Source organism: Pseudoalteromonas sp. BDTF-M6 (assembly GCF_018334135.1).
Taxonomy (GTDB): Bacteria; Pseudomonadota; Gammaproteobacteria; order Enterobacterales; family Alteromonadaceae; genus Pseudoalteromonas.
The window spans coordinates 461,095-518,765 of record NZ_JAGXTQ010000004.1; the positions used below are offsets into that span (position 1 = coordinate 461,095).

Genomic DNA, 57,671 nt, shown 5'->3' on the forward strand with positions numbered 1-57,671 from the left:
GCACTTCCTTTAGAGAAATCAAAGGAAAGAATTTGCTTATAGTCGCCTTGGCCGGCGCGCTCTACCGTAACTTTTTCTCTGTAGGCATTGGCCTTCATTCCGCCCGCCATAGCCAGTAAGTCAGCAGTACTTTCACCTTTTTTCAGCTCGAAAATGGCCGGACGTTTTACCGCACCAGCAACGCTAACCTGAGCACCAACAGGGGGAATAAACACCACATCACCTGGTTTTAGGATGATGTCGTTGCTGCTATCACCTTTAATAAGCAGGTCATACAGATCGAAACGGTTAACAACCTTACCACCGCGTTTAATTTCGATATTACGTAAAGAGGCGATATCACTTACACCACCGCTGGCAAACAGCGCGTGAGTTACAGTGCTTAGTGAAGACAAGGTATAACTGCCTGGCTTATAGGCTTCACCTACCACCAATACACGAATGCTGCGCAGTTGACCAAGCGAGACAAAGGCTTTTACACCTATCATCTCGTTACTGACCTTTTCGCTTACCAGGGCTTTTAATTCTTTGAAGGTCATGCCAGCTACATGCACTGGAGCCAGTTTGGGAATACTTAAACGGCCAGAGCGGTCGATACTGGCGTCTACCGTAGCCGACTCTTTACCATACAGGGAAATTTGTACTTGGTCTCCGGGGCGAACTATATAGTCATCAGGCACCGGGGCGCTTTCGCTCGGCATAAAGCTGGTTGGCTCACCGGCAAAGATGTCATAGCCAAATGGTTCTAGCTCTTCTTTCTTTGGCTTAAACTTTTCTTCTGGTGTTTGTGGCTCAGCATTTTCAGCATTAAGCTTACGCTCGCCAATGGTGCTTTCAACTTCTTGGTTGTTTGCACTCGCTTTTGAAGAACCGCCAATTATTGTGTCAAGGTCGACACCATATTGGCGTGCTAAAGCTTCTTGTTGAGCGCGAGGTAACTTTTTAAACTGTTCGATTTGCGCAGGTGAAGGGGTCAGCGCCTGAACGGCAGTGGCATAAAACAAAATAAAAATGGCGGACAAGGCGCCCAGGTAGGTCTTAAACATTTTTCCCTGCATGTTTGACTCTCAAAAAGATGGCATATCATACACGACAAAACCCACGAAAAAAATGCGCAAAAAGCAATTTCAACGTGGGTTTTTGTGAACTTAGAAGTTATAAACTAGGGTCAATGCCGTTTCAGTATCGGTATTGTCTTTGTCATCTGCAACATCTGAGTTGTGCGTAACATTGAAACCAACTTTCATTTGTAATGAGCCGTTGATTTTAGTTAGCAAAGCTGTCTCAGAGCGGGTTTTGGTGTTGGTATCACCATATTCCACCGCCAAAAGCTGAGTAAACTTGGCACCTTCAGAGATCTGCCAGGTATAATCTGCTTTAGCTAGGGCGATCACTTCACCTTCCCATTCATCGGCAAGCGACTGACCGTTGTCATCAACTTCGGTGCTGTCATCCGGGTATCTAAAATACTTATAACCAGGACCAAATTCGGCATTTAATACCATGGTTTCATTGTCGATTAGGCGTAAACCATAACCGCCCGAAATCACAGCTTCCTCACGATAGGCACCAAAGTAATCGCTCAGATATGAGCCATAGATGAATAAGTGCGCATTCTTCTCGTTTAATTTGTAATTACCCTGTGCAGAACCAAAGTACTTTTCATTGGTGCGCTCGGTAATTTTAGTGCCATCGTCCTGCTCAACTTCATCTTCTTTGTACAGGCCGCTTAATTTGTACTCGTTATTCCACTTTTCTAAATTGTGTTTAACGGTTAGCGCGCCTTTAAAGGTCGTTGTTTCGGTGTTACCACTGGTGATAATGGCACCTAGTTCGGCGTTTGCTTCCCAGGTTTTTTTCTCTTCTGCAACAACATTAGTTGCAGCACAAGCTGCAACTAATAGAGATAGGTACTTCAATTTCATGTTAGCGATATTCCCCTGATTATTCGCCAGTTTTATGTAAGTGCACATCCATTTGTGGGTATGGAATGCCAACATCATTAGCGTCTAGTTCAATCTTAATATTTTCCATTAGATCGAAATACGTTGGCCAGTAATCTGCTGTGTTCACCCAAGGACGAACAACGAAGTTAACGCTTGAATCGGCCAACTCGCTCACAGCCACTGTGTAGGCTGGGTCTTTCAAAATACGGCTTTCGGCATCAAGTACCGACTTTAATACGCTTTTCGCTTTTTTCAGATCCGCGTCGTAGCTTACACCAATTACCAAGTCGATTCGACGAGTCTGTTCGCGAGAATAATTCACGATAGGGCCAGACATAATGGCTGAGTTAGGCATTACGATGATTTTGTTATCTGGCGTATTTAGCTCAGTTGAGAAAATTTCAATCTTGCGTACCGAACCGGCTTTACCACCCGCTTCGATATAGTCGCCTGATTTGAAAGGACGAAGGATGATAATAAGCACGCCTGAAGCAAAGTTTGATAGCGAGCCTTGTAGCGCTAAACCAACCGCTAAGCCAGCGGCACCTAAAATAGCGATAAAGGATGTTGTTTCAATACCAACCTGAGACAAAGCCATCAGTATGGTACCAACAAAAACCAGCGCATAAATAATGCTGCCGCAGAACGAACCTACAGCCTTATCGACATTACGCTTTGCAAATGCTTTTTGAGTTAAGTTGCTACACCATTTAGCAATGCGCATACCAACAAAGAAGACAACGAGTGCAAGTACAAATTGTACCGCATAGTGTATTAGTAGATCCGAGTTTTCAGAGATCCAGTTAGTTACAGTTTCCATTAGCGCTCCTATCATCCGCTTTTTGTTTGATACAACGATGAAATTAAACAACTTCGTTGTACCTAATCCGTAATTATCTCAAAACTTTCTCATAAACCGCAACCCAACATTGCTGCGGCTCACCTAATAATAAAAGCAAGTGGTGCTTTTTGCCTATTTTTTATCTAGTTACGCACCTTTGGTGATTAAATTTAAAGCAAACGGAAAAAACTCGCCAATTTACTCTTCACAAGCTCAATTAAACTATGTATTATGCGCGCCACACATCGAGAGGTGTGTAATTTCTTTATGGCGGCTGTAGCTCAGTTGGTAGAGCCCTGGATTGTGATTCCGGTTGTCGCGAGTTCAAGTCTCGTCAGTCGCCCCATCTCCCCCTTATTTTTTAAATCTCCATTTGATTACCTAAGTAGATACCTTCTAAGCTGAAGCTCTATTCGAAGCCAAACTGCGTTTAAAAAATGCCGACCACCCGGCCGACACCCATACTCTATAGCGACTAAGCTCGATCAACATCGAAACTTAAGACTTCCTTGATATGCAGTTTGTTACACGCCAGCATCACCAGGCGATCTATTCCTAATGCCACGCCGGCACAGGCTGGTAAGCCAGCTTCTAGTGCACCCAGCAGATGCTCATCCATATCCACTTGCTGCAAACCGCGCTCCAGGCGTTTTTTGTTATCCTTTTCAAAACGCTGTCGCTGTTCGCTGGCATCGGTTAATTCATTAAAGCCATTGGCCAGCTCTAGGCCCTGAAAATACAACTCAAAGCGACCGGCGACGCGTGGGTCTTGCTCATTAAGTCGAGCAAGGGCGGCCTGAGAAGCGGGAAAGTGATACACAAAACACGGGCGCTGTTGCCCTATTTGCGGCTCAATCACCATGCAGAAAAGCAGTTGCAGCAAGGTATCGGCATCGCGCTCGGTTGCAGCAATGTCACCGAATCCCTGTGCGGTGGCCACCTGTTTTAGCTCGTCCAGGGTAATGGTTAAGGGGTCTATGGCCAGCACCTTAAGAAATACCTGCTGGTAACTGATACGCTCGGCGCCCTCGCTGCCCACCACCAACTGCATCAACTCATCTATTTCGTCCATCAGGGCAAACTCATCGAAGCCGGGGCGATACCACTCAAGCATGGTAAATTCGGGATTATGATGACGGCCATTTTCTTCGTTACGAAACGCCTTACAAATTTGATAAATAGCACCGCTGCCCGCCGCCAATAGACGCTTCATGGCGTATTCGGGAGAGGTTTGTAGATACAAGGGTAAACCTTGGGCATAACCCTGACCGACAAATTCGGTGGCAAAGCTTTGCAAATGCTCATCGGTCACGCTCGCCTGCGATAAGGACGGCGTATCCACCTCCATCACCTGGCGGGCAAAAAAGAACTCACGAATTTGCCGCAAAATGTGTGCACGCTGTTTCAAGGTGTCAATCTGTGCACTGGGTTGCCATAAAACATCTTGCCGATTCATTCGCTTTTCCTCATTTACTTAAACTGAGACATAAAAAATCCCAGCGCGGCGAGCCGGGCTGGGCTTATCCCTAAGGGCGGTCCCTAAGGGCTTATCCCGAAGGGATTGTAACGCTAACAGCGTTTATTTTACACGGCTTACGTATTCGCCAGAGCGCGTATCAACCTTGATCACTTCACCGATTTGGATGAACAAAGGAACACGAACTACCGCACCCGTGCTAAGGGTTGCAGGTTTACCGCCAGTACCGGCTGTGTCACCTTTTAGGCCCGGATCTGTGTCCGTTACTTCCAGCTCAACAAAGTTAGGCGGAGTTACTGCAATCGGGTTACCGTTCCACAGGGTGATGGTACATGAATCGTTTTCAACCAACCATTTAACGTTATCGCCAACCGCTTTTTCGTCCGCGGCGATCTGCTCAAAGGTGTCGTTGTTCATGAAGTGCCAGAACTCACCGTCGGTGTAAAGATACGCCAAATCGGTATCCATTACGTCGGCCCCTTCCACCGTCTCGCCAGATTTAAAGGTCTTTTCTAAAACCTTACCAGAGATCAGCTTACGTACTTTTACACGGTTAAACGCTTGACCTTTACCTGGCTTAACAACCTCATTTTCAAGGATGCTACAAGGCTCGCCGTCCATCATAAATTTAAGGCCACCCTTGAACTCGTTGGTGCTATAATTCGCCATCTTGTCCTCTAATAAACAATTTCTCGAGTAATTAACCTGTCAATGATACAAAGAATCGAAGTAAATTTGCATAAAAACTGGCAAAAAGAATTGGCCGAGGTGGTTACTCGTCCCGAAGAGCTGCTTTCATTACTCGAATTACCCCTAGAGGAATTTCTTCCCGACAACGAAGCGAGAAGCCTTTTTAACCTGCGTGTGCCACGCCCCTTTATTGCCAAAATGCAAAAGGGCGATCCCCGTGACCCCTTGTTATTGCAGGTTTTACCGCGCCGACAAGAGTTTAATCAAGCCCCTGGCTACAGCACAGATCCGCTGGCCGAGCAAGACAATTCACAGCCCGGCTTGCTGCATAAATATCGCTCGCGAGTGCTTTTAGTGTTTAAATCGGCCTGCGCCATTAATTGCCGCTATTGCTTTCGTCGTCACTTTCCCTATGCGGATAATCAGCTCAATCGCGCTGCGTTAGAGGAAAAACTGGCGTATATCGCCGCACATCCTGAAGTAAATGAAGTGATCCTAAGCGGCGGCGACCCGCTGATGGCCAAGGACGAGCATATCGCCTGGTTTGTTGCGCAACTTGAAGCCCTGCCCAATATAAAACGTCTACGCATCCATTCCCGCCTGCCGGTGACCATTCCCGCTCGCATCACAGAGACACTGAGCGATACCTTGGCCAACACCCGATTGCAGGTGGTATTTGTGCACCATATTAATCACGGTAATGAGGTAGACGCGCATTTTGCCAACGCCTGCGCCAGGCTCAAAGCCGCGGGCGTAACCCAGTTGAATCAGGCCGTACTGCTAAAGGAAGTCAACGACAACCTTGATGCGCAGGTAGCGTTAAGTGAGCGCTTATTCGCCGTGGGTATTCTTCCCTATTACTTGCATCAGCTCGACAAGGTACAAGGCGCCGCTCACTTTGAGGTCAGCGATGCCGAAGCCAAGGCCCTGATGGCGCAAATGCTCAGCGCCCTGCCCGGCTTTTTAGTGCCCAAGTTGGTAAGAGAAATTGGTGGCGAGCACAGTAAAACGCCCATTGATCTGCACTTAGAACCATAAAAATACGGGCTCCTTAGGCTAATTACTAGGGTCTAAACCCGGATATTGATGTGATTACCCAGGGTAGGCATAACGCCGGTATTTTCACTTTGCACTCCTTGAGGGGCACTTGTGGCCGACTCAATCAGCACAAGAGCCGCCTGGCCTTCAATTTCTTGCTGTTTTTTCGCAAGCGCCGCACTGTAAACCTCGGCACCATCGCCACCGGTAACCATAGTGGGAAGTGTACTGCCCGATATATTCATTACCCTTACCTGACTTTTTACCTGAATCCACGTACCATATCGGCCAATTGTGTTAGAGCTTTAGCTAATGCGTTTAGATTAAACATAAAGTAAACCGCAAAGAGAAATAGACCCTGGATATGAATTCGATTATTGAAAAACTAAACGACAACCTTAAACTCGCCTATCGTCAAGCGCTCGACGCAGATCAAAAGTTAGATCAGTTGCAAAAAGACGGCCATGGTAAATTCCAGGCATTATTTAACGAGGACGCGGGCTTTACCTTCGCCGCTAAACGCTTTAAGCCCTATGTGCTTGATGTTGCGGCCGATATTGAGGCGCTCAGCAATGCAGAGGAGCTTGATGAAGCCCTCTTGAAAAAAGCCGTACTCAAGCTGCAAAACCTGCTTGCCTTGTTGGCAACTTTTAAAACTCAGTAACGCCAAGATCTGGTCGGCGCCAAGCGCCGACCAGTACACTGTAAAGACACCCAGGCTGCTATCAACGTCAGCCGAGATGATTGGATTAGCGATAGACCTTCTGAGGCTCAATCCCTAGCTCTGGATAGAGTGAGTCTTGGAACCAAGAGCTGATCAAGCGAAAGTCGTAATAGAACTCTTTATCAGAATGAATGGAACGCATTCGGTCCATGTAACTCATATCTTTAAGTTTGACATCGCCGCTACTTAGCACCTTGCCATCTTTATCCACCAGCTTGTAGCTAAACTCAATACGCGGAATATAAACTGGCTTCATCACCCGAAACTCATTCATACCATAACGTACTTCACCGGCCAGATCTAAGTCGGTTATTTCGGCATTAAACACGCTTCCTTCTGGCAAGTTCTGCGCCTCAAAATTGAAGTGTTTGTCGAATTTCTTCATCAAACGCTCGTGATAAGGCTTTTTCACGTCGTTGCCAGGACGCGCATCGGCGTAATCATTTAAGTCCTGCCACTTAATTTTAGCCTCACCGGCATAGCTTGCAGCCGATGCGGCTATGGCCAATAAGGCCACTAATACTGTACTTACTTTCATGCTGTTCTCCATTTAAGTCTGCTATACCAATTCTGTTAAGTATGTGATCAGATATAGCGCTGGATAAATGATGTGATAACAAGGCGGGATTTTTCTTATGTAGTTATTCTACATAGAGAAATTCCAACGCAGTTAGCACGATATTTAGCCCGCTAGAATGATTAGCTATTTAAGTGAATTGGTATTTAATATAGACCCGTTCACATGCATTTAGATCACAAATCAATCAACAAGTTCGTTACCAAGCGTAATCATTTATTGTCATTTGTAGCTATAGCAAGGGATTAAGTCAATGCACAAAAAAACCCAGCCGAAGCTGGGTTTATGAGGTATGACTATTTAACTCTTTTTATACACGCCAATCCGCTTCAACAACAAATGGTTCATTTCTATTTAAAAGTAATACTCCAACTTCTGAGCTCTCCAAGGTTGCCTCGCCGCTGCTCAGAAACTTTTTAACTCCACACCCCCTGAGCTTCTAATTGTTGAGGAATAGCTAGTTGCCAAATCTGCCCCTCAAAATATTGCCCCGGATTGGACAGGTTATAGTGCTTGCCTTTGGGTGAAATTAACTGGACAGCAATATCAACCATCGTTGGCAACAGGCGGGGTATTATTTATAACTTCAATCAAGACCCTAGCCGTGTCATGACCACTTTTTTGGACACGGTTTGATGGGTAAACATCAACGATTTCATATGTAAACTCATCGGTCCCAAAGAAGCCTTCGTTCGGAGTGTAGGTTATATAGGAGCCATTATTGTCAATTTGGCCATTGGCCGGTTGCGTGACAGACTTGATATATAAGAGATCACCATCGCTGTCCGTATCATTGTCTCTAACTTGGATTGTAACTGGCTCTCCATAGGAAACCGCCTTATCATCTACCGCGACAGGGTAGTTATTTGGTCCATCTTTACAGCCAACAAATTGCCAACAGCTGTAATACCGAGTAGTTCCAACGAACTCTTCTTTGCCAGTCAAATATTGAGTGAAATTTGCATGTATTAAGAAGTCGGTGAGCGTCACGGCTGTGCTTTCTTCTGCCAAAGTGAACTCCCTTGCTGGCACCTTATAACGAATATCGTTAACGCCTATGTTTATATCAACTGCACTGACTCCAAAGTTGGCAATCCGCTTACCTTGAGAGTTTCTCGCTTTCAAGGATATGCCGAACTCCCCCTCTACCTGAGAGTCCACTTGATATGCGATATTGATGCCTTCATAGACACCATCACCATTTTCATCAAAAGGAGACTCTTCAAAGTTGCCGAGATAGATTAATTCGGGACGCTCCCACTCTGCAAAGGAGTAGTGCTTCGTATCACCTAAATTCTTATACAAAAACTGGGCGTCACCTTTATAAGAAAGTCTTAAACTATCAACAAGGTATTCGCCAGAAAATCCAGTTTTTCTCAACTCTTTTCCAGAAAACTCAAATATCAAATAATCACTTGTGTTGTCAGAAGTGATCGTCGTTCTCTGCGTGAGTCTAACTCCATCTTCTGTAACTAAGCTCACAATGGCATTAAGATGATCGCTAAAAGTACCAAGGTAAGTAATTGCAAAAGAAATCTGAAGGATATCGAAATAGCCATCACCATCAGTATCAACTGTTTCTTCAATTATATTTTTAGATAGACCGATGTACTTTTCATAAACACGAAACTTTCTGCTAAAGTTAGTTATTAGCACTTCTGTATCAGCAGATAAGTCAAACATTTCAACATCTAGCGTGTAACCCCCCACCTTTAAGGGTTCAAAATAGAAATCATATGCGCCATCTTCAGCTTGAAAATCCCCGTGCATACCATCATCCACTATAGTGAACTCATGTATTTTTTGCCCTCCTTCACTGATAGTGTATTTCACTTTCGCATCAAGGTAAGGCTCAGCTCCCTGATAAATTGCCGTATATATAGGAATAGGCGTATTAACAAAAGTTTTAGTGTCTGACTCACCAATGTTGGTGAAGTAAGATAAAGGGTAAGCTTCCTTAGTTATGTTAATTGATAGTTGGGTCGCTCCTGATATCTGCCCCCTAAGTTGGAACTTACCTTCCGGCGCATTGGAAATGTCTATTACCCAACTTCCCCCTGGTGATATTAGTGCTTGCAATATATTTGTGGGTTTAAAATCAATTATCCTAATATTGAAGGAACTGGCGTTTGAAGCGTTAACAACACTGCCATCAGGCATCTCTATTTCAATATTTGAGGTATTTATTCTTTTAGTGTTAGGTATTTTTAGCACCACGTTTCCAATTTGATGGTTATCAAAACTGAAGGTAAAATAACCTGCTTCAACTTCAGCTTGTTTATTTAGGCTTAACGAATTAAATGATACGAAGGCGTATATGTTGAAAGACACAATAAATAATAAGATAGAAAGTTTAATAGCTGTCATTCCCCACCCCCAACCTTTTAATCCCTTATTATTAATTATTTTCAATATCAAACACCGGTAGATAAATTGTGGCTTTTGAGGAAATGAGATTATTCGCAATTAATTTTTGTATATTTTCGTCGTCACCAATGAAACGGTTTATTTTTAGTTCAAATGTAAATTCATAATCAGCGTTATCATCTCGATACCGAAAGACATCATTGTAATACCCTCTATCCGCAACAATGAAAGTGCTAGGCGGGATTCTGATTTGATCATATGGCGTATGTGAGCGCCCATAGTGAGAGGTGTAAGTATCTGCGAAAGAACTAACTGAGAATATAAAAATTGAAAACAATAGTAACTTCATAACAACCTCCTTGTTGGTTATAAGTTAAATAAAGAATAAAAAAGTCATTATGTAAATAATGGTGGGTACAATATTTTAAAGTTTTAATTAATCATAGACCCCTGTGGAAGTTGGGCTTTGAGAAGCTAGGTAACGAGGGATTGATATGGAGTGAGGATCTAATATAGCTAATGACTCCTAGCAATTAAGGGAAGTTTCCCCATAAAAAAACCCAGCCGAAGCTGGGTTTTTTTGAAGCTAGATAGCTAGGGGGATGATCACATCATGCCGCCCATGCCACCCATTCCGCCCATGCCGCCCATATCTGGAGCAGCTGACTCATCCTTAGGAATTTCAGCAACCATGGCTTCTGTGGTGATCATTAGGCCGGCAACAGAGGCTGCGAACTGTAGTGCAGAACGCGTTACCTTAGTTGGGTCCAGGATACCCATTTCGATCATGTCGTTGTATTCACCGTTTGCCGCGTTGTAACCATAGTTACCGTCGCCCGCTTTAACAGCATTAACAACAACAGATGCTTCATCGCCTGCGTTAGAAACGATTTGACGAAGAGGAGCTTCCATCGCACGAAGTGCAACGGTAATACCGTGGTTCTGGTCTTCGTTGTCAGCAGTTAGTGATGCAATCTTAGAAGCAACACGTACTAGCGCAACACCACCGCCAGGTACTACACCTTCTTCAACCGCGGCGCGAGTTGCGTGTAGTGCGTCTTCAACACGGTCTTTCTTCTCTTTCATTTCAACTTCGGTAGCAGCGCCAACCTTGATTACCGCAACACCGCCGGCTAGTTTAGCCATGCGCTCTTGTAGCTTCTCTTTATCGTAGTCTGACGTTGCTTCTTCGATTTGTGCCTTGATCTGACCTACGCGGCCATCGATAGCGGCTTGCTCGCCAGCACCGTCAATAATGGTGGTGTCATCTTTAGTGATCACAACGCGCTTAGCCGTACCTAAGTCTTCCAGGGTCGCTTTTTCTAGCTCTAGACCGATTTCTTCAGAAATCACTGTACCATTGGTCAGAATCGCGATGTCTTGTAGCATGGCTTTACGACGGTCACCAAAGCCTGGCGCCTTAACCGCAGCCACTTTAACGATACCGCGCATATTGTTCACTACGAGTGTTGCTAGTGCTTCACCTTCAAGGTCTTCGGCAACGATAAGCAGTGGCTTGCTGGTCTTAGCAACCGCTTCCAAAGTAGGAAGCAGCTCACGGATGTTTGATACTTTCTTGTCAACCAGAAGGATGTGCGGGTTATCTAGCTCAACCTGGCCTTTTTCGGCATTATTGATGAAGTAAGGAGATAGGTAACCACGGTCAAACTGCATACCTTCAACAACGTCTAGTTCGTTTTGCAGTGATTGACCTTCTTCAACGGTAATAACACCCGACTCGCGGCCTACTTTTTCCATTGCTTCAGCAATGATGTCACCGATTTCAGAGTCAGAGTTTGCTGAGATAGTACCAACCTGAGCGATTGCTTTGGTGTCTGAACATGGTACTGAAAGGGCTTTTAGCTCTTCAACGGCGGCGACAACGGCTTTGTCGATACCACGCTTAAGGTCCATTGGGTTCATACCCGCAGCAACGGCTTTAAGGCCTTCGTTTACGATAGCTTGTGCAAGCACTGTTGCAGTTGTTGTACCGTCGCCGGCTGCATCGTTGGCTTTAGAAGCAACTTCTTTCACCATTTGTGCACCCATGTTCTCGAACTTGTCTTCTAGCTCGATTTCTTTCGCTACTGAAACACCGTCTTTAGTGATAGTCGGTGCGCCGAAAGACTTGTCTAAAACAACGTTACGGCCTTTAGGACCTAAAGTAACTTTTACTGCATCAGCTAATACGTTTACGCCTTTTAGCATCTTAGTGCGAGCGTCATTTGCAAAACGAACTTCTTTTGCTGCCATTATTCTTTCCTCAAAATTCTGTTTAATTCGGTTCTAAGTTCAACATCAGGGAGGCGAATTAGCCTACGATACCTAGGATGTTGTCTTCGCGCATGATCAGGTATTCCTGGCCTTCGATCTTTTCAGTCTTCTCAACGTAAGAGCCGAAAAGGACGATATCACCTGCTTTTACTTCTAACGCGCGTACTTCGCCGTTATCCAATACACGGCCATTGCCCACTGCAACTACTTCACCACGTGAAGATTTCTCTGCGGCAGAACCGGTAAGCACGATGCCGCCAGCAGACTTGGTTTCTTCTTCTAGACGCTTAACGATCACGCGATCATGTAAAGGACGAATGTTCATTTGTTTAGTTCTCCTAACAGTTTCTGAACAACTACAGAAAAGTCTTAAAATTTGTTTTCTTCTCTTATGGGGGTGAGCAAATTAAAACCCAAGAGTAAATGGTAAAAATTTTTTACTCTTTACGTTCAAATTCACCTTCGATTGTGGTGTTTGATTGGCCTCGTTCAGAGTGCACCGAATGCTGTTCCGAGGTGTGATGACGTGTATGCGAGCTGTGATAATGAGCACTGAAGCCACCTCCTTGGGTCATGTGCACCTGCGCTTGTGAGGCGAAGGCAGCCGACATGCGTTTGCGCACCGCCGGAGTGAGTAATAAGAAGCCGAATACGTCGGTCACGATTCCCGGGGTTAGTAAAAGCACACCGGCAATAATGACACAAATACCCGTAAACATTTGCTCAGCTGGCATTTGCCCTTGCGCCATTTGCAACTGTGCATCGCGCATTGCCCCCACGCCTTGTTGCTTTACTAATTTTGCACCTATGATGGCGGTCACCACAATCAGGGCTATGGTCGCAAAGCCGCCAATAACGTCACTTACCTGGATTAACAGGGCAATTTCGATGATGGGAATAATGATAAAAAGTAGGAATAATGCTCTAAACATAGGGAGTCTCGTTTAAGTCGATGAAATAAATGTGCGGCTGACAAGGTCACTTTTCAAGTCTTCTGCCGAGCTTCTATAGGTTTTGACCTTGCTATCGGCTAGTATGGGGTTAGAAAAAGAACGCATAAAAAGGTTCAGTATGACTACCCACTATCGGCTGATATTTACAACCTGCGCGAATAAGCAAGAAGCGCGGGCCATGGCAGAGCAACTGGTGCAGTTAAAATTGGCTGCGTGTGTGAACATCCTTCCTGAAGTAGAGTCTATCTACATGTGGCAAGGAGATGTGACCACCGCGACCGAAACCAAGCTGCTGATCAAAACAAAATCCGAAAAGATGAACCAAGTGATTCAAACCATAAAAAAATTACACAGCTACGAAGTGCCTGAAATTCAGGTTATTGATGTAGCAACGGGAAACTTGGCCTACTTTAATTGGATGGATGAGGTACTTAATTAATGCAATTGCTAATGCGCGTCTGGCTACTCATACTCACCTTGGCCTTTAGTGCTGGTTCCTGGGCCAATAACTCGGTGCTGGATAGTTTGCTCAATACCCAGGCAACCACGTTTTTACCCGTTGATCAGGCCTTTAAGCTGGACTTTGATCAACAAGGTGAAACCCTGTTTATCGGCTGGGATATCGAACCCGGCTACTACCTATATAAGCATAAGTTAGAGTTTGCCGGGAAAGGGGCGACGGTGACTCCCCCCATGGAACTGCCCGACGGGGAAATGATTGAGGACGAATTTTTCGGTCGCACCGAAGTGTATTTTAACGCCGTAAGTTTTACCGTTAAGGTCAGCGATATTACCGATGGTGCCTCAGTCAAGGTACGCTATCAAGGCTGTGCGGAAGCCGGCCTTTGCTACCCGCCCGAAGTTATTGAAATCCCGCTCTCCGTGGTTGGGGGCACAGCAAGTACAACTACGACCGGTGCCGTGACCGACGCGCTCATGGTACAAGACACACCTAAAGAGAAAGAAGATAAAGTCGGCAAAAGCAATAACGAAGGTGAGCAATCACTAACGGAACGTCTTGCTAGTCAAAGCCTGGTAACCAACCTGATGTTCTTTTTTGTGGTTGGTATCGGCCTGGCCTTTACCCCCTGCGTGTTCCCCATGTTCCCTATTCTCTCCAGCCTAATCGCCGGACAAAAGCACCTTTCGACCAGTAAGGCCTTTAGCCTGTCCTTCGTCTATGTGCAGGGTATGGCCATCACCTATGCGCTCTTAGGATTAGTAGTGGCTTATTTTGGTGGCCATATTCAGGGTTATCTGCAACACCCTTATGTGCTGATCAGCTTTAGCCTGCTGTTTGTGTTACTAGCACTGTCTATGTTCGGTTTTTATGAGATCCGTCTGCCGCAAGGCATGATGGAGCGTCTAACCAAGGTCAGCAACAAGCAACAAGGCGGTAATTATGCCGGGGTCTTCCTGATGGGTGTGCTCTCGGGCCTGATCGCCTCGCCCTGCACCACGGCTCCCCTCTCGGCGGCACTCCTATACGTAGCCCAAAGTGGCGACTATATGATTGGTGCGCTAACCCTGTATGCCCTCAGCCTGGGCATGGGTCTGCCACTCTTACTGCTGGGCACCTCGGGAGGCAAACTCCTGCCTAAGGCCGGTGGCTGGATGGAGCAGGTAAAAACCCTGTTCGGCTTCTTGATGTTATTCGTGCCCTTAATTCTGCTTGAGCGTATTTTGCCGTTCGAGGTGATCTTACTTATGGCCGGGGTGTTAAGCATAGCCACCGCTATTTATCTGCATTATTGGCAAAGTGGCCAAACTCAGGGCAGAGGCAAAACGATTCTTTGGGCCATGGCCATGACCCTGTTCATTAGTGGTTTAATGCTGGTTAAAAACTATGTCTGGCCTCCGACTGAGGTTAAGCAGGTGCAAGTTCAGCAACAAACCGCCAGTGGTGAATTTATTCAGGTTGCTAACCTAACAGAGCTCAATGAACTGCTTGCCGTTACCGAAGGCCTAGTTATGGTCGACCTTTATGCCGACTGGTGTGTGGCTTGTAAGGAGTTTGAACACTACACCTTTCCCAAGGAGCAGGTGCAACAAGAGTTTAAACACTTTACCCTGGTTCAAATCGACTTAACCGACACCAATGACAGCTCCATCGAGTTGATGGAACAATTTACCGTGTTCGGCTTACCCAGTATCTTGTTCTTTAACCAAGATGGTAAAGAACTTCCGGAGTTAAGGGTCACCGGCTTTATGGGTGCCGACGACTTTGCCACGCACCTGCAAAAAGTGCGTAACCATACCAACAGCTAATCAAGCCCCAATATAGCGAGGTGCCAACAAGAGCACTTCGCTCCTTTCTTTTGCTAATCCCACAGATTTCGCTGCCCAAGGTGATTAGACCAGTATTTTGCTGCTATTTTCCTCGAACTCACTATAATAGTTCGCTAAAGTGAGAAAAATTTGCTATTTGCAACTTTTACCCTTAAGTTTACTACTAATATTTGTATAAACGCTTATAACTCACAAGTTAAAGGATTTTAGTCGCATTATGACTGCAAAGTTTAAGATTTTAGTTATCAACGGCCCAAACTTGAACATGTTGGGTCGTCGCGAGCCAGACAAGTATGGCTCCAAGACATTGGTACAAATTACCGATGAACTAAATGATGCAGCCGCGGCACTTAATGTTGAGCTAGAGCACTTTCAAAGTAATAGTGAAGCGGCCCTGATTGAGCGTATACATGATGCCTGGCAGCAAGTTGATAGTATCATTATTAACCCTGCCGCATTTACGCACACCAGTGTCGCCCTGCGTGACGCCTTACTAAGCGTTGCCATCCCCTTCTTTGAAGTGCACCTGAGCAACATTCATCAACGGGAAGCCTTTCGCCATCACTCTTATTTTTCCGATGTGGCGCAAGGTGTTATCTGTGGTTTTGGTGCAATGGGCTATCACTTCGCGCTGCAAGCAGCGGTTAGCCGGTTGCAAGATTCGAATTAAAAACTAACTAATAGGCGGGTTTTTCATGGACATTCGCAAAATTAAAAAATTAATCGAGCTTGTTGAAGAAACAGGTATTGCTGAACTAGAGATCACCGAAGGTGAAGAGTCGGTACGTATTAACCGTCACAGTTCTGCTCCTATGGCTATGCCACAACAGTACACAGTTGCAGCCCCAGCGGCCGCTCCTGCACCAGTAGCAGCTCCTGCAGCTGAAGCACCGGCAGCAAGCGCTCCGGCACAACCTACTGGCCACCAGGTTAAATCACCTATGGTAGGTACTTTCTACTCGGCTTCTTCACCTGAAGCGGCTGCATACGTAGAAGTAGGCACAAAAGTGAACGTAGGCGACACCCTGTGTATCGTTGAAGCGATGAAGATGATGAACCAGATCGAAGCGGACAAAGCCGGTACGGTTAAAGCTATCCTGGTTGAAAATGGCGAGCCAGTTGAGTTCGATCAACCACTTTTCATCATCGAATAATCGCGCAACCCAAACAAGGCATCAACTATGTTAGATAAAGTTGTTATCGCAAACCGAGGTGAAATTGCACTTCGCGTGTTGCGCGCCTGTAAAGAGCTAGGTATTAAAACGGTAGCGGTTCATTCAACCGCAGACCGCGACTTAAAACACGTGCTCCTTGCAGATGAGACTATTTGTATCGGTAAACCGGCCGCCAGCGAAAGCTACCTGGATATTCCTCGTATTATCGCCGCCGCTGAAGTAACCGACGCGGTAGCCATTCACCCTGGCTACGGTTTCCTTTCTGAAAACGCAGATTTTGCCGACCAAGTCGAGCAAAGTGGCTTTATCTTTATCGGTCCTAAGGGCGACACCATTCGTCTGATGGGTGATAAGGTATCGGCTATCGAAGCCATGCGTAAAGCCGGCGTACCTTGCGTACCTGGTTCAGACGGCCCCCTAACGGAAGACAACGAGCGCAACATGCAAATCGCTAAGCGCATCGGTTACCCGGTGATCATCAAGGCCGCCGGTGGCGGTGGTGGTCGTGGTATGCGTGTGGTTCGCAGTGAGAAAGAGCTTGTAAACTCAATCGCCCTGACTCAGCAAGAAGCTAAGCAATTCTTTGGTAACGGCATGGTTTACATGGAAAAATTCCTTGAAAACCCTCGTCATATCGAAGTTCAGGTACTGGCCGATGGTCAAGGCAATGCTATCCACCTAGGTGAGCGTGACTGTTCAATGCAGCGTCGTCACCAGAAAGTTGTGGAAGAAGCGCCAGCTCCGGGTATCACCGCGGAAATGCGTAAGTACATCGGTGACCGCTGTACGCGTGCATGTATCGAAATCGGCTACCGTGGTGCCGGTACATTCGAATTCCTATATGAAAACGGCGAGTTCTACTTCATCGAAATGAACACCCGTATTCAGGTAGAGCATCCAGTAACTGAGATGGTAACCGGTATTGACCTAATTAAAGAGCAGCTAAAAATCGCTGCCGGTCAGCCGCTGTCTATTACGCAAGACGACGTTGTGATCCGTGGCCATGCCATCGAATGTCGTATTAATGCGGAAGACCCGAAAACCTTTATTCCTTCGCCGGGTAAAATCACCCGCTTCCACCCTGCGGGTGGTCTAGGAATTCGTTGGGACAGCCACATTTATGCGGACTACACGGTACCACCGCATTACGACTCAATGATCGGTAAGTTGATCTGTTACGGTGAAAACCGTGACGTAGCCATTGCTCGCTCACGCAACGCGTTGAATGAGTTGGTAATCGACGGCATCAAGACCAACACCGAGCTGCACAAGATTATTTTAGCGGACGAGAACTTCCAAAATGGTGGCACTAACATCCACTATCTAGAGAAGAAACTAGGTCTGTAAATTAAATTGTTAAGCAAAGCCAAAGCCGACATTTTGTCGGCTTTTTTTGTATTGAGCCTTTGAAAACAATGGTGAGTGGCTGATAGGACAATAAGTAAGCAGTTGATTTCTACAAACTTAAATAAACCCCCTTCAGCTAGTGACAAGGCCTGGAAAAGTTTTTATACTGCTCGGCGCTTACCTAAGGATATCTCCTATCCTGTAAAAACAAGGTAAGCATCGAGAATACAAAATGGCCCTATAGCTTAGGTGATGAACGTAAGCCAAAGGCTTTGAGAAGTGATTTAACATCACTTCGAAAGTGAAGAACGCGAGGTCGTGGATGACCGAGCTGAGTGCAGATCATCATGGACGTGTATACTCCGACTGCACCAAGTACACAAAATGGCCCTATAGCTCAGTTGGTTAGAGCGCACGACTCATAATCGTTAGGTCCCTGGTTCGAGTCCAGGTGGGGCCACCATTTTTCCTACTTTTCCTTGTGAATTACGCCCCCGAAATAAGCGAACTTTGTGTCTTTCGTATACAAAAAAGCTGAGTCAGCTAATAACCCAACTAAGCCTTAGAGCTTAAAACCACTTCGATAAACTAATTAAAATCAGTGAGCGCCCCGGCCAATGAGCCCTCAGGTTTTTCAACCACACGTAATAGTTCTGTCTCGCCATCGAGGACGATAAAGGTGGGGGTGTATTTAAGCTTAAACAGCTCGGCCAGGCCCTTGTCGTCTTGTTTGTTGTAATCCACGGCCACCAGTTCGAGCTGGGCGAGTTCAACCTTGCTCAGTGCCAGTAACTTTAGCAGTCGTGGTACTTCGCGCTCGCTGTCATGACACCAGGTGCCGAATAATACCAACACGGACTTGCCCGTGAGCTTGTGCATCTGTGCCAGCTCGTCATCGCTTGGCGTAAAATCATCGTAGGCCGTGGCAAAAGTTTCATATTCACCCAGTAAACTGCCGCTCTCAATCACGCCGATAAAGGGGTTATCGTCGGCATGTGCCGCTGTTGTCGCTAAGGCCATAATAAAAAAGCAGAGTGTTAGAAGGGTACGCATGGTTATCAATTCTTGTGGTTATTATCTAGGGCCATTATGGCCTTGTTATTGAGTCTTGTCTTGCCTTATTGGCATCTGCGCCGCCGAGCGCCTGTACCAGTTGCGCTAGCGGCGTATGGGAAATCGGCTAAACTTATGATGCAGGCACGGGGGTAATATGCAGGGCATAGATGACAAGGTTCTTTCACAACTTGAGGTGGGTTTTAAGCTACCCGTTAAACCGGCTGCGCTTAATCAGCTCCAGACTGAATTGAACCAAAGCAACCCTTGCCTGGATAAGGTCAGTGAATTGAACACCGCCGATGTCGCCCTGGCCGCGGCGGTTTTACGTCTGATTAATTCGCCCGAGCTTATGTCCGAACTAGAAATCACCGATGTAAAGCAGGCGGTTAAATTGTTGGGCCTCAACACCATCAGCCACCTCACCTCCCGCTACTTGGTTAAACAAGTTTTTGATCAATCGAGTTGTTGTATTTCTCTGGCCCGCTTTTGGGACAGTGCCACCGAGATATCACGGTTATGTCTGTATCTGGCTCAAGGACTAAGACGCGATATCGCCCTCGACAATGTGCAAACCTTAGGTCTGTTTCATGATATCGGCATTCCGGTGATGGCCATGAATTTTCCGGACTATGTACAGGTGCTCAATGCCGCCAATGACGATGGCCAGGTTTCGCTCACAGCACTGGAGGATCAGCGCTATCCCTGCAACCATGCCATGCTGGGATTTTATATGGCTCATTCCTGGCATCTTCCCAGTTCGCTGTGCAACATTGTGCTGCATCATCATGACGTAAACTTCTTAGACGAGCCCCACTGTGAAGACGAGAAGCTGTACTACGCCATCTTGAAAGTCGCCGAGAACATTGCCCATGTGCATAAGCGCTTTCGCGATATTAATCACTGGCATCTTCTTGAGCCTAAATTGTTCGCGACCTTAGGCTGGCAACATCAAGATTACCAAACACATCTGGACGATGGCCAAGGCCTGTTGCTCTTCAGCGCTGACTAAACGACTTCTTCGACATTAATCTCAGGGGTGTGTGCCCTCAATACGGCCATGATACAATGGCCCAAAGCACTCCGAAGGACGAGGATATGGCAGCAAGCTCCGCTGTAAAACAACTTAAGCTGATTGTCGGCTCCAAAAACCCAGTTAAAGTAAATGCCGCAAAGGCCACCCTGGCCACCTACTTTCCCGACCACCATATCGAATGCCTGGGTGTCGACGCCCCTTCCGGGGTTGCCAACCAGCCACTGGGCGAACCTGATACCCTGCTTGGCGCCGAAAACCGAGTGCGCTACTGCCAGGAGCATTACCAGGGGGATTTCTATATGGCCATGGAAGGAGGCGCTGCCCGCTTCGACTATGGTGCCGCCACCTTTGCTTATGTGGTGATCGCCGATAATCATCAATTGAGCGTTGGCCGCAGCTGCAACCTCCCATTACCTGAATCGCTGTTCGAAAAGTTACAACAGGGCCAGGAGCTTGGCGATGTCATGGATGCCGCCTTTAATACCACCAATATCAAGCAACAAGGCGGCGCCATTGGCCTGCTGACCCGTGGCCATGCCACCCGCCAAAGCACCTATCAACAGGCGCTTACCCTGGCCATGGCGCCCTTCAATCACCCCGAACTATTTTCGAGTTAAGCCATGCGTTATCCCTGGATATTATTTGATGCCGATGAAACCCTGTTTCATTTCGATGCCTTTGCCGGCTTGCAGGCCATGTTCGCCAAACTCAATGTTGCCTTTAGCGAGCAGGACTACCGCACCTTTGAGCAAGTAAATAAGCCGCTGTGGGTGCAATATCAGAACAACGAGATCAGTGCCAAGCAACTCCAGGAGCAACGTTTTATGTCCTGGGCCGAGCGCCTGGATATCGCGCCCCAGCAGTTAAATCTGTGGTTTATGGAGGCCATGGCGCAAATATGCCAGCCCCTGCCCGGCGCTATCGAGCTGTTAAACGCCCTGCAGGGCAAGGCTCGACTGGGGATCATTACCAATGGCTTTACCGAGCTACAAAGCGCCCGCCTGGAGCAAACGGGTTTAAAGGGCACCTTTGAGTGGTTGGTGATCTCCGAGCAGGTGGGCTATGCCAAGCCGCACATGGCGGTGTTTGAACACGCCTTTACGCTGATGGGCAACCCGCCGAAAAACGAGATCCTTATGGTCGGCGATACCCTGGAGTCAGATATTCAAGGCGGCATCAATGCCGGTATCGACACCTGTTGGCTTAATCGCCGGGAAAAATTGGCGCCCGCACATTTAACCCCAACCTATGAGGTTAAGTCGCTATGCCAGCTGCGCACCCTACTGCTGAACGCCTAGCCATAAAAAATGCCAGCATACGCTGGCATTAACACGGGATGGTTGCCACTAATTCTTGATTCCGATCACTTCCAGGAAGTCATCTTATGGCCTTTGATAGCATAGAAAAGAATAAACAAATAACAAGGCAACATGACTAAATAAGCACTCTGCTGTCCCTGAGCACCGCCCTCACTGCCACTTGCCAAGCCCCAGAATAATGGCCCGAATGCACCACCGGCTATCCCCATAATTAAAAGCCCCGAACCCACGCTGGTCAGTTTACCCAGGCCGGACAGCGCCAGCGGCCATACCGCGGGCCACACAATGGCATTGGCAAAGCCAAGCACGGCAATCAGCAATAGAGGATCGGGCAGCGCCACGCCACCAAAAGGCACCAGCAGGGTGTTTGCAATCAGGGTCGATTGTGCATCGCCAAAGACAATCGCCAAGGTCAGCGCACAGCCAAGTATTGCTGAGCTAGTCAGAGCCGTTTGTTGTGATAGCACCCGAGGGATCAACACAATCCCTAAGGCATAGCCCACGACCATACAGACCATGGTATAGGAGGTCATAACACTGTACTTTTCCACGCCCAACGCCAGCGCAAAAGTGCCTATGGTGTCGCCGGCAATCACTTCAACGGCTACGTAAACGAATAACGCCAGCACACCTAAAGCCAGATTAGGACGTGCCAAGGCAGCCTTCACCTGGCCTTTTTCATGGGCTTGAGTATCGTCATCGATTAATTCGGGCAAGGGTGAGAATTTAACGGCCAAGGCCAGCACACCGATAAACAGGGCCATGCCAATGTATGGGAAAATCAGGCTATTGGCCATCTGGTCAATTTCTTCCTGGCTTAGATCTTTACCCACTAAGCCGGTAAAGTTACTTAAAATCAATGCCGTAAACACCATGGGTGCGAGCACACCAGCACTCTTATTCAAGATACCCATAACACTGACCCGTGCTGCCGCCGACTCTTCAGGGCCGATGCGCACAACATAAGGGTTCACCGCGGTTTGCAGCAGGGTTTGCCCTATGCCCATCACCAGTTGCGCAAACAAAAACAGGGCAAACACCTGAGTTTTGGCCGCCGGCACATATAAAAAGCCGGCCAGCATCATCACCGCCATACCTAATGCCATGCCATTCTTATAGCCAATCTTCTTGATGATGATCGCCGAAGGCACCGCGGTAAAGGTCACGGCGATATAGAAGGAGAATAAAATAAGTGAAGCCTGCAAAGGCGTTAAATCCAGGATTTGCTTTAGATAAGGCATCAATGAACCATTGAGCCAGGTTGCAAACCCGAGGATAAAGAACAGGGTGGCAACAATAGCCATAGGCACAAAGTTGCTTTGTTTTTTGGTTGTAGACACTGTTGCTTCCATAACACTTTCTCGTTGTCGAATTGTTTACCTTTAAGGTGGTTGCGCCACTTTCTAGTCGCGCAAACGGCCATTAAAAGCGCCATTTATTATTATTTTTTAGTCGTAAAAATGAGCAGTTCAGAATACCAATTAATTGATACTTTTGGCAGCGCTGACATGCTGCCTTGTCTTTACTGCACGAACACCGACGTGGTGCGACTCACCTGATCTTGTACTCGAGTACGAAGCAAGACCTCCCCCCCCTCAGTCAGCGTAAGCGGCTGCTGATAAAGCTGCCAGCTAACGCCCTTATCCAGGCTGTATTCTATCTTCAAGCCGGTAAACGCACTGTTGGCCACCACGCGACCCTCACTGAACTTAGCACCGGGCACCGGCAAATGCAGCGCTATACCGTCGCGGTGCAGCTTGGCCAGCTCCTTGTGCGCCAAGGTGGCAGCAAACTCCTGCCAGTCTTGCTCACGTAAGCGCGCATCCACTTGCTCTCCTTCCCAAGGAGCCTTGCTCCAGGCCCGCTCAGCCACGGCCAACAGGCGCGGAAATACCATGGCCAGCAGTTGCGCCTCGGTGCGTATGGTTTCCGACCATACCTGACCCTGCATGCCGAGAATATTCTCCGGCTTTTGCAAAGCAGGCATGGGCCTTCCCACCAAGGCTTCAAGGTTGTCTATGGCGGCGCCGGTGCGAGTAAAATCGGCATTGGCGTAGACGTTATCCGGCATATAGGCAAAGACCTTTTTGGTATCGGTATAGCGAGTCGCCCAGTAATAGCCGCGCTCCTCGGGATGCGGCTCATAGGGATGATCAAAATACAAATGCGTACCATGGGAGAGCACCACCTGATAGCCGTCATTGGCCAGGCGATAGGCCCTGTCGGCCACGCCCCACTCCCAAATATTATCCCAGGCATTGGTAAAGAAGGTTTTGTTCGCGTATTCATCGCGATTAAAAGAGTTCACCTTGTCGTACATAATGCCGTCTTCCCAGATCCCTGGCGCAATACCGCGTTTGTGCAATAAGTCGGCCACGCGCTTGGTAAAGTAGGGCTTTAAATCAGCAACCCCAGCCACGCCATTATTAGGCTCGGCAAAAAGCGCCTGACAGGCGGGAGAGCCCACCCAGGAGCCCGCGCCGACCTCATCGCCACCGATATGCAAATAGTTCAGCTTGGTGCCAGCCTCGCGGTACATCTGCTGTAATTCATAGGTGACCTTGTCGATAAAGGCATAGGTGGAGTCCATGCACACATTCATCGAGTTATCCGTGTAATTCTGCACCGTAATATAGCTGGAGCTGTCCTTGGGATCGGTCAGCAGGTATTGGGTTGCCTTAGATAAATCAGCGCCTGAAAACTCCTCGTCCCTGTTTTTTGGGGTGAGCAGCGAGTTACTGGCCACGGCTTCTGCCTGCGCTTTCAGTTTACGGTATCGCGCCTCCATGGCTTTAATGGACGCCCGCGCATGGCCTGGGCCCTCAATTTCCGGAATGATGTCGATATGGCGAGCCTTGGCAAAGCGCAATAACTCTATAAAGTCGGCGCGATTCAAATAGCCGTTACCCGAGCCTGATTTAAAGGGCCCGGTACCCAGCTGCGTCAGCAAGCAGCGGTCTTCAGCCAGATCGAAGCAGCGGTAGGCGCCCACCTCGGTCAGCTCTTCCAATCCGGGGATCTGCAGACGCCAGCCCTCATCTTCCGAGAAATGCCAGTGCAAGCGATTCATCTTGTATCGCGCCATTTGCTCGACCAGCTTAAACATGGCCTCTTTACCATGGAAGTTACGGCCATTGTCATAATGCATGCCCCGCCACGGATAGCGGGGCGCGTCGCTTATCTCCACATTGGTCAGGGTCGGACTGCCCGTTGCCGGCAACAAGGCCAACAGGCTTTGCATGCCATAAAAGGCGCCGGCATTGTCGGCAGCCATAATGCGAATATGCTCACCGTCTATCTCAAGGCGATAGCCCTCTTCGGTGGCAACCTTAGGGTCAATGCCAATACTGATCAGCTTGTTGTTGGGCGCGTCGATATGATCGGCCTGCGCCTCGAGAGCCAGTTGATACTTTTTCTCTAAGTCGCTCTGAAACAAGGCTACTTCCGCCTGCAACTGTCCGGCATAACGAATTTGCCAGGCATCGGAAAGGGTGGTTTTGCCGCGATTAACCTCAAGCTCCTGGGGCTTAGGAACTATGCGCGTTTGCACCTGCTCGTCTTTCACGCTCAAGGGGCTGCTATTAAGCTCATAGCGCAGCTCGGCGGTCATTAAGGGGGTGAGATCTTGAGACTGGTTATAGCGACGCAGCTGTTGCTCCTGGGTAAAAGGAGCAACAAAATTGCCAAAGTCTTCGCTGTTGGTATTGGCAAAAATGGCTGGCTCGGTATTGTGGCCCACCATAAAGGCCCGGGGCATAAAGTCGCTGTAGGCAACTATCCAGACCGCCGCCTCAAAAGGAATTTCTAATTGTTCACCGGCCGCTAGGCCGTTGAAGCTGGCCGTCGGACTCAGGCGATGCAAATCGCCATTCACATGCTCAATACGCAGGCCCTGACTAACTCCCTCTTTTATCTTGCGCACACTGTGCAGATAAATATGCCAGGGCTGCTCGCCGGCAGGCAGGCTGACTCCAGAGCGGTTAGTAAGCGTAATGCTGCCAAGAAAGCTCTTATCCTCATTATGGAAGTTGCTGTTTACCGCAAACATGAACTCGGTGTTTGTGGCAAACGCGTTTATTTGCTCCTGGCTTAGTTGTGCCTGTGCAGCCAAGGGCATCATTAACGCCGCAATAAGGCTCGCTTTGAACATGCTTACTCCTGGTCCTGGACCTTAGATTCTGATTGTCGCGTGTTAGCATCATATAAAATATAAAATGACAGCGCTATCATTTATGTTAAATAATCGTCAATTAATGTATAAAAGGCGGCCGTAGCCGCCCTAAAAACCTGGCTGGCACCTCTAGTATCCGGCGGCTTGGCCATCCTTTCTGGATTCGGAAGCGCCATAATAAACGCCGCTTTGCGGGTCTTTGAGAATCGCCTGATAGCCACCATAGGGGCCCACGGCTTCTTGCAGGGTATGGCCTTTTTTCATGAGCTCACGGCGCGTTTCCATGCTAAAACCGGACTCCAAGGACACCACACCACCATCGATCATGATCTCATCGGTGGGCTGGGTTGAGCCCGAGTGCAGAATACGCGGCGCATCCCCTGCCTCTTGCAGATTCATACCAAAATCAATCATATTGATCAGGATCTGCGCATGCATTTGCGGCTGCGTCGCGCCGCCCATCACCCCATAACTCATATAAGGTTTACCGTCTTTGGTGACAAATGCTGGGATAATGGTGTGAAAAGGCCGCTTACCGGGCTCATACTGATTGAAGTGTCCTTCTTTAAGGGAGAACAACTCACCGCGGTTTTGCAGCACAAAGCCGAGTTTTTCTGGGGTCATGCCCGAGCCCATGCCACGGTAGTTACTTTGGATCAGCGACACCATGTTGCCGTACTTATCCGCCGTGGTCAGATAGATGGTATCCCCTTCCACCGGGCCCGCATGGTCACGCTTGGCCGCCTTATTGGGGTCGATGAGTTTGCGACGCTCGGCGGCATATTCCTTGGAAATCAAACGCTGCACCGGAATGTCGTTAAAGGCGGGATCGGCGTAGTACTTGGCCCTATCGGCAAAGGCAAGCTTCTTGGCCTCAACAAAGGTGTGAATATACTCGGGGCTGTCAAAGCCCATGGCGGCAAGATCATAGTCTTCGAGGATATTCAGGATCTGCTGGGCGGCGATACCCTGGCCATTGGGCGGTAACTCCCACAGGGTGTGTCCGCGATAAGTGGTGGCCACCGGCTCAACCCATTCACTGGTGTGGGCCGCCAGGTCTTGATAGCGGATATAACCGCCATTTTCTTGCATATACCGGTCAATTTCCTTGGCAATATCGCCCTTGTAAAAGGCATCGCGACCACCTTCTGCCAGTTGCTTGTAGGTGTTGGCCAATGCCGGGTTTTTAAATATCTCACCTTTTTTCGGCATCTCGCCGTCGGCCATAAAAACCTCTTTAAAACCTGGGTATTTGCCCCGAGCACCGACACTGCGCTGCATGTAATAAGCGATCACCTCGCTGACGGGAAAGCCCTTTTCGGCATACTCGATGCTGGGTTTTAAAATTTCTGTCATGGGCAGTGAGCCAAACTTTTCGTGTAACTCAAACCAACCATCGACGGCACCGGGAACTGACACAGGTAGCGGTCCATAGGCGGGGATCTTCCCCTCGTCCTTGGTGATTTTCTTAAGCTCTTCAAAGCTTAGTCCAAGGGGAGAGCGACCCGAGGCGTTCAAACCATGCAGCTTACCATCCTCGGCGGAGTAGACGATGGCAAAGAGATCACCGCCGATGCCACAGCCGGTAGGCTCAACCAAACCCAGCATGGCGTTGGCGGCGATAGCCGCGTCAATGGCATTGCCCCCTTGGCGTAAAATATTCAGTGCAACCTGGGTGGCTAAAGGCTGAGAGGTGGCGGCCATGGCCTCGCTGGCGATGACTTCGGAGCGGGTGGCAAACTCCTTGCCGGTAATGCGATCGTGGGCGAGTGTGGCTGAAGGTGCCAGTAGACTTAGCGAAATCCCTGCTAGATATAATCCTCGTTTTATTCGCTTCATTATTTTCTACTCTTTGCTTTTATTTGTTAGATAACAAAGTTAGTAGATAAATAACGGCCAAGGCAATGCGTTTGCGTTAACGGGGGAAGCAAGTGCGATAAAAAACAAAGGCGCCGCCCCATTACCCTTGCCCCAATTTGGCGAGGATAACAAGACTGGCGCCTTGGCAGTAATTAGCCGAATTTACCAGATTTTAACGCGATCTTCCGGCTTAATGTACATTTCGTCGCTTTCTTTCACGTCGAATGCCTTATAGAACTCAGGCATATTTGGCAGCACACCGATAACACGGTAGTGACTTGGCGAGTGCGAGTCCGTCATCAAGCGGTTGCGCAGCTCTTCATCACGGTACTTACGACGCCAGATCTGCGCCCAACCCATAAAGAAGCGTTGATCGCCGGTGTAACCGTCAAGTACAGGTGCTTCTTCGCCACCCAGTGATAACTGGTAGGCTTTATAAGCTACGGTTAGGCCGCCCAAATCACCGATGTTCTCGCCCAGCGTCAGCTGGCCGTTCACATTAGCGTCTTCAAACGGGGCATATTCATTGTACTGCGATACCAGTTGCTGACCACGCTCCTGGAACTGCGCCAAATCTTGCTCGCTCCACCAGTTACGCAGGTTACCGTCACCATCGTATTTTGAACCCTGATCATCGAAGCCATGACCTAGCTCGTGGCCAATTACTGCACCGATGGCGCCGTAGTTCACCGCGTCGTCCGCTTCTAGGTTAAAGAATGGCGGTTGCAGGATGGCCGCAGGGAACACGATTTCGTTGTTCACTGGGTTGTAGTAAGCATTCACCGTTTGCGGTGTCATAAACCACTCACTGCGATCCACCGGCTTGCCCAGCTTGTTACGCATATCATCGTATGCCCACTCACTGTGACGAATAAAGTTACCCGCCAGGTCGTCCGCTTTGACCTCTAGCGCCGAGTAGTCTTTCCACTTGTCCGGGTAACCAATCTTAGGCGTGAACTTGTTCAGCTTCTCTTTAGCTGCCACTTTCGTTTCGGCACTCATCCACTCCAGACCGTCGATGGCTTGGTCGAAACCCTTGATCAGGTTGGCAACCAACTCTTCCATGCGTGCTTTTGCTTCAGGTGGGAAGTTATCTTTAACGTACACCTTGCCTAGCAGCTCACCCAGTACCGAGTTGGCTGAGTCTACCGCTTTTTTCCAACGCGGTTGCTGCTCTTCAACGCCACGTAAGGTGGTGCTGTAGAAAGCAAATTTACGGTCAACAAATTCCTTGCTAAGCTCATCGGCGTAGTTGCTAACAAAATGGAATGTTAGGTAATTCTGCCAAGTAGCCAGGTCGGTTTGCTCATAGATACCCCCTAGCTTTTCAAAATAAGAAGGCTGACGTACAACCAACTCTTCGGTGTTGATTTTTGATTGCTTTAAGAACTGAGCAAAGTCGAATGCACCGGTTAGCTCATTGGCTTCGGCAACCGTCATCTTGTTGTATGACTTGGTCGCATCGCGGCTTTCTACTCGGCTCCACTGCGCCGTAGCCAGCTCGGTTTCAAGGGCAAGAATGCCCTTTGCCGCTTGCTCTGCATTTTCAACGCCAGCCTTGGTTAGCATGTCCGTGATATAAGCCAGGTATTGGGCGCGGATGGTAGAAAACTTCTCATCATCTTTAAGGTAGTAATCACGATCCGGTAAACCTAAACCCGACTGAGACACATAAAGAGCGTACTGGCTTGAGTTCTTGGCATCGTTATTGACATACCAAGCAAACGGCGTGGTGCCGCCTTGAATGCGCAGATCAGCCATCAGCGATACCAGTGCCGCTTTATCGGCAACGCCGGCAATCTTGTCCAAGTATGGCTTAAGCGGGGTGATGCCCTTCTCTTCCAAAGCGTCGGTATTCATATAGCTGCTGTAGAAGGCGCCCAGCTTTTGCTCATCGCTGCCCGGTGCCGCCTTGGTGTTTTTAGCCGCCGCTTCGATCACTTCTTTCAGTGCCGCTTGCGATTGGTCATATAGAGCAGTGAAAGAACCGTAGTTAGACTTGTCGCCCGGAATTTCGGTGCGCTCTAGCCATTTACCATTGATGTGGTAGTAAAAATCATCTTGTGCGCGCACGGCGGTATCGATGTTTTCTAGATCAATACCCGAAGTTAGTTGTTGCACTTGTTTTGTTTGTTCTTTGGCAACGCTTTGCGCTTGAGTTTCGGTATTTGCACTTTGTGCTTGTTCACTACAACCGGTAAGTCCTAATGCCAGCGCCGTTGCGGCCGCTGCTAAGGTTACTTTAAACATATTGTTATCCCATTTTTAATTATGAAAGAGGTGATCCCCAACTAGCCCATATTAAACCTATGGGCGCAGAGCGAGAAACGCAGTTTGTAACAATTTATGAACATAGTTTTTCTAAGATGGCTTGGTTTGCTTTAGGGAAGGCATAACGGTGTAAATCACTGATTGCCACCCACTCCCCTTGCTGGCCTTCGGCACCATGAGGCTCACCACTGAAGTCGCTGACCTTATGGATATCCAGGCGTACCTGCTTATCGCCATAGTCATGCTCAATCAGCATAAAGGAGTCGCTGCTGTGTACGTCAATGGCGACTTCCTCCAGCAACTCTCTTGCCAATGCCGCGGTGGTGGTTTCACCGGCTTCGATTTTACCGCCAGGAAACTCCCACAAGCCGCCTTGATGTTTGTCGTCCGGGCGTTTACATATGTAGGTTTGCGCACCGCGAAGAATGATCCCCACGGCAACATTGACCACTTTCTGACTCATTAACTGCTCCATAAAAAAAGCGGCATAGGCCGCTTTTTATTCAAGTAAGTGAATGCTTAGCTTAGTTTGCCACAGCATTGCTTGTATTTCATACCCGAGCCACATGGACAAGGTGAATTACGACCTACCTTAGGCTCGGCACGCGCCGATACCGGCGCAGGTGCTTCACCGCCAACCTGCTCGGCGTCGGCGTGTTGATACTGACGCGGTGCTTCTTCAGACTTACGATGTTGCTCTTCAACCTTTTCAACATCTTCCTCGGCACGAACCTGAACCTTGCTCAAGATGTTAACCACATCCGTTTTCAGGTTTTCTAGCATGGCCGAGAATAGCTCGAATGACTCACGCTTGTATTCTTGCTTCGGATTCTTCTGCGCATAACCACGTAGGTGGATACCCTGACGTAGGTGGTCCATGGCAGCCAAGTGATCTTTCCAATGCTGATCCAGGCTTTGCAGCATAACCGCTTTTTCGAATTGACGCAGTACCTGTGGACCCACCATTTCTTCTTTTGCTTTATATGCGTTAGTGGCTTCTTCGACGATGCGCTCACGCAGTTTTTCTTCAAACAACTTATTGTCTTCGGCAAGCCATTGCTGGATAGGCAAATCAAGCAGGTAGTCTGCCTTCAAGCGTTCTTCCAAAGCAGGCACGTCCCACATTTCCGCCAGCGATTGCGGGGGAATATACTGATCGATCACGCCGTTGATCACGTCGTTGCGAATAGCATCTATGGTTTCTGAGATATCACCCTCTTCCAGCAGCTCGTTACGCTGGGCGTATACCACGCGGCGCTGGTCGTTGGCCACATCATCATACTCAAGTAATTGCTTACGAATATCGAAGTTACGGGCTTCTACCTTACGCTGGGCGTTTTCAATGGCACGGTTAACCCAAGGGTGTTCGATGGCTTCGCCACGTTGCATGCCTAGTTTACGCATCATGTTAGTCATGCGCTCACCGGCGAAGATACGCATCAGGGCATCTTCCATCGACAGATAGAAACGGCTTGAACCGGCATCACCCTGACGACCCGAACGACCACGCAACTGGTTATCGATACGACGAGACTCGTGACGCTCGGTACCGATAATGTGCAGACCACCGGCAGCGATGACATCGTCATGACGCTTTTTCCATTGTTCTTTGATTTTTGCGATTTGCTCTTCACTTGGGTTATCAAGCTTTTCGGCTTCGCTCTGCCAGTTACCGCCTAGCATGATATCGGTACCACGACCGGCCATGTTGGTGGCGATAGTCACTTTACCCGGTAGACCCGCATCGGCAACGATGTCGGCTTCCTGAGCGTGGAACTTGGCATTCAATACGTTGTGCTGAATTTTCTCTTTACGCAGGAACTGCGACAGGTATTCCGAGCTTTCGATTGAAATAGTACCCACTAGCACCGGCTGACCGCGCTCTTGGCAGTCTTTAATGTCGGCCAAAATCGCTTCGTATTTTTCTTCCTGAGTCAGGTAAACCAGGTCGGCACGATCATCACGGATCATCGGCTTGTTGGTTGGAATAACAACTGTGTCTAGACCGTAGATAGACTGGAATTCGAACGCTTCGGTGTCCGCCGTACCCGTCATACCGGCTAGCTTGTCGTAAATACGGAAGTAGTTCTGGAAGGTGATTGATGCCAGGGTTTGGTTTTCATTCTGGATCTTCACGCCTTCTTTGGCTTCTACCGCCTGGTGCAGACCTTCAGACCAACGACGGCCTTCCATGGTACGACCCGTGTGTTCATCAACAATGATGATTTCATTGTCTTTAACCACGTAATCGACGTCTTTTTGATACAGTTTGTGTGCACGTAATGCGGCATACACATGGCTAAGCAGAGTAATATTACCCGCCGAGTACAGTGAATCACCCTCTTCAATCAAACCACGCTCGGTAAGAAGCTCTTCAACCTTGATCTGGCCGCGCTCGGTCAGGTGAACCTGCTTGCCTTTTTCGTCAATGGTGTAATCGCCGTCGCCTTCAACGCCTTCTTCGTCTTCTTTTTCCTGCTGTACTAGCTCAGGAACTATCATGTTGATTTGCGTGTAAAGCTGAGATGAATCTTCAGCCGGGCCAGAGATAATCAGCGGCGTACGGGCTTCATCGATCAGGATTGAGTCAACCTCATCCACCACCGCAAAGTTCAGTGGACGCTGCACGCGCTCATCGATACTAAACGCCATGTTGTCGCGCAGGTAGTCAAAGCCAAACTCGTTGTTGGTACCATAGGTGATGTCGGCAGCGTAGGCGTCTTTTTTCTGCATTGGCATCATGCCAGGCACGTTACAGCCCACGGTTAAGCCCAGGAATTCAAACAGCGGACGGTTGGTTTCTGCGTCACGCTTGGCCAGGTAGTCGTTCACGGTAATTACGTGTACGCCCTTACCCGATAAACCATTAAGGTAAGCTGGTAGGGTTGCGGTCAGGGTTTTACCTTCACCGGTACGCATCTCGGCGATACGGCCCTGGTGCAACACCATGCCACCTATCATCTGTACATCGAAGTGGCGCATGCCATACACACGCTTTGACGCTTCACGTACTACCGCGAAGGCTTCTGGTAATAGGTCATCTAAACTTGTGCCGTTGTCATAACGCTCACGAAATTCAGCGGTTTTTGCTTTTAGTTCTTCATCGCTGAGTGATTCTAGCTGGCCTTCTAAGGCATTGATTAGCGCGACCGTTTTACGTAAGTTTTTAATTGTGCGGTCATTGCGGCTACCAAAAATTTTGGTAAATATTTTCGTGATCATGATTTAACCGTTACATTCTCATCTGCGTTAAGCGCTCTGGGTCATCCTTCGGGGTCACCCCTAAGGACGCTGCCAAGTCACTTGCGAACTTCGTTTATCCAATTTATACCGCACTCAAGTTACATAAGAGCGACTATTGTGGATCTATTGAGTGTGACTGCTTGAGCGGTGTACTTTTGAGCGACATCATAACAAACTCAATGAATTGCAGCACCTAATAATACCAATTCCATTAGCACTTCCGGTAACTTGCCTTTACAGCGCAAAGCCTATTAAAAACTAATGGCATTGGTATTATCGCTGGCCTATCATAACGTTCAGAGAAATCTTTGCAAACTTAGCAATAGAAAGTGGGTCTAAAGTACAGCAATAGAGACTCAAGCATTGCTATAGAAGTGGTGACGATTCAGTCAAATTCAAGAGGTGGATGCCGTTTATGGCAAAAGATCGCTATGCGCCAAAACAACTTAACGAGGTGCTGGGGCAATTAAACCCGCGGCTCGGTTCGCGCATCGCCAGCTATGGCGCCAAAACTCAGGAGCTGGCCTCGCAACAACAGACTCTGCACCAGGCGGTGGGGGAAAACCTGGCGAAGAAGTGCCGGGTGGCCAACATCCGCGATGGCGACTTGATCATCGAGGCTCATAGCGCCACGGTGGCCATGAAGCTGAACTATATCAAGATGGATATTCTCTCGGCCTTTCGCCAACAGGGCTTGGTGGATTTATGCCAGGTAAAAATAGTCACCTCTCCCAACGCGGCGCAGCGTGCACCTTTAGCACAGACGCGAACGCAAACTCAAAAGGCCAAAAACGAGCCCTCGAATAAGCGCACCATGAGCGAGCAAACGGCGCACAATTTAGAATTGATTGCCGAACATGCGCCGCCCTCACTGCAGCTAAAATTAATGCGCTTGGCGCAACACGGCAGACAAAAAAAATGACGCTTTAAAGCGTCATTTTTTATTCAATAGTTTTCTATTTACAGGCTTAAGCCGTATGCAGTGCCAGAGCCGGAGCTGGCATGGTCACTGAGTCTTCAAATGTTGCCCATTCCCATGCCGACTCGGTCGCCATGATTTTACGTAGCAATTTGTTGTTCAGATCGTGACCCGACTTATAAGCGGTAAGTTTACCGAGAATGTTGTGGCCGGTCATAAACATGTCACCCACGCAGTCCAAGATCTTATGCTTAACGAACTCGTCCGCATAGCGTAAGCCATTTGGATTAAGCACCTTAAACTCGTCAAGAACAACGGCATTGTCCATGCTGCCACCTAGAGCCAGGTTATTGGCATGCATGTACTCGATGTCTTTCATAAAGCCGAAGGTACGGGCACGACTGATCTCTTCGATAAAGTTCTGTGCCGTAATATCCAGAGCAATGCGCTGGCGACTGTCGTTAATAGCCGGGTGATCAAAGGCAATCTCGAAGTCGATATGAAAACCATCATAAGGTTCGATTTCGGCCCACTTGTCACCCTCTTCTACACGTACCTTTTCTTTGATACGAATAAAACGCTTGGCTACATTCTGCTCGGCAATACCGCCTTTTTGTAGCAGATAGATAAATGGTAGCGCGCTGCCATCCATAATCGGAACTTCACCACTATCAAGCTCAACAATCAGGTTGTCGATACCTAACGCGGCTACCGCAGCAATAAGGTGCTCGGTAGTAGATAAGCGAACGCCGTCTTTATTAGTTAAACAGGTACACAATTGCGTATCGCCCACCGCTTCCGGGGTCGTTTCGAAATCCACAACCGGATCAAGGTCCACGCGACGAAATACTATCCCAGTATTCGCGCTCGCTGGTCGGAGAGTTAAGGAAACCTTCTCACCCTTGTGGAGACCAACACCCGTGGCTTTGACTACTTCTGCAATCGTACGCTGTTTGATCATAGGCTTTCGCTCACTTACTAAACTAAAATTAGACGGCGGATTCTACCACACATCGCACCAGTTAACAAATCAGTTTATTTTTTAAACTAGTCTGCTTGCTTACGCAGAAACGCCGGGATATCGAAATAATCACCGCTTTCGTCCTGCTTCTTCGGCGCAGCACTTGCTTTGCTTTCTTGGCTTGGCGCCGTAGGCGAAGTTTGTGCTAATGAAGCTGAAGCTGAGCTTACTGACTCATCTGCAGGCTTCGACTCATCAAAGCTTGAAGATGTTCCCTGCGTGGCAAAGCTTGGCACAAACATAGAAGTATTTTGTGTGCTCTGCGTCCCTTGGGCGCTCACATCAGAGCCCGCAGCACGTTTAAAGCCGTTGTCTACCACACCGAACTGAGGACGACGATCGCCACCTAGGCCAGTTGCCACTACGGTAACGCGCAGTTCATCGCTCATTTCCATATCGATGGCGGTACCTACTACCACGGTGGCATTCTCAGATGCCAGGGCCTTAACATGGTTACCAACGATCTCGAATTCTTCGATAGATAGGTCCATGCCCGCGGTGATATTAACCAGGATACCCTTGGCACCGGTTAGATCCACGTCTTCAAGCAGTGGACTTGAAATAGCCGCTTCCGCCGCTTCCTGTGCACGGTCCGGACCCGATGCCGAAGCAGAACCCATCATTGCCGTACCCATGGCCGACATAACGGTACGTACGTCGGCGAAGTCGACGTTAATAAGGCCGGCGCGAGTGATAAGCTCGGCAATACCTTGGACCGCACCGTAGAGTACGTCATTGGCTTTAGCAAAAGCATCCAGCAGGGTTGTGCCCTTGCCCAATACTTTCAATAATTTATTGTTAGGAATGGTGATCAGTGAATCAACGATTTCCGCCAGTTCATTAATGCCCTGATCCGCTGCCGAAGCTCGCTTTTTACCTTCGAAATCGAATGGACGCGTTACCACCGCCACGGTCAAAATACCCAACTCTTTGGCAAGGCGAGCGACCACTGGTGCCGCACCTGTGCCTGTACCACCGCCCATACCGGCAGCGATAAAGACCATGTCTGCGCCTTGCAGAGCACTTTTAATGGTTTCGGCATCTTCTTCGGCACTTTTCTTACCGATTTCCGGGTTCGCACCGGCACCTAAACCTGAAGTGATCTGTGTACCTAGTTGCACCGTGACATCGGCGGATGACTTGCGTAGCGCCTGCGCATCGGTATTGGCCGTGATAAATTTCACGCCTTCGATGTGCTGTTGCACCATGTGTTCTACGGCATTACCGCCGCCGCCACCGACACCTATTACTTTGATGACAGCTTCTTCGCTGTGCTCTTCCATCATATCAAACATTGTTTACTCTCCGACTTGAGTACTAAAACTCACCCTGGAACCATTTAGTAATACGGCCCCACCAGTTACCCTCGTCCGCTTTCGATTTCGTTGCGTTGATCGACTGCATGGTCCGACCATATTGTAACAAACCTACGGCGGTTGCAAACGAGGGATCGCTTACATAATCGGTTAATCCCGTTATCCCTAGTGGACTACCGATACGCACCGGCATTTGGAAGATGTCTTCTGCCACTTCCAAAGCACCGGTCATCTTTGCACTGCCGCCGGTAACAACCAATCCGGCGGCAATTTGATCTTCAAAACCGGAGCGACGAATTTCTTCGAGCGCCAGTTCAAATAATTCTCTAAAACGCGGCTCAACCACCTCGGATAAGGTGTGGCGCGACATAATACGCGAAGGACGCCCGCCAACGCTAGGTACTTCAATTTGTTCTTCATTACTGGCCATTTGGCTGCTGGCACAGGCGTGCTGCACCTTAATGGCTTCGGCGTGAGAAATGGGCGTACGGAAAATCTTGGCAATATCGCCGGTTACCTGGTTACCCGCCACCGGGATCACCGCGGAATGACGTAAGGCGCCATTGATGTAAATGGTGATATCCATGGTACCGCCACCAATATCCAGTACCGCCACGCCCAGCTCTTTTTCGTCTTCGGTCAGCACCGAGTAACAGGACGCCAGGGCATTGAAAATAAGCTGGTCTACTTGCAGGCCACAGCGCTCGACACATTTTTCAATGTTTTTCGCCATGTCGTTGGAACAGGTAATGATATGGGCTTTGGCTTCCATGCGCACGCCGCTCATGCCGAGCGGGTTTTTAATGCCCTCTTGCATGTCGATACTGTATTCTTGCGGTAAGGCATGGAGCATCTTGCGCTCGGCTGAAATAGGCACGGAACGAGCAATGTGGATAACGTTGTCTATGTCTTCGTCGGTCACTTCGGTGTTGTTAATTGCCACCACACCGGTTTCGTTCTGACATTGAATATGCTTACCGGAAATACCCAGGTACACGGAGCTAATGCGGCAGTCGGCCATCAGCTCGGCTTCATCGATGGCACGACGGATAGACTCAGAAACCAGGTTCAAGTCATTGACGCCACCCTTATCCATACCATGGGATACCTGGCGGCCCACACCAACAATGCTGAGCTTGTTGTCATCGGTGATCTCACCGACCGTAGCCACCACTTTCGAGGTGCCCACATCCAAACCGATAACAAGGTTACGTTCTACTGACTTGGTCATACCTTACTCTTTTGTTCTTCTTCCGTTACTGCCAGCGGCTTAAATTGCACCGCAAGCCCGGTATCATATCGCAAATCAACGACATCTACTTGTACATCTTGACGTTTTTTCAAGTGCGGGTAGACATCAATAAATCTTTGTACGCGTTTTGCTTTATCATCTCGCCCCAAATTTAGGCGAATGCCGTTATCCAGCCATAACTGCCAGGCAAAACGCTCAGACAACGCCAGACTCGATAATTTAAGGTTGTTAACCGCAAACAGTTCCTCGAAGCGATTAAAGGTCTGCCAGGCTTCCAGCTCGCTGCCCTCGGGGCCGAACAAACTTGGCAATGAGTCCTTTATGCCTTCTTGCGGCGCGGTAAACACTTGTCCTCGGCTATTGAGCAATTGGTCATCATTCCAAAACGCCACCGCCTTATGTTCCACCACATACACCTGCAAGGTATCCGGCCATTGCTTGCGCACCGAAGCACTGGCAACCCAAGGTAAATCGGTGACCAGCTCCTGCACCTGCTTTACATCAAGCTCAAAAAAGCTGTCCAAATCCGCCTGCTTAATGGCCTCGATAATGGCCCGCTCGGCGGTGTATTTGGGCTCGCCCAACACCTGCAACTGCTTCAGCTGGGCATCTTTATCCCGAACCAGCCAGTCGGAGAAGTTGAAGGTCAACTTCAGCACCAGGAACACCACCAGCAGAAAAAAGCTCAAGCCAAACAGCAGCGACCAATTGGTTCCCTGTTTAAGTTCGCTCAGCTTTTCCCTTAATGTCGCCATTTACAGAGTTTGCTCCAAAATTTTGACTACAAGCGCGGTAAAATCCACGCCCGTAGCTTTGGCCGCCATGGGTACCAAGGATTTTTCCGTCATCCCAGGCACGGTATTCACCTCAAGCAGGTAGAACTCTCCGTCGGCACCCTGCATGGCATCGACTCGGCCCCAGCCTTTGGCTCCCACCAGATTAAAGGCCTGCTCCGCCATTTCTTGCAGCTGCGCCGTTTGCGCTGCGCTCAGATCCGCAGGACAGTAATACTCCGTGGTGCTCGATTGATACTTGGCCTGATAGTCATAAAAACCGCTTGGCGTGCGCATCTCAATGACCGGCAGCGCCTTGTCAGTCAAAATCGATACGGTAAATTCGCGGCCACTCAGCCACTGCTCAACCAGTACCTCATCGTCAAACTTAAATGCCGCTTCCAGAGCTTGTGCCAGCTCCTCAGCATTGTTGGCCTCGGCCATACCGATACTCGAGCCTTCATGAGAAGGCTTCACCATCACATGACCCAGTTGCTCTATAATTTCAGCGCAATCGAAACCCTGACTTTTCGACACCACCACGTAAGGGGCGGTACGCAGACCCGCCACCTGAAACAGGTGTTTACAGCGAATTTTATCCATCGCCAGGGCCGAACCCAAGACGCCAGAACCGGTATAAGGTAAGCCCATAAATTCCAGGGCCCCTTGCAAGGTGCCATCCTCACCGCCACGGCCGTGCAGGGCGATAAAGACACGGTCAAAACCTTCTTGCGCAAGTTCGTGCAAGGGACGCTCTGCCGGGTCAAACAGATGCGCATCAACACCGGTCTGAATAAAGGCCGCATGCACTGCGCTGCCGGACTTAAGCGACACTTCGCGCTCGGCAGATGAACCACCTAGTAAAACTGCTACCTTGCCAAATGGCTGATTCATGACGACACCTGCTGTAACTTTTCAATCTGTAATTCGGTTGCGGCCAGCTTTTTAACCAGCTGACCTATATTGCCCGCCCCTTGAGTGATCACCAGATCGTCATCAGCCAAGGTGGTAGCAAGAACGCTCGCTAATTCGTTATTATTCGCCACGTGTAAGGGCTCTTTACCACGCTGGCGCAGACTGCGGCACAGGCTTTTTGAGTCGGCACCCACAATCGGCTCTTCCCCGGCGGCGTAAACATCAAGCAAAATTAGCTGGTCGACGTCGCCCAATACCTTAACGAAGTCTTCGTATAGGTCGCGGGTGCGGCTATAACGGTGCGGCTGATAGATCATCACCAGGCGCTTTTGCGGCCAACCGTCGCGGGCCGCCTTAATGGTGGCTGCCACCTCACTGGGGTGATGACCATAGTCATCCACCAGCATCACCTTGCCACGCTCATTGGTAAACTCACCATAATGCTGGAAGCGACGGCCAATGCCTTCGAACTTCTCCAACGCCTGTAAAATCGCGGTGTCCCCAATCCCCTCATCCTTAGCAACGGCGATGGCCGCTGTGGCATTCAGGGCATTGTGTTTACCCGGCATATTCAGGGTCACCTCAAGACGCTCCCCCTGTTTCGAGGTCACCGTAAAGGAGCAGGTGCTGGCATCCTGGGTAAAGTCGGCCAGACGATAATCCGCACCTTCATGTTCACCGTAGGTGGTGACCTGACGAGAAAAGCGTGGGATCAGTTCACGGGCCACCGGCGAGTCGATGCAAACCACGGCCAAACCGTAAAACGGCAGGTTATGGATGAATTCCACATAGGTGTCCTTCATTTTCTCCAGACTGCCCTCGTAGGTATCCATGTGATCTTCTTCAATGTTAGTGATCACAGAAACCATGGGCTGCAGGTGTAAGAAGGAAGCATCGCTCTCGTCGGCTTCGGCAATGAGGAAACGACTTGAGCCCACTTTGGCATTACTGCCGGCGCTATTAAGCAAGCCACCGATGATAAAGGTGGGATCCAGCTTAGCCTCGGCAAAAATACTGGCAACCAAACTGGTGGTGGTGGTTTTACCATGGGTACCGGCAATGGCGATACCATGACGAAAACGCATCAGCTCGGCCAACATTTCCGCACGGCGCACGATAGGAATACGCGCGTTACGGGCGGCGATAATCTCTGGGTTCTGTTCATTGATGGCGGTAGAGACCACCACCACAGAAGCATCTTTCACATTGTTCTGATCATGACCGATAAACACTTCGGCACCGGCTTTGATCAAGCGCTCCGTCATCGCACTTTGAGCAATGTCAGAACCCGTGATGCGATACCCTTCATAGGCTAGTACTTCGGCAATACCGCCCATACCGGCACCACCTATGCCGATAAAATGAATGGTTTCAACGCGGCGCATGGCCGGTCGTTGCCCTTGTTGTTGCGTGCCCTGCTGTTGGGCTGTGCCTGTTGTTACTGTCATTAACTATACTGCTCACATTGTTTTGCAACCGCTGCGGTTGCATCGAGTTTGGCCAGCGCCTTCGCGCGCTTACCCATCTCGGTAATTAATTGGGGCTGCTGAAAATACGGCGCTAGCGCCTCAACCACGGCGGCTTGATGGAAATCGCCTTGCTGCATACATAAGGCCGCATCGCCGCCGACCAAATACTGGGCATTGGCGGTTTGATGGTCGTCCACGGCATGTGGAAATGGCACAAACAAGGCCATGCGACCGGCGGCCGCCACTTCACTCACGGTCAAAGCACCGGCGCGGCAAATAACCAGGTCAGCCCAAGCATAGGCGGCATCCATATCGTCGATAAAGTCGCTCACCTTGGCCTCAAGTTGATGCATCTGATATTGCTCCTGCACCTTGCTGGAGCGGCCCTTACCGGTTTGATGCCACAGCGCCAGGGTGTGTTTTTTTGCCAGTTCGGCGAACACCGCAGGCAAGGTATCATTTAATACCTGCGCTCCCAACGAGCCGCCCACAACTAGGATGTTGATGGGCGCAGTAACCTCTGGTGGGGCGATATTCATTAGCGACTGGCGTACCGGGTTACCGACCACCTGAAAATCGCTTTGTGGCAAGGCGCCGGGAAAAGCGCCCAAACAGCTGTTAGCCAGCTTGGCCAGCAACTTATTACTCATGCCGGCCACGGCATTTTGCTCATGGATCACTAAGGGGATCCCCAGGCTTTTCGCCGCCAGACCCACAGGCCCGGTTACATAGCCGCCCATGGCCAACACCGCCGCAGGGCGACGTTTCTTTAGAATCTTACGTGCCGCAAAAAACGCCTTGGCTATCATCAAGGGCGCTTGGAACAGGCGTTTTAAGCCGTTACCACGTACGCCCTGAGCGCGAATAAAGTCGATGTCGATGCCGTGTTTGGGCACCACATCCGCTTCCATTCTATCATCCGTGCCGATCCAGGAGACCTGCCAATCCTGCTCGCGCAGGTATTGGGCCACGGCGATGCCGGGGAAAATATGCCCGCCTGTGCCGCCGGCAACCACTACCAATGATTTATTCATGCCGCCTCCTGTACTGCTGTGGGGCTTGGTGCCACGCGACGATGACCACGGGCGTTGCCCCTGGAAGTCGCCTGCTTGGTTGCCATCTTGGTTTCAAAATCGATGCGGAATAATACCCCGGCGGCAATGGCCATCACCAGCAAACTCGAGCCACCGTAGGAGATAAAAGGCAAGGTCAGCCCCTTGGTCGGTAAGATACCGGCGCTGGCGCCGACATTGACCATGGACTGAAATGCAAACCAAATGCCTATACCCAGGGCTAAATAACCTTCGTATTCTTTATTGGCCTTCAGCGCACGCTGACCAATAAGCAACGCCCGAAATACCAAGGTGCCTAATAACACCAACACGGTGAACACACCGACAAAACCCAGCTCTTCTGCGACCACGGCAAAAATAAAGTCATTGTGGGCGTGCGGCATATATTGCAACTTTTGCACACTGTTACCCAAGCCCTGACCAAACCAGCCCCCCTGGCCATAAGCCATTAGCGACTGCACCAGCTGATAACCTTTACCGAAGGGATCATCCCAAGGCTCCAAAAAGCCCACGACCCGGGCCCAACGATAGGGTTCAAAGACGATCAGGGCGATCACCAGGCCAATACCCGAGAGCATCAAAGCAAAGAACTGCCACAACTTGGCACCGGCCAAAAACAGCAGGCCAACCGTGGTCACGAACATCACCACCACGGTGCCAAGATCCGGTTGTAACAAAATCAAACCAGCGTACAGAACAAACACGCTGATGGGTTTCACAAAGCCCTTAAAGTTTTCCTGAACCTCGTCACGCTTACGCACCAGGTAGCCAGCCAAGTAACTAAAGAAGAACAGCTTAGCCACTTCCGAGGCCTGAATATTGATAGGGCCAAAGGGGATCCAACGCTTCGAGCCATTGATTTCATTGCCTAGTACCAGCACCGCGATAAGCAGGCCCAAGCCCATAAACAAGAGATAGGTGTTGGCGACCTTCCACCACTGCATTTTCAAACTGGTTGCCAGGGTGAATAAGAACAGCGCCATCACCATAAACACCGCCTGGCGCACCATAATATGATAAGGGTTGTCGAACAGGCGCTCGGCCTCTGGCATGGAGGCACTGGTCACCATGACAAAACCAATCCCCACTAAACACAACAGGGTATAAAGCAAGGGCACATCGTATAACTGACCCGAGGGCTTTAGATGCAACAGGTCTTTAATGCGATCCCAGTTCATGCCTCCCCCTCATGCACTTGCTGTGCAAAATCGTTTCCGCGCATCATGTAATTGGCATACATATCCAGGCTGGCACAGGCCGGTGCCAACAAGACGATATCGCCAGGACGAGCACAGGCTTTAGCGCAGCGTACCGCCGCCGCCATATCGTTCACCTGATGACTGCCGGGCTTCAGTGCGGCAATGGCTGCGCCGTCTTTGCCCAAACAAATTAGTTCAGCGACCTGATTGAGTAACGGCTCTTGCAAGGGCGTTAAATCGGCACCCTTAGCATCGCCACCGGCAATTAAAATTAAGCGTCCCGGCTCGTCGGCAAAGCCGTTAATCGCGGCTATGGTGGCGCCCACATTGGTGGCCTTGGAATCATTGAAGTAGCGTACCTCATTGAGGGTATCTACATACTGGCAGCGGTGATCCAAGCCGGTAAATTCCTGTAACGCCCGCTCAAAAACGCCGGCATCAAAGGCAAAGGGGTGACATAAGGCCATCACAGCCAATACATTCAAGCGATTATGGCTGCCTGGCAGCAAGCTGCTGGCGCAAGGTAAAATGGGCTGCTGGCGAAAGGCAAAGTAGGCTTCGGCTTGGTGCATCATAGTATGGTAGTCGCCCTGCGCTAAACCAAAGCTCATGCGCTCGGCGCTATTGTCCTGTCCCGGTGCGGTATCGGCATCGTCACTGTTGTAAACGGCCAGCTCGCAGCCCTGATAGATGCGCTGTTTGGCATCGATATAGCCGCCCATATCCTCATATCTGTCCATGTGATCTTCACACAGATTCAAAATACAGGCGCTTTTGGCCGCCAGGCTGGAGGTGGTTTCCAACTGGAAGCTCGATAACTCTAAAACATAGGCATCGGCGTCCAAAGCCAGTAAATCCAGCACCGCGGTGCCGATATTACCACCTAGACCAATATGCAGGCCGCCGCGCTCAAGCACCTTGGCTAGCAGGGAAACCACGGTCGACTTGCCGTTTGAGCCGGTCACCGCCAACACCGGCTTGGTATTGATGCGGGCAAACAACTCAACATCGCCAATCACTTCCACACCGGCGGCAATGGCCTGCTGCACTTGTGGGGTAGCCAGTGCCAATCCGGGGCCGATCAAGATTAAGTCGAAGGATGTCAGGTCGGCTTCTGCTAAGGGACCAAAACGCTGCTCCAGGTGCGGCACATGAGAGTCTAACCACAACTGAGTAGGCACCTGCTGACGCGAGTCGATAAGCACTGGCGCCAATTTATGGGCATGCAAAAAACGCACTGTGCCCAGACCGGAAACTCCCAGCCCAAGCACCGCAATACGTTTATTTTTAAGCGTCTTTAAATAGCCCATTTACCTGATCTTCAATGTTGCCAATCCAGCAAGTACCAGCACGATGGAAATAATCCAAAAGCGCACGATCACGCGCGGCTCCGGCCAGCCCTTTAATTCGTAATGGTGGTGAATAGGCGCCATGCGGAATATCCGCTCGCCCCGTAACTTGTATGAGCCCACCTGCAAGATCACAGACACCGCCTCCATGACGAAGACCCCGCCCATAATCACTAGCACCAGCTCCTGACGTACCAGCACGGCGATAATGCCAAGCGCACCGCCCAGGGCCAATGAGCCCACATCGCCCATAAAGACCTGCGCCGGGTAGGTGTTAAACCACAAGAAACCCAGGCCAGCACCGACGATGGCGGTACAGACCACAACCAGCTCACTGGTCAGTGGCAAATGCGGCAGATGCAGATAGCTTGAGAAGTTCGCATGACCGGTCACATAGGCCATGATGGCCAGCGCCGACGCCACTAAAATGGTTGGCACTATGGCCAGGCCGTCAAGACCATCGGTGAGGTTAACGGCATTGGACGTACCGACCACCACAAAATAAGTCATGATGATGTAGAAAAGTCCAAGCTGCGGCATCACATCCTTAAAGAAGGGCACGATTAATGCGGTTTCCGCCGCCTGTTGCGAGCTGGCATACAGGGCAAAGGCGACGACCAGGGCAATCACCGACTGCCAGAAGTATTTCCATTTGGCAATCAGACCCTTAGGGTCTTTGCGTATAACTTTACGATAATCATCGATAAAGCCGACAACGCCCAAAGAGCCAATCACAAACAAGGTGGCCCACACGTATTTATTGCTTAAATCGGCCCATAACAGGGTACTGACAAAAATTGCTCCCAGGATCAACAAGCCCCCCATGGTTGGGGTGCCCGACTTGCTTAAGTGAGACTGCGGACCGTCGTCACGTACGGTTTGTCCGATCTGCATGCGCTGTAAGGCGGCAATGAGTTTCGGACCAAAATACAAAGACAGCATCAGCGCCGTCAAAATTCCTAAGATGGCTCGAAGCGTCAAATAAGAAAATACATTAAACCCGCTGTAAAACTGGGTTAGGTATTCAGCCAGCCACACTAACATTACTTCTCTCCCTCGCCGGCTAACTGTTTGCCATGCGCCACTAAATCTTCCACTAAAAGCTCCATGCGAGAACTGCGCGATCCCTTCACGACTACCGTAATTTTTTGTTGTGTCTGTCGTAAGTCCTTAAGCATTTGCTCAAGAAGTTGGTCGCGCCCAGAAAAGTGGCGTCCGGCTTGTTCATAGACATCACTGGCGTAACGGCTTAATACGCCCAGAGAATAGACGGCTTCAATGCCTTTTTGCTTAGCATATTCACCTACTTGTTGATGGTATTGTCGTGCGCCTTCGCCGAGTTCATTCATGTCGCCGAGAGCTAATACCCGATACCCCGGCACCTGCGCCAACAAGTCAATGGCCGCTTGTACCGATCTCACGTTGGCATTGTAAGTATCATCAATGACTGTAAGCTGACTTGTTACCTCGATAATATTCACGCGCCCTTTTACCTGCGCCATATTGGCCAGGCCACTGGCCACGTCCGCAAGGCTACAGCCCAAGCTGCTGGTTAATGCCGCCGCGATGAGCACATTGGTGACATTGTGTTGGCCGGGCATGGCCAGGGTCACGGCAACACGCTCATCCTTATTGCAAAGCATAAAGGAAGGTCGAGCCAGGGCGTCTAATGTCACCTCTTCGGCCCATACATCCAGGTGTTCGCTGGTCGAAAACTGTTTAACCTGGCGGGTGCCCAGACCATCGAGCCATTGTTGTTTAAACTCGCTGTCGGCATTGATCACCGCCACACCGTCCTCGGCCAAACCGGTGAAAATTTCACCCTTGGCGGTGGCCACCCCCTGCAGGGAACCGAATCCTTCCAGATGTGCCTCGGCCACATTACAAACCACAGCCACATCCGGCTTGGTCAGCGCCGTGGTATAGGCAATTTCGCCAAGATGATTAGCACCGAGCTCGATCACCGCATATTGATGCTGAGGCTCAAGGCGTAACAAGGTCAGTGGCACGCCGATATCGTTATTGAAGTTACCCTTGGTGGCCAGCACCGAGCCTTTTTGCGCCAAAATGGCGGCACACATTTCTTTAACCGTGGTTTTGCCCACGCTGCCAGTGATAGCAATGGTTTTCGGGGCAACCTCGGCTTTTACCGCGGCACCAATTTGCCCAAGGGCAATACGGGTATCGGCCACTACCAGCTGAGGTAAATGGGTTTCTACCGGATGAGCCACGATCACCGCCACCGCGCCTTGACGCTCGGCAACATCGATAAAGTTGTGGCCATCAAAGTTAGGGCCTTGCAACGCTAAAAACACCTCGCCGTCGCATAAGGTGCGGGTATCTGTATTGATATTGCTCAGGCTGCTGTTGCTGCCCTGATAGCTAATACCCAAGGTCTTGGCTAGCCAATCTAAGTCCATACTGATCATGATGTTGCTCCTTGTGCCAATAACTGCTGCACCAGGGTGCGATCACAAAACGGCAATACCTGATCGCCGATAATCTGGTAATCCTCATGGCCCTTACCGGCGATAAGCACTATATCGCCTAGCTGCGCCTGAGTAATGGCCAAGGCAATGGCCTTGGCGCGGTCGATTTCATACTGCACATCGACGTTGGCACTGAAACCAGCGCGGATATCATCGAGGATGGCTTGCGGGTCTTCACTGCGCGGATTGTCACTGGTGACCACGATACGGTCGGCGTACTTTTGCGCCGCCTTGGCCATCAAGGGACGCTTGCCCTTGTCGCGGTCGCCACCACAGCCAAATACGCAGGTGACCTTACCATGGGCATGCTGATGCAGCGCCTGCAGGGCCAACTCGATGGCATCCGGGGTATGAGCATAATCGACCACGCAGGTCAGGCCATTAGCGGCGCTATAGGCCTGCATACGTCCAGCAACAGGTTGCAGCTGCTTGCACGCCGCCAACAACTGCTCCAAGGGGTAACCCAGCCCCAGCAAGGTGGCCAACGCAGCCCCCAGGTTATAGAGGTTAAACTCGCCAAACAGAGGTAAGGTGACTTCGCCCTCGCCCCAGCTGCTGTCGATATGCGCCTTTAAGCCGTGAGGCAGGAATTCCACCTTGCTGAAATACAGGTAATGGCCATGGGTTGGCGGCAGCGTTTTACGGCCATACACCACCAACTCGGGGAAGTCGTATTTTTCCAGCCAGGTTTGTGCCACCGCATCGTCCTGATTGAGCACTACCAGCTCGGCATCGCAATCGCGCATCAGGATCAGCTTGGCATCGCCGTAGCTTTGCATATCGCCATGGTAGTCGAGGTGATCCCGCGATAAATTAGTGAATACCGCGGCCTTAAAACGGCTGTTGGCAACACGCCCCTGGATCAGGCCATGAGACGACACTTCCATCGCCACCAGCTGTTTTTGCTGCTCTTTTAGCAGAGCAAAAATCTGTTGTAACTCGACGCTCGAGGGCGTGGTGTTGGCCAGTTCATTAAGATTGTCCAGCTCACCCCAGCCTAAGGTGCCGATAATGGCACTGGGGCGTTGGCAATGCTGAGCCAGGGAGGCGATCATCGCCGTGGTCGAGGACTTGCCATTGGTGCCGGTTACCCCGACCAAATCAAAGGCGTGACTGGGCTGACCATAAAAGCTCGCCGCCAGCTCGCTCAAACGCAGACTGAGACGCTCAATAACGATAATGCGCTCATCGTCGCAATTAAGTTCACAGCGACTGTCGGCAATCACCGCACTGGCGCCTTGGGCGATGGCTTGCTGAGCAAACTGACCGCCATCGAGTTGATGACCTTTAATGGCCACAAACACATCGCCACGTTGAACGCGGCGACTATCTAATTGTAATTCGTTGACCAAGCCTATCTCGGTATCGATTCCCCAAGGGGCGAGTACTTCGCGAAGATTACGCATCTCCACCTCCTTTTACTGCTAGGTTGGCTACCGGTTCTAAGTCGGGCGCCACGTTAAGAATACGCAGCGCATTGGAAATTATTTCGGCAAACGCCGGACCCGCTGTGGCGCCGCCATAATACACATCGCCACCGGGTTCGTTGACCATGACCACCACGGCCAGGCGCGGATCGCTGACCGGGCCGACGCCGGCAAAATAGCCGACATATTCGTCGCCGTAACCACCGGCTACCGCTTTCTTAGAAGTACCTGTCTTCGCTGCGACGCGATAACCGTCGACCTTCACCTTGGATGCGGTGCCGCCTTTCTCAAATACGCTTTCCATCATTTCGACAACGGCTTTGGCGTCTTGTTCTTGAAAAACGCGCTCTCCGGGTAAGGGTTCTTCTTGTTTTAATATGGTCAGTGGGCGTGAAATGCCGCCGGCACCCAGGGTCGCGTAAAAGCGCGCCAATTGGGCCGTACTCACCGAAATGGCATAACCGAACGACAATGTAGCAATTTCAAAATCAGACCAGCGACGGTTAGGATAAAACAAGCCGCTGCTTTCGCCTATCATGCCCGTGCCGGTTTCGCTGCCAAAGCCAACGCGCTCGAACAGGCCGACAAAATAGTCTTTAGGCAGATCTTGTGAAATTTTCGCCACCCCCATGTTACTTGAGACCTTGAGGATCTCGCGCAGCGACATCTCGCCACGGTTACGGGTGTCTTGTACCAGACTGCCACCGACGCGCATCCAGCCCGGGTAGGTGTCTATGGTGTCCTTGGCGTCGAGATTGCCATAGTCCAAACCGGCCAAAATGGTCAGCGGCTTAATGGTTGAACCCGGCTCGAATAAATCGGTAATGGCGCGGTTACGACGCTTGTGCGGCGCCGCATCTTCCAAATTATTGGGATTAAACGAAGGGCTGTTAACCATGGCCAGGATCTCGCCGGTTTTAACATCCACCACCATGGCGGAGCCGGACGTGGCCTTGTAGGTCAACACCGCCGATTTAAGTGCTTTATAGGCAATAACCTGAATACGCTGGTCGATAGACAGCTGAATGTCTTCCGGTTCCACACGCTGACGTTCATCCAACACTGCCACTTCACGGCCGCGGGCATCCTTACGTATGGTGCGACGCCCTTCGGTGCCGGTCAGCGCTTCGTCATAGAGCTTTTCAATCCCCTCGATACCATGGCCGTCGATATTGGTAAAACCGAGCACATGGGCGGTTACCTCACCGGCCGGGTAATAACGTTTGGACTCGTCAAGCAGGTGCACGCCGGGCAGGTTTAACTCATCGATATAATTAGCCACCGCTGGTGTTACCTGACGTTTTAGGTAGATAAAACGACGGTCTTTATCGCCGGTTAAACGGGTATCGACATTGGTGCGCTCTAAGCGCAGCACATCGGCCAGCTCACGCCAGCGCATATCCTGCTTGTAAAAGGCAGATTTAAGTTCGGCCAGGTGCTCTGGACGGTCGAGAATATCCTGGGGATCTTCCCCTTGCTTTTTCGCGCGCTTAACCACCTTGCTTTGCAGGTACTTGTCGATGGCTTTAGGATCGGCATAAACACTGACCACGGGCACACTTACCGCCAGCTCTTTGCCTTGACGGTCGAAGATCATGCCGCGCTGCACATGGAGTTTTTCTACCCGCACCGTGCGCTTGGCATTTTCGCTGCGCGCCTTATCCGGTTCAATTACCTGCAAATAGGCGGCACGGGCCACCAAAGTCACAAAAACCAGCAGCACAGCAGCGCATACCAGCACAAAGCGCCAGGTAATTAAATTGTTTGCATTGCTTTTGCGTTTCGTTGCTCTCATGGCACTATCACCACTTCTTCATCTTCGCTGGTTGGTCGTTTCATGTTCAGCTGCTCGGTGGCAATTTGCTCTATCCGTGCATGCTGAGAATAAAATTCTTCTTCTACCAATAAGTAACGCCAATTTAGATCAAGCTCATCACGTTCCTGCAGCAGTTTATCCTGAGCGATCAGCTGCGCCCGCGATAAGTGCGTCACCTGGACTATGGCTAACGCACTGAACAGAATAGAAAAAAGCAGCCCCAACGTTAGCTTGTTGTCAATCAATCCCCGTATTATCTCGACGAAGAGGTTTGGTTGGCGTTTTACTGGTTGTTGGCTCATCCCAATCTCTCGGCAACACGAAGGACGGAGCTGCGCGCACGGCTATTGCGAGCGATCTCTTCATCACTCGGCTTAATGGCTTTGCCTACTGCCTTTAACGTCAGTTCTTTATTTAATTGTGCATCGGTTAATGGCAGACCTCTAGGCACAGCCTCTCCCTTGCTCTGCTTCTTGATAAATTGTTTTACGATTCGGTCTTCCAACGAATGGAAGGAAATTACCACCAGGCGACCACCGGGTTTAAGCACCGACAGAGATGCCTGCAGCGCGGTTTGAATCTCTTCCAGTTCGCTGTTGATATAAATACGAATGGCCTGGAAGGTACGTGTGGCCGGGTGCTTGTGTTTGTCTTTTACCGGCACCGCCTCGTCAATTAACTGTGCCAATTGCGCCGTAGAGTTAATCTCGGTGTGTGCTCGGGTTTCGATGATCTTGGTGGCAATACGGCGGGCAAATTTCTCTTCGCCGTACTTTTTAAACACAAACACCATGTCCTCTAATTCAGCCTCGGCCAACCACTGAGCGGCACTGCGCCCCTGGCTTGGGTCCATGCGCATATCCAGCGGGCCGTCTTTCATAAAGCTGAAGCCGCGTCCGGCATCATCCAGCTGCGGCGAAGAAACGCCGATATCCAGCAGGATACCGTCGACCTGACCTGTGATCCCAGCCGCCTCGGCAACCTCATCGAGACGCGAAAAGCGGCTATGGGCAATGCTAAAACGAGGATCATCGGCAAAGCGCTTGGCGGCAGCAATGGCCGTAGGGTCCTGATCTATGGCCTGCAAGCGGCCCTTTTCTCCCAAACGGGCAAGAATCTCGCTGGAGTGGCCGCCACGGCCAAAGGTACCATCGATGTAAATGCCGTCTGGCTTAATTGCTAAGGCATCAATGGTTTCCGTCATCAGTACGGAGATGTGTTGAAATTCTTCGCTCATGCGTGTGCTCGCGCCCTATAGAGTTAGAATGAAAAATCGCCGAGATCTTCATCCTGATCAAAATCTTGTTCTAATTCGATGGCAATATCTTTGGCCATCCGCTCTTGCCACAACGTCTCATCCCAGATTTCAAACTTGTTCGACTGCCCTACCAAAACGATTTTCTTATCGAGCTTCGCATAATCGCGCAAATGCGGCGCCAGCAACACACGACCATTCTTATCAAGCTGATAATCCATGGCGTTACCCAGCACCAAGCGCTGCATGCGTTTGGCCCGTTCTTTCATATTCGAGAGGGCGGCGAGACGCTGTTCAACGATTTGCCATTCACTGAGGGAGTAGAGCAACAAACAGGGGTCGCCAATATTGATGGTGCATATAATTTCGCCGCCATTATCCGCAAGCAGCTGATTACGATACTTGGTTGGTATCGCAAACCGGCCCTTGTCATCAAGGCTGAGTGTGCTTGTGCCGCGAAACATGAGTTAAAAATGCCGTCCGTTTGTTGCTTGTTATTGTTTGCGGGTTATAGATCCATAAAGATCCACTTATACCCACAATTTCCCACTGAACTACAGTCTAGGGCTTGACAAGGCTTTTTGTCAAGCAATGAAAGTGTGGAAAATGGCGTCTAACCCTAGATAAAATGCGGCTTTAAGGGAAGTCCCTGAATTAGGTGGAAAAAAGTGGAGTGGATGATTAGAGAGGCATCTTTCGTTCACTTTTTATTCAAGTTTGACATCAAAAAGTTCAGGCTACCCGCCCTCTAGAGCGGATAAAAGCTAGGTATTTTGTATTAACAATTGAGCGTTTAAAAGACAAAAAATGGCTGTGATTAGCCCCCATTCCTGCCCTCAAAGTGCCTTGATAAGGGACGAGGTTAAATGTGAATAATGTTACTCTCAGAGGAGCGAGTGAGTAAAAAACAGGCAAAAAAAAATGTCGCACCGGACAGTTCCGACACGACATAGGTTATCACCCGCCTAAGCGAAAAAGCGGCGGTTATGAGGGCGGGTAAAATCTAGTCTGGGTCCCTTAGGCACCACGCGTGTGGGGTTAATTTGGCCATGACTAAAATAATAGTGACGCTTTATATGGTTAAAGTCTGTGGTGTCGGCCACACCCGGGTGCTGATACAGCTCACGCACATATTGAGATAAGTTTGGATAACTCTCTATGGTGCGCAGATTGCACTTAAAGTGGCCGAAGTACACGGCATCAAAGCGGATCAAGGTGGTAAATAAACGCCAGTCCGCCTCGGTGAGCCTGTTGCCCACCAAGTAGCGCTGTTTACTCAAGCGCAGCTCAAGGTGGTCGAGGGCCTTAAATAAAGCATCAAAGGCTTGCTCATAGGCTCGCTGCGTGGTCGCAAACCCGGCACGATACACGCCATTATTGATATTTTCGTAAACAAAGGCGTTGATCTCGTCTATTTCACTGTGCAACTCTTGCGGATAAAAATCCTGTTCGTCCCCGGTCAGGGCGTTAAACGCTGAGTTAAACATACGTATGATTTCCGCCGATTCATTGCTGACAATGCGGTTGGTTTGTTTGTCCCACAGCACGGGCACGGTCACCCGGCCACTGTAATCGGCTTTATTACGCGTGTAGATCTGGTGCATAAACTCACTGGCAAACAAGGCATCGCCGCTGCTGCCCTCTCCTCGATTGAAGGTCCAACCGTTTGAGAGCATATCCGGGCTGACCACGGACACATCTATGTAGTCTTCCAACCCCTTAAGTTGGCGAAATATCAGGGTACGATGAGCCCAGGGACAGGCCAAAGACACATATAAATGATAGCGCCCCTTTTGTGCCTTAAATCCCGCCTCGCCACTTGGACCCGCTTCACCATCGGCCGTGACCCAGTTACGCAACTGGGCCGCTTCCCGGTTAAATTCCCCCTGACTCGATTCGGTGTCATACCATTGATCGCGCCATTGACCTTGTACTAATAATCCCATGCTGCTCTCCTATTCGATTGTGCCAAAACGACCGGCCTGATAATCACGCACCGCTTGCATCAACTCTTCTTGCGTGGTCATCACAAAGGGCCCCATATGGGCGATCGGCTGCTTCAAAGGCTCACCGGCCAAGATCAACGTGCCACCTCCTTGCTCCGAGCTAAGAGCAATGTCACTGCCCGGCTCAAGGATCAAGAGATCACCCGCCTTATATTGGCCCTGCGCCAAGCTGCCCGTATGGATATAGACCATCACCTTAGACTGATGTAGCGGCGCTAAATCCAGCCGCCCGCCGGGTTGCAACTCCACATCGGCCAACGCCGCATCTGCCGCCAGATTATTAAGCGGCGACTCGGCAATTTGCTCTGCCACTTGCCAGCTACCGCCAAGTGCATGCAAGCGGGCACCAGTGCCATTTTCAATGACCGGCAAGGGGGTAGAGGTAGAATCCTGGTAGCGAGGCGGACGCATTTTCTCGGCACTGGGCATATTGATCCAGATTTGAAAACCATGCAGGCCCTCACTTTCGGCCAGAGGCATTTCACTGTGTATAACCCCACGCCCCGTACTCATCCACTGTACATCGCCACTGCGAATGGCCTTTTGATTACCCAGGTGATCCCTGTGCTCAAAGCCGCCTTTTATCAGATAGGTAAAGGTTTCGATGCCGCGGTGGGGATGCGGCGGAAAGCCACCCATATAATCTTTGCGATCATCGGATTTAAGTTCGTCCAACATTAAAAAAGGATCAAGGTAACGACCATCGAACCCGGCCACGCGGCGAATATTAACGCCGTCACCATCCTGTGTCGGCTGGGCCTGTAAAACATGTAAAACCTTCATACGATTTCTCCAAAGTGCTTTTACGGCCAGTTTAGTGTGCGTTTTTGTGAAAAGTAATGCGAGAAAACAGCATGGAGGATGCTAATTTTTAGCATACTTATCTTGTTCCTCATCATCCAACTGGCGTATCTCGCTCGCTGACCACGGCAAATTTCCCTTAACCAGGTCCTAGCGCAAACCAGATATAAGAATTATTCCTAGATCTAACACTCTGATTTCGATATATAATCATTACAAATGGAGGGATAAATGCAGATTGGTATCATTGAAGATCACCTACTGGTCAGGGATAGTTTTAAAAAGCTGTTGGAGTTACAAAGTGGCTGGCAAGTAACTATAGAGGCCAGCTCGGTCGCCGAGGCCAAACTTGCGGTGACCTTGGAACAACCCCAACTGTTTATTGTCGACATCTCTTTAAGCGATGATGAAACTGGGTTAACGTTTCTCTCCTACCTACAGCAACGATTTCCAGACATTAAGCTAATTGTTGCCTCCATGCATGACGGCGACCCCTATGTAAACCAAGCCCTACGTCTTGGTGCCCTGGGGTATGTTTCTAAACGCTCGGCGGCGGAAGAACTAATCGATGCGGTAAAAAGTGTCGCTGCAGGCAGACGCTACCTTAGTAAAGACGTTCGCCTTGTCACCAGCCAAGCATCTTGCGCATCGGTCGAGCAACTCACTAAGCGTGAACGCCAGGCGCTTCCTCTGTTTGCCAAAGGCCTAAATGCAAAACAAGTGGCGCAGGAGCTAGGGATGATGCCCAAAACCGCTCATGTTCATAAAGCCAATATTTATGCCAAGCTCAATGTGTCTACCTCATTCGAACTACTAAAAATAGCCATAGAGATCGGCGCGGTGCAGCTTGATGAACTCGCTTAGCAACCGTGCGTCCATTTCATCTTTTGCCCATGAACTGGGACTACAACTGCTTTGTGCCTGTGTTTATTTTGTTCTGCTTGGCGGCGCTTTTTGGCTCAGCAGTTTTTTAGAAACAGCGCCGGAAAGCAGTGCGATATACCTTCCTGCTGGAGTCAAACTCGCGTTCGCCCTACTGCTTCCTTATCGTTTCTGGCCCAATCTCTGGCTTACCTCTAGGCTGTTTGCCGCCTACCTTGGCTTACATTACAACCAGCAATGGCAATTCGAATTATGGCATGGCTTTTGGCAAGAAGCTTTTTTCTTCACCACTCTTTGGTTATTTAAAAATAGCCGCTGGCAGGTGAGCCTGCGCTCAAGCCAAGGAGTCTTAGCTTTTTTACTGTTGGCTACCCTTAGCTGCTTTAGTAAATGGCTACTATTTGGCAGTGCTTTTGAATTTACAACCTGGCTAACAGGCGACCAATTACTGCAATACCAGATAAATATGAGTCTTGGCGATCTGACCGGCATCATCCTACTAACTCCCTTACTTATGGCCCTTGCAGCCTGCCGCTGGGAGCACTTGCACCTTGCTAAGCGCAAGCTTATTCACTTGTACCTAGTGCTTGCCTGCTTGCTTGTGTTGTCAGTAAGCATTTATCTCTTGCGACCTGATACTTATGGTCTGCTGCGCTTGGCTTCCTTGCTACCCATTATTTGGTTCTGCTACCAGTTTGGGATGCTTGGTGCAATTTGCAGCGCCACGCTTATCAATGGCCTATTTATCGTTGAAGCCAGCCTTACACAGCAGCCCAGCAATACCTACATTAGCCAGCTCTTTATACTCGCCAATGGCATCACCAGCCTGGTGCTTGGCGCAGCCATCAACGAATTAAAACATAACAACCAGGCCCTGCAAAAAAACAATTCAGAGCTTCAGGCCTTGCTGCAAAAAAACATCCAACTTGCGGGTAAAATGGTGCAAGTACAAGAAAGTGAACGCAAACACCTCTCTCAAGAGCTGCATGATGAGCTGGGACAAAATCTCACCGCCTTAAAAACCGACCTAGCCATCTTGTCACAACTCGGAGACAAGGCCGCGGCGGCCATAATTAGCGATCTGAAAAACAATGCCAACAGCATGTATGATTCCGTTTATCAATTAATGCATTACCTGCGCCCTCGAGAATTGGACGAACTCGGTTTAGCTGCGGCATTAAAACAAGGCCAATGCGCCGCTCTGCTACAAAAGGCAGGGATCGAGTATCAATGTCGACTGGAGCTGCACTCACATGTACCCGAAGGGCACCAGATCGCCTTATACCGTATCAGCCAAGAAGCCATAACCAATTGCATAAAACACAGTAATGCCAGTCTCCTTAGGCTGACCATTAACCTCGCGAAGGATCATCTAGAATTGCATATTCAGGATAATGGAGTAGCTCTGCGTCCCTGTGCCGACTCTGGCCACTATGGCCTCACTTTTATTAAAGAACGAGCTTTGGCACTGGGAGGCGTGTGTCGATTTAGTACTGATGACGGCTTTACCATTGATGTTAGCTTGCCCTTATCAACACCACACGTTGCTAAGGCTTAACACAGGTACACCTGTTTGGCATAGAATTTTTGCCTGTGTGCGCTATCAGTTTCCTGCTCCGCATAAGAATCTGGATGCAATTGTACTTCGGCTTGATTACCCACCAGTTGCAACAGAACGCCGGTGGCAAGGTCACGGTCACCGAGTTTGGATTTAATCACCACATCTTTGCCGATTGCCCCTTGCAGTCTGGGCTTGGGGAAATGGCATTTAGTAATCGGCTTTAGGCCCTCATGCTTGGTGAATAAGCTTACACAATGCTGCTTTGCCGCCAGCACGCGATCCTCTTTCGCTCTAATGACATCAACATTATTAAGAAAGTGAATAAGCGCCTGGTTACGTCTATCAAACTCACTGGAAACATCGGCCATATTGCGGCTTGTCGCCCACTTGCGGATCACCACATATTTTCCCTGCCTTAATCGCGCCAAACTGACGGAAGCCCCGGTCATCTTACTGAACCACTCAATACGATAGTTAGATGACCCCAAACTGTGCAATAGCACTAGGGTATTACCAAACTCCTTGGTACTGGCTTCAATTAGACTCATCATCGGCTCCTGCATATGCTCTTGGACCATATGTTAAGCCTAGTGCTGGCTGAGTGAATCACCGATTTTCCTAACCCTGCTAGGAAAGATTCTTATTGCGCTGCTTCCCTTGAGCCCGATCTCCGATTAGTAAAAAAGACAATCCGTTAAAAAGCGTACCTAGAACTGACAATTTGTAACCTAAGTTTACCAGGCCGCCGTTGGCCGTTGACAGAGTCAGGCGCAAGGAATCATAATCCTCCTCGCTTTAAGTGAACGTTCGTTTTGTTATGAGATTAAAAGACGATAATAAAAAACAAGCCATCTATCGCGCTGCCATGCGGGTGGTCACCGAGCAAGGACTTGCCGGTGCATCCATGTCTAAAATTGGCCGGGCGGCTGGCGTGTCGGCATCAACCTTATATGTTTATTTCGAAAATAAGGAAGACATGCTGAACAAGCTGTATGTGATGCTCAAGGAAGAATCGGCAAATGCCTATTTCGGCGACGTGCATAGCGACACCTCGGTAAAGAGTGTTTTTTGCCAGTATATTCGCAATATGTTTGCTTTTTTTATCGCTAATCCCATTATGTTTTCTTTTCAGGAGCAATTTAAAAATTCGCCCAATGTCAGTGCTCAGGCGCGTGCACGGGGCCTAGAATGCGATGCACCTTTACATGAGCTTTACACCCGGGCCGTAACCGAAGGATTGGTAGTCAGTTACCCGAAACCGGTTGTGCATGCACTGACCATAGCCCCCATCACCTACCTGATCCAGGCTCATCTGAACCGGGAAATCGAGGTGGATGCGCAATTGCTCGAGGCGACGGTCGATATGGCATGGCGAGCGGTTAGCCGCTAACTCTCTTTAGAGCCAAATACATTAAGCAGGTAATACACACCTGTTTTTTTACACCCATTAAAAGAACGAACGTTCGATTAATAAAGTTAAATTGCTTACTCAGTCAT

At 49.6% G+C, this 57,671-nt stretch carries 52 protein-coding genes and 2 tRNA genes (1 of these 54 running past the window's edge); 16 read left to right on the plus strand and 38 right to left on the minus strand.

Going from position 1 to position 57,671, the window contains the following annotated elements; genetic code table 11:
* The 3 genes from KD147_RS12015 to KD147_RS12025 form a co-directional block, all read right to left on the minus strand.
* On the minus strand, nucleotides 1–1,046 hold the beginning of the coding sequence (locus KD147_RS12015) for an SLBB domain-containing protein (protein ID WP_212548014.1). The gene continues 1,642 nt to the left of window position 1, outside the view; 1,046 of the gene's 2,688 nt are visible here — the first part of the coding sequence; the start codon lies at nucleotides 1,044–1,046; its stop codon lies beyond the left edge, outside the window.
* 102 nt (nucleotides 1,047–1,148) lie between these two features.
* A complete protein-coding gene (locus KD147_RS12020) occupies nucleotides 1,149–1,925 on the minus strand; it encodes a DUF481 domain-containing protein (protein WP_105258050.1) in 777 nt (258 codons plus the stop codon).
* Between the two features lie 19 nt (nucleotides 1,926–1,944).
* Entirely contained in the window at nucleotides 1,945–2,766 is an 822-nt protein-coding gene (locus tag KD147_RS12025; protein ID WP_105199395.1) for a mechanosensitive ion channel domain-containing protein, read from the minus strand.
* A gap of 291 nt (nucleotides 2,767–3,057) precedes the next feature.
* On the opposite strand from KD147_RS12025, the gene KD147_RS12030 reads away from it, so the two are divergent.
* Nucleotides 3,058–3,133, plus strand: a tRNA-His gene (locus tag KD147_RS12030).
* A 129-nt stretch (nucleotides 3,134–3,262) separates the two neighbouring features.
* Here the strand turns inward: KD147_RS12030 and epmA are convergent.
* The gene (gene epmA, locus KD147_RS12035; RefSeq protein ID WP_212548015.1) at nucleotides 3,263–4,243 is read right to left on the minus strand and encodes an elongation factor P--(R)-beta-lysine ligase; all 981 of its coding nucleotides are present in this window, start codon (nucleotides 4,241–4,243) and stop codon (nucleotides 3,263–3,265) included.
* Nucleotides 4,244–4,366: 123 nt separating this feature from the next.
* The gene (efp, locus tag KD147_RS12040; RefSeq protein ID WP_105188478.1) at nucleotides 4,367–4,933 is read right to left on the minus strand and encodes an elongation factor P; all 567 of its coding nucleotides are present in this window, start codon (nucleotides 4,931–4,933) and stop codon (nucleotides 4,367–4,369) included.
* A 42-nt stretch (nucleotides 4,934–4,975) separates the two neighbouring features.
* On the opposite strand from efp, the gene epmB reads away from it, so the two are divergent.
* Nucleotides 4,976–5,992, plus strand: a complete 1,017-nt coding sequence (epmB, locus tag KD147_RS12045; protein ID WP_212548016.1) for an EF-P beta-lysylation protein EpmB — start codon at nucleotides 4,976–4,978, stop codon at nucleotides 5,990–5,992.
* Between the two features lie 32 nt (nucleotides 5,993–6,024).
* Here the strand turns inward: epmB and KD147_RS12050 are convergent, their stop codons facing one another.
* Complete coding sequence (locus KD147_RS12050; protein WP_212548017.1) at nucleotides 6,025–6,237, minus strand: hypothetical protein; 213 nt, start codon at nucleotides 6,235–6,237, stop codon at nucleotides 6,025–6,027.
* 119 nt (nucleotides 6,238–6,356) lie between these two features.
* Between KD147_RS12050 and KD147_RS12055 the strand changes: the two genes are divergently transcribed.
* Nucleotides 6,357–6,656: a prephenate dehydrogenase gene (locus KD147_RS12055; protein WP_105188481.1), complete on the plus strand. Its 300-nt coding sequence runs from the start codon at nucleotides 6,357–6,359 to the stop codon at nucleotides 6,654–6,656.
* Nucleotides 6,657–6,741: 85 nt separating this feature from the next.
* Here the strand turns inward: KD147_RS12055 and KD147_RS12060 are convergent, their stop codons facing one another.
* The 6 genes from KD147_RS12060 to KD147_RS12085 form a co-directional block, all read right to left on the minus strand.
* Nucleotides 6,742–7,254, minus strand: a complete 513-nt coding sequence (locus KD147_RS12060) for a DUF3016 domain-containing protein (protein WP_212548018.1) — start codon at nucleotides 7,252–7,254, stop codon at nucleotides 6,742–6,744.
* A gap of 585 nt (nucleotides 7,255–7,839) precedes the next feature.
* Nucleotides 7,840–9,660, minus strand: a complete 1,821-nt coding sequence (locus tag KD147_RS12065; protein ID WP_212548019.1) for an Ig-like domain-containing protein — start codon at nucleotides 9,658–9,660, stop codon at nucleotides 7,840–7,842.
* 31 nt (nucleotides 9,661–9,691) lie between these two features.
* A complete protein-coding gene (locus KD147_RS12070; RefSeq protein WP_212548020.1) occupies nucleotides 9,692–10,009 on the minus strand; it encodes a hypothetical protein in 318 nt (105 codons plus the stop codon).
* Between the two features lie 257 nt (nucleotides 10,010–10,266).
* A complete protein-coding gene (groL, locus tag KD147_RS12075) occupies nucleotides 10,267–11,913 on the minus strand; it encodes a chaperonin GroEL (protein ID WP_212548021.1) in 1,647 nt (548 codons plus the stop codon).
* 58 nt (nucleotides 11,914–11,971) lie between these two features.
* Nucleotides 11,972–12,259 (minus strand): co-chaperone GroES, encoded by a 288-nt coding sequence (locus KD147_RS12080; protein ID WP_212548022.1) that lies wholly within the window; start codon nucleotides 12,257–12,259, stop codon nucleotides 11,972–11,974.
* A 112-nt stretch (nucleotides 12,260–12,371) separates the two neighbouring features.
* On the minus strand, nucleotides 12,372–12,866 hold the full coding sequence (locus KD147_RS12085; RefSeq protein ID WP_212548023.1) for an FxsA family protein: 495 nt from the start codon (nucleotides 12,864–12,866) through the stop codon (nucleotides 12,372–12,374).
* A gap of 139 nt (nucleotides 12,867–13,005) precedes the next feature.
* On the opposite strand from KD147_RS12085, the gene cutA reads away from it, so the two are divergent.
* From cutA to KD147_RS12115, 6 genes are all read left to right on the plus strand, one after another.
* Entirely contained in the window at nucleotides 13,006–13,326 is a 321-nt protein-coding gene (gene cutA / locus KD147_RS12090) for a divalent-cation tolerance protein CutA (protein ID WP_105253188.1), read from the plus strand.
* 11 nt (nucleotides 13,327–13,337) lie between these two features.
* Entirely contained in the window at nucleotides 13,338–15,155 is a 1,818-nt protein-coding gene (locus tag KD147_RS12095) for a protein-disulfide reductase DsbD (RefSeq protein ID WP_212548063.1), read from the plus strand.
* A 238-nt stretch (nucleotides 15,156–15,393) separates the two neighbouring features.
* Nucleotides 15,394–15,846 carry a type II 3-dehydroquinate dehydratase gene (aroQ, locus tag KD147_RS12100; protein ID WP_105213430.1) on the plus strand — a complete coding sequence of 151 codons (453 nt, stop codon included), beginning with the start codon at nucleotides 15,394–15,396 and terminating at the stop codon, nucleotides 15,844–15,846.
* Nucleotides 15,847–15,871: 25 nt separating this feature from the next.
* Nucleotides 15,872–16,330 (plus strand): acetyl-CoA carboxylase biotin carboxyl carrier protein, encoded by a 459-nt coding sequence (gene accB, locus KD147_RS12105; protein WP_105253189.1) that lies wholly within the window; start codon nucleotides 15,872–15,874, stop codon nucleotides 16,328–16,330.
* 27 nt (nucleotides 16,331–16,357) lie between these two features.
* Nucleotides 16,358–17,698, plus strand: a complete 1,341-nt coding sequence (gene accC, locus KD147_RS12110) for an acetyl-CoA carboxylase biotin carboxylase subunit (protein ID WP_105188490.1) — start codon at nucleotides 16,358–16,360, stop codon at nucleotides 17,696–17,698.
* A gap of 386 nt (nucleotides 17,699–18,084) precedes the next feature.
* Nucleotides 18,085–18,161 (plus strand) — tRNA-Ile (locus tag KD147_RS12115).
* Between the two features lie 125 nt (nucleotides 18,162–18,286).
* Here KD147_RS12115 and KD147_RS12120 read toward each other — a convergent pair.
* Complete coding sequence (locus tag KD147_RS12120; protein WP_105253190.1) at nucleotides 18,287–18,751, minus strand: TlpA family protein disulfide reductase; 465 nt, start codon at nucleotides 18,749–18,751, stop codon at nucleotides 18,287–18,289.
* A 157-nt stretch (nucleotides 18,752–18,908) separates the two neighbouring features.
* On the opposite strand from KD147_RS12120, the gene KD147_RS12125 reads away from it, so the two are divergent.
* The 3 genes from KD147_RS12125 (at nucleotide 18,909) to yjjG (ending at nucleotide 21,085) form a co-directional block, all read left to right on the plus strand.
* Complete coding sequence (locus KD147_RS12125) at nucleotides 18,909–19,763, plus strand: HDOD domain-containing protein (protein ID WP_212548024.1); 855 nt, start codon at nucleotides 18,909–18,911, stop codon at nucleotides 19,761–19,763.
* 86 nt (nucleotides 19,764–19,849) lie between these two features.
* The gene (gene yjjX, locus KD147_RS12130; RefSeq protein ID WP_212548025.1) at nucleotides 19,850–20,404 is read left to right on the plus strand and encodes an inosine/xanthosine triphosphatase; all 555 of its coding nucleotides are present in this window, start codon (nucleotides 19,850–19,852) and stop codon (nucleotides 20,402–20,404) included.
* Nucleotides 20,405–20,407: 3 nt separating this feature from the next.
* Complete coding sequence (gene yjjG / locus KD147_RS12135) at nucleotides 20,408–21,085, plus strand: pyrimidine 5'-nucleotidase (RefSeq protein ID WP_212548026.1); 678 nt, start codon at nucleotides 20,408–20,410, stop codon at nucleotides 21,083–21,085.
* A 65-nt stretch (nucleotides 21,086–21,150) separates the two neighbouring features.
* Here the strand turns inward: yjjG and nagP are convergent, their stop codons facing one another.
* From nagP to secA, 6 genes are all read right to left on the minus strand, one after another.
* On the minus strand, nucleotides 21,151–22,458 hold the full coding sequence (gene nagP, locus KD147_RS12140) for an N-acetylglucosamine MFS transporter NagP (protein ID WP_105253193.1): 1,308 nt from the start codon (nucleotides 22,456–22,458) through the stop codon (nucleotides 21,151–21,153).
* Between the two features lie 170 nt (nucleotides 22,459–22,628).
* On the minus strand, nucleotides 22,629–25,256 hold the full coding sequence (locus KD147_RS12145) for a family 20 glycosylhydrolase (protein WP_212548027.1): 2,628 nt from the start codon (nucleotides 25,254–25,256) through the stop codon (nucleotides 22,629–22,631).
* Between the two features lie 150 nt (nucleotides 25,257–25,406).
* Nucleotides 25,407–27,119 carry a gamma-glutamyltransferase gene (gene ggt / locus KD147_RS12150; protein WP_502710230.1) on the minus strand — a complete coding sequence of 571 codons (1,713 nt, stop codon included), beginning with the start codon at nucleotides 27,117–27,119 and terminating at the stop codon, nucleotides 25,407–25,409.
* A gap of 180 nt (nucleotides 27,120–27,299) precedes the next feature.
* Nucleotides 27,300–29,387, minus strand: a complete 2,088-nt coding sequence (locus KD147_RS12155; protein WP_105253196.1) for a M13 family metallopeptidase — start codon at nucleotides 29,385–29,387, stop codon at nucleotides 27,300–27,302.
* Nucleotides 29,388–29,481: 94 nt separating this feature from the next.
* Complete coding sequence (gene mutT / locus KD147_RS12160; RefSeq protein WP_212548029.1) at nucleotides 29,482–29,871, minus strand: 8-oxo-dGTP diphosphatase MutT; 390 nt, start codon at nucleotides 29,869–29,871, stop codon at nucleotides 29,482–29,484.
* Nucleotides 29,872–29,927: 56 nt separating this feature from the next.
* Complete coding sequence (secA, locus tag KD147_RS12165) at nucleotides 29,928–32,630, minus strand: preprotein translocase subunit SecA (protein WP_105253198.1); 2,703 nt, start codon at nucleotides 32,628–32,630, stop codon at nucleotides 29,928–29,930.
* 436 nt (nucleotides 32,631–33,066) lie between these two features.
* Between secA and KD147_RS12170 the strand changes: the two genes are divergently transcribed.
* Nucleotides 33,067–33,573 carry a DciA family protein gene (locus KD147_RS12170; protein WP_105253300.1) on the plus strand — a complete coding sequence of 169 codons (507 nt, stop codon included), beginning with the start codon at nucleotides 33,067–33,069 and terminating at the stop codon, nucleotides 33,571–33,573.
* A 46-nt stretch (nucleotides 33,574–33,619) separates the two neighbouring features.
* On the opposite strand, the gene lpxC is transcribed toward KD147_RS12170, so the two are convergent.
* The 18 genes from lpxC to KD147_RS12260 all read right to left on the minus strand — a co-directional run bounded on the left by lpxC (nucleotide 33,620) and on the right by KD147_RS12260 (nucleotide 53,713).
* Nucleotides 33,620–34,531: a UDP-3-O-acyl-N-acetylglucosamine deacetylase gene (lpxC, locus tag KD147_RS12175; RefSeq protein WP_105253199.1), complete on the minus strand. Its 912-nt coding sequence runs from the start codon at nucleotides 34,529–34,531 to the stop codon at nucleotides 33,620–33,622.
* An 86-nt stretch (nucleotides 34,532–34,617) separates the two neighbouring features.
* Nucleotides 34,618–35,886 carry a cell division protein FtsZ gene (gene ftsZ / locus KD147_RS12180; protein ID WP_212548030.1) on the minus strand — a complete coding sequence of 423 codons (1,269 nt, stop codon included), beginning with the start codon at nucleotides 35,884–35,886 and terminating at the stop codon, nucleotides 34,618–34,620.
* 22 nt (nucleotides 35,887–35,908) lie between these two features.
* Nucleotides 35,909–37,138 carry a cell division protein FtsA gene (gene ftsA, locus KD147_RS12185; protein ID WP_212548031.1) on the minus strand — a complete coding sequence of 410 codons (1,230 nt, stop codon included), beginning with the start codon at nucleotides 37,136–37,138 and terminating at the stop codon, nucleotides 35,909–35,911.
* Nucleotides 37,135–37,914 carry a cell division protein FtsQ/DivIB gene (locus KD147_RS12190; RefSeq protein ID WP_212548032.1) on the minus strand — a complete coding sequence of 260 codons (780 nt, stop codon included), beginning with the start codon at nucleotides 37,912–37,914 and terminating at the stop codon, nucleotides 37,135–37,137. The genes ftsA and KD147_RS12190 overlap by 4 nt, the downstream gene beginning before the upstream one ends.
* The gene (locus KD147_RS12195) at nucleotides 37,915–38,826 is read right to left on the minus strand and encodes a D-alanine--D-alanine ligase (RefSeq protein ID WP_212548033.1); all 912 of its coding nucleotides are present in this window, start codon (nucleotides 38,824–38,826) and stop codon (nucleotides 37,915–37,917) included.
* Nucleotides 38,823–40,295 carry a UDP-N-acetylmuramate--L-alanine ligase gene (murC, locus tag KD147_RS12200; protein ID WP_212548034.1) on the minus strand — a complete coding sequence of 491 codons (1,473 nt, stop codon included), beginning with the start codon at nucleotides 40,293–40,295 and terminating at the stop codon, nucleotides 38,823–38,825. The genes KD147_RS12195 and murC overlap by 4 nt, the downstream gene beginning before the upstream one ends.
* Nucleotides 40,295–41,350 (minus strand): undecaprenyldiphospho-muramoylpentapeptide beta-N-acetylglucosaminyltransferase, encoded by a 1,056-nt coding sequence (gene murG / locus KD147_RS12205; RefSeq protein ID WP_212548035.1) that lies wholly within the window; start codon nucleotides 41,348–41,350, stop codon nucleotides 40,295–40,297. Before murG ends, murC begins: the two co-directional genes overlap by 1 nt.
* Nucleotides 41,347–42,567, minus strand: coding sequence for a cell division protein FtsW (gene ftsW / locus KD147_RS12210; RefSeq protein WP_212548036.1), 1,221 nt, complete (start codon nucleotides 42,565–42,567; stop codon nucleotides 41,347–41,349). The genes murG and ftsW overlap by 4 nt, the downstream gene beginning before the upstream one ends.
* A complete protein-coding gene (gene murD / locus KD147_RS12215; protein WP_212548037.1) occupies nucleotides 42,564–43,898 on the minus strand; it encodes a UDP-N-acetylmuramoyl-L-alanine--D-glutamate ligase in 1,335 nt (444 codons plus the stop codon). Before murD ends, ftsW begins: the two co-directional genes overlap by 4 nt.
* A complete protein-coding gene (gene mraY, locus KD147_RS12220) occupies nucleotides 43,899–44,981 on the minus strand; it encodes a phospho-N-acetylmuramoyl-pentapeptide-transferase (protein WP_105188514.1) in 1,083 nt (360 codons plus the stop codon).
* Nucleotides 44,981–46,366 carry a UDP-N-acetylmuramoyl-tripeptide--D-alanyl-D-alanine ligase gene (locus tag KD147_RS12225; protein WP_212548038.1) on the minus strand — a complete coding sequence of 462 codons (1,386 nt, stop codon included), beginning with the start codon at nucleotides 46,364–46,366 and terminating at the stop codon, nucleotides 44,981–44,983. The genes mraY and KD147_RS12225 overlap by 1 nt, the downstream gene beginning before the upstream one ends.
* Complete coding sequence (gene murE / locus KD147_RS12230; protein ID WP_212548039.1) at nucleotides 46,363–47,832, minus strand: UDP-N-acetylmuramoyl-L-alanyl-D-glutamate--2,6-diaminopimelate ligase; 1,470 nt, start codon at nucleotides 47,830–47,832, stop codon at nucleotides 46,363–46,365. Before murE ends, KD147_RS12225 begins: the two co-directional genes overlap by 4 nt.
* A complete protein-coding gene (locus tag KD147_RS12235; RefSeq protein WP_212548040.1) occupies nucleotides 47,825–49,648 on the minus strand; it encodes a peptidoglycan D,D-transpeptidase FtsI family protein in 1,824 nt (607 codons plus the stop codon). Before KD147_RS12235 ends, murE begins: the two co-directional genes overlap by 8 nt.
* Complete coding sequence (ftsL, locus tag KD147_RS12240) at nucleotides 49,645–49,971, minus strand: cell division protein FtsL (protein ID WP_105188517.1); 327 nt, start codon at nucleotides 49,969–49,971, stop codon at nucleotides 49,645–49,647. Before ftsL ends, KD147_RS12235 begins: the two co-directional genes overlap by 4 nt.
* Nucleotides 49,968–50,906, minus strand: coding sequence for a 16S rRNA (cytosine(1402)-N(4))-methyltransferase RsmH (gene rsmH, locus KD147_RS12245; RefSeq protein WP_105199360.1), 939 nt, complete (start codon nucleotides 50,904–50,906; stop codon nucleotides 49,968–49,970). Before rsmH ends, ftsL begins: the two co-directional genes overlap by 4 nt.
* 23 nt (nucleotides 50,907–50,929) lie before the next feature.
* The gene (mraZ, locus tag KD147_RS12250) at nucleotides 50,930–51,388 is read right to left on the minus strand and encodes a division/cell wall cluster transcriptional repressor MraZ (RefSeq protein WP_105213444.1); all 459 of its coding nucleotides are present in this window, start codon (nucleotides 51,386–51,388) and stop codon (nucleotides 50,930–50,932) included.
* Nucleotides 51,389–51,889: 501 nt separating this feature from the next.
* Complete coding sequence (locus KD147_RS12255) at nucleotides 51,890–52,870, minus strand: glutathione S-transferase family protein (RefSeq protein ID WP_212548041.1); 981 nt, start codon at nucleotides 52,868–52,870, stop codon at nucleotides 51,890–51,892.
* Nucleotides 52,871–52,879: 9 nt separating this feature from the next.
* The gene (locus KD147_RS12260) at nucleotides 52,880–53,713 is read right to left on the minus strand and encodes a pirin family protein (protein ID WP_212548042.1); all 834 of its coding nucleotides are present in this window, start codon (nucleotides 53,711–53,713) and stop codon (nucleotides 52,880–52,882) included.
* A gap of 249 nt (nucleotides 53,714–53,962) precedes the next feature.
* Here KD147_RS12260 and KD147_RS12265 point away from each other — a divergent pair, with 249 nt between their 5' ends.
* Nucleotides 53,963–54,595, plus strand: coding sequence for a response regulator transcription factor (locus KD147_RS12265; RefSeq protein WP_212548043.1), 633 nt, complete (start codon nucleotides 53,963–53,965; stop codon nucleotides 54,593–54,595).
* Entirely contained in the window at nucleotides 54,582–56,171 is a 1,590-nt protein-coding gene (locus KD147_RS12270; protein ID WP_212548044.1) for an MASE1 domain-containing protein, read from the plus strand. Before KD147_RS12265 ends, KD147_RS12270 begins: the two co-directional genes overlap by 14 nt.
* Here KD147_RS12270 and KD147_RS12275 read toward each other — a convergent pair.
* On the minus strand, nucleotides 56,168–56,752 hold the full coding sequence (locus KD147_RS12275; protein WP_249319209.1) for a hypothetical protein: 585 nt from the start codon (nucleotides 56,750–56,752) through the stop codon (nucleotides 56,168–56,170). The genes KD147_RS12270 and KD147_RS12275 overlap by 4 nt on opposite strands.
* Nucleotides 56,753–56,991: 239 nt before the next feature.
* Here KD147_RS12275 and KD147_RS12280 point away from each other — a divergent pair, with 239 nt between their 5' ends.
* On the plus strand, nucleotides 56,992–57,564 hold the full coding sequence (locus tag KD147_RS12280) for a TetR/AcrR family transcriptional regulator (protein ID WP_105253211.1): 573 nt from the start codon (nucleotides 56,992–56,994) through the stop codon (nucleotides 57,562–57,564).
* Nucleotides 57,565–57,671 lie beyond the last annotated feature (107 nt).

Bases quoted from the DNA above. Each gene is read 5' to 3' on its own strand.
- KD147_RS12020 (WP_105258050.1), bottom strand. From the start codon at position 1,925: ATGAAATTGAAGTACCTATCTCTATTAGTTGCAGCTTGTGCTGCAACT.
- KD147_RS12025 (WP_105199395.1), bottom strand. From the start codon at position 2,766: ATGGAAACTGTAACTAACTGGATCTCTGAAAACTCGGATCTACTAATA.
- epmA (WP_212548015.1), bottom strand. From the start codon at position 4,243: ATGAATCGGCAAGATGTTTTATGGCAACCCAGTGCACAGATTGACACC.
- efp (WP_105188478.1), bottom strand. From the start codon at position 4,933: ATGGCGAATTATAGCACCAACGAGTTCAAGGGTGGCCTTAAATTTATG.
- epmB (WP_212548016.1), top strand. From the start codon at position 4,976: ATGATACAAAGAATCGAAGTAAATTTGCATAAAAACTGGCAAAAAGAA.
- KD147_RS12050 (WP_212548017.1), bottom strand. From the start codon at position 6,237: ATGAATATATCGGGCAGTACACTTCCCACTATGGTTACCGGTGGCGAT.
- KD147_RS12055 (WP_105188481.1), top strand. From the start codon at position 6,357: ATGAATTCGATTATTGAAAAACTAAACGACAACCTTAAACTCGCCTAT.
- KD147_RS12060 (WP_212548018.1), bottom strand. From the start codon at position 7,254: ATGAAAGTAAGTACAGTATTAGTGGCCTTATTGGCCATAGCCGCATCG.
- KD147_RS12065 (WP_212548019.1), bottom strand. From the start codon at position 9,660: ATGACAGCTATTAAACTTTCTATCTTATTATTTATTGTGTCTTTCAAC.
- KD147_RS12070 (WP_212548020.1), bottom strand. From the start codon at position 10,009: ATGAAGTTACTATTGTTTTCAATTTTTATATTCTCAGTTAGTTCTTTC.
- groL (WP_212548021.1), bottom strand. From the start codon at position 11,913: ATGGCAGCAAAAGAAGTTCGTTTTGCAAATGACGCTCGCACTAAGATG.
- KD147_RS12080 (WP_212548022.1), bottom strand. From the start codon at position 12,259: ATGAACATTCGTCCTTTACATGATCGCGTGATCGTTAAGCGTCTAGAA.
- KD147_RS12085 (WP_212548023.1), bottom strand. From the start codon at position 12,866: ATGTTTAGAGCATTATTCCTACTTTTTATCATTATTCCCATCATCGAA.
- cutA (WP_105253188.1), top strand. From the start codon at position 13,006: ATGACTACCCACTATCGGCTGATATTTACAACCTGCGCGAATAAGCAA.
- KD147_RS12095 (WP_212548063.1), top strand. From the start codon at position 13,338: ATGCGCGTCTGGCTACTCATACTCACCTTGGCCTTTAGTGCTGGTTCC.
- aroQ (WP_105213430.1), top strand. From the start codon at position 15,394: ATGACTGCAAAGTTTAAGATTTTAGTTATCAACGGCCCAAACTTGAAC.
- accB (WP_105253189.1), top strand. From the start codon at position 15,872: ATGGACATTCGCAAAATTAAAAAATTAATCGAGCTTGTTGAAGAAACA.
- accC (WP_105188490.1), top strand. From the start codon at position 16,358: ATGTTAGATAAAGTTGTTATCGCAAACCGAGGTGAAATTGCACTTCGC.
- KD147_RS12120 (WP_105253190.1), bottom strand. From the start codon at position 18,751: ATGCGTACCCTTCTAACACTCTGCTTTTTTATTATGGCCTTAGCGACA.
- KD147_RS12125 (WP_212548024.1), top strand. From the start codon at position 18,909: ATGCAGGGCATAGATGACAAGGTTCTTTCACAACTTGAGGTGGGTTTT.
- yjjX (WP_212548025.1), top strand. From the start codon at position 19,850: ATGGCAGCAAGCTCCGCTGTAAAACAACTTAAGCTGATTGTCGGCTCC.
- yjjG (WP_212548026.1), top strand. From the start codon at position 20,408: ATGCGTTATCCCTGGATATTATTTGATGCCGATGAAACCCTGTTTCAT.
- nagP (WP_105253193.1), bottom strand. From the start codon at position 22,458: ATGGAAGCAACAGTGTCTACAACCAAAAAACAAAGCAACTTTGTGCCT.
- KD147_RS12145 (WP_212548027.1), bottom strand. From the start codon at position 25,256: ATGTTCAAAGCGAGCCTTATTGCGGCGTTAATGATGCCCTTGGCTGCA.
- KD147_RS12155 (WP_105253196.1), bottom strand. From the start codon at position 29,387: ATGTTTAAAGTAACCTTAGCAGCGGCCGCAACGGCGCTGGCATTAGGA.
- mutT (WP_212548029.1), bottom strand. From the start codon at position 29,871: ATGAGTCAGAAAGTGGTCAATGTTGCCGTGGGGATCATTCTTCGCGGT.
- secA (WP_105253198.1), bottom strand. From the start codon at position 32,630: ATGATCACGAAAATATTTACCAAAATTTTTGGTAGCCGCAATGACCGC.
- KD147_RS12170 (WP_105253300.1), top strand. From the start codon at position 33,067: ATGGCAAAAGATCGCTATGCGCCAAAACAACTTAACGAGGTGCTGGGG.
- lpxC (WP_105253199.1), bottom strand. From the start codon at position 34,531: ATGATCAAACAGCGTACGATTGCAGAAGTAGTCAAAGCCACGGGTGTT.
- ftsZ (WP_212548030.1), bottom strand. From the start codon at position 35,886: ATGTTTGATATGATGGAAGAGCACAGCGAAGAAGCTGTCATCAAAGTA.
- ftsA (WP_212548031.1), bottom strand. From the start codon at position 37,138: ATGACCAAGTCAGTAGAACGTAACCTTGTTATCGGTTTGGATGTGGGC.
- KD147_RS12190 (WP_212548032.1), bottom strand. From the start codon at position 37,914: ATGGCGACATTAAGGGAAAAGCTGAGCGAACTTAAACAGGGAACCAAT.
- KD147_RS12195 (WP_212548033.1), bottom strand. From the start codon at position 38,826: ATGAATCAGCCATTTGGCAAGGTAGCAGTTTTACTAGGTGGTTCATCT.
- murC (WP_212548034.1), bottom strand. From the start codon at position 40,295: ATGACAGTAACAACAGGCACAGCCCAACAGCAGGGCACGCAACAACAA.
- murG (WP_212548035.1), bottom strand. From the start codon at position 41,350: ATGAATAAATCATTGGTAGTGGTTGCCGGCGGCACAGGCGGGCATATT.
- ftsW (WP_212548036.1), bottom strand. From the start codon at position 42,567: ATGAACTGGGATCGCATTAAAGACCTGTTGCATCTAAAGCCCTCGGGT.
- murD (WP_212548037.1), bottom strand. From the start codon at position 43,898: ATGGGCTATTTAAAGACGCTTAAAAATAAACGTATTGCGGTGCTTGGG.
- mraY (WP_105188514.1), bottom strand. From the start codon at position 44,981: ATGTTAGTGTGGCTGGCTGAATACCTAACCCAGTTTTACAGCGGGTTT.
- KD147_RS12225 (WP_212548038.1), bottom strand. From the start codon at position 46,366: ATGATCAGTATGGACTTAGATTGGCTAGCCAAGACCTTGGGTATTAGC.
- murE (WP_212548039.1), bottom strand. From the start codon at position 47,832: ATGCGTAATCTTCGCGAAGTACTCGCCCCTTGGGGAATCGATACCGAG.
- KD147_RS12235 (WP_212548040.1), bottom strand. From the start codon at position 49,648: ATGAGAGCAACGAAACGCAAAAGCAATGCAAACAATTTAATTACCTGG.
- ftsL (WP_105188517.1), bottom strand. From the start codon at position 49,971: ATGAGCCAACAACCAGTAAAACGCCAACCAAACCTCTTCGTCGAGATA.
- rsmH (WP_105199360.1), bottom strand. From the start codon at position 50,906: ATGAGCGAAGAATTTCAACACATCTCCGTACTGATGACGGAAACCATT.
- mraZ (WP_105213444.1), bottom strand. From the start codon at position 51,388: ATGTTTCGCGGCACAAGCACACTCAGCCTTGATGACAAGGGCCGGTTT.
- KD147_RS12255 (WP_212548041.1), bottom strand. From the start codon at position 52,870: ATGGGATTATTAGTACAAGGTCAATGGCGCGATCAATGGTATGACACC.
- KD147_RS12260 (WP_212548042.1), bottom strand. From the start codon at position 53,713: ATGAAGGTTTTACATGTTTTACAGGCCCAGCCGACACAGGATGGTGAC.
- KD147_RS12265 (WP_212548043.1), top strand. From the start codon at position 53,963: ATGCAGATTGGTATCATTGAAGATCACCTACTGGTCAGGGATAGTTTT.
- KD147_RS12270 (WP_212548044.1), top strand. From the start codon at position 54,582: ATGAACTCGCTTAGCAACCGTGCGTCCATTTCATCTTTTGCCCATGAA.
- KD147_RS12275 (WP_249319209.1), bottom strand. From the start codon at position 56,752: ATGGTCCAAGAGCATATGCAGGAGCCGATGATGAGTCTAATTGAAGCC.
- KD147_RS12280 (WP_105253211.1), top strand. From the start codon at position 56,992: ATGAGATTAAAAGACGATAATAAAAAACAAGCCATCTATCGCGCTGCC.